The organism is Caproicibacterium amylolyticum (assembly GCF_014467055.1).
Lineage (GTDB): Bacteria > Bacillota > Clostridia > Oscillospirales > Acutalibacteraceae > Caproicibacterium > Caproicibacterium amylolyticum.
On sequence record NZ_CP060696.1, the window covers coordinates 343,138 to 400,808 of the forward strand.

At 45.7% G+C, this 57,671-nt stretch carries 45 protein-coding genes, 5 tRNA genes, 3 rRNA genes and 4 pseudogenes (2 of these 57 only partly in view); 32 read left to right on the forward strand and 25 right to left on the reverse strand.

The genetic code is table 11. The features are described from left to right. Nucleotides 1-1,265 carry the 3' portion of a hypothetical protein gene (locus tag H6X83_RS01580; RefSeq protein ID WP_212507447.1) on the forward strand. 592 nt of this gene lie to the left of the window's left edge, so only the last 1,265 of its 1,857 coding nucleotides appear in the window; its start codon lies off the left edge, out of view; its stop codon occupies nucleotides 1,263-1,265. A gap of 78 nt (nucleotides 1,266-1,343) precedes the next feature. On the opposite strand, the gene rd is transcribed toward H6X83_RS01580, so the two are convergent. Continuing rightward, complete coding sequence (gene rd / locus H6X83_RS01585) at nucleotides 1,344-1,505, reverse strand: rubredoxin (protein WP_212507448.1); 162 nt, start codon at nucleotides 1,503-1,505, stop codon at nucleotides 1,344-1,346. Nucleotides 1,506-1,552: 47 nt separating this feature from the next. Beyond that, nucleotides 1,553-1,789, reverse strand: a complete 237-nt coding sequence (locus H6X83_RS01590; protein ID WP_212507449.1) for a DUF6514 family protein — start codon at nucleotides 1,787-1,789, stop codon at nucleotides 1,553-1,555. A 355-nt stretch (nucleotides 1,790-2,144) separates the two neighbouring features. Here H6X83_RS01590 and H6X83_RS01595 point away from each other — a divergent pair, with 355 nt between their 5' ends. After that, nucleotides 2,145-4,769 carry a cation-translocating P-type ATPase gene (locus H6X83_RS01595; protein ID WP_246419417.1) on the forward strand — a complete coding sequence of 875 codons (2,625 nt, stop codon included), beginning with the start codon at nucleotides 2,145-2,147 and terminating at the stop codon, nucleotides 4,767-4,769. A gap of 15 nt (nucleotides 4,770-4,784) precedes the next feature. Here the strand turns inward: H6X83_RS01595 and H6X83_RS01600 are convergent, their stop codons facing one another. The 5 genes from H6X83_RS01600 to H6X83_RS01620 form a co-directional block, all read right to left on the reverse strand. Beyond that, nucleotides 4,785-5,831 carry a lysylphosphatidylglycerol synthase transmembrane domain-containing protein gene (locus H6X83_RS01600; RefSeq protein ID WP_212507450.1) on the reverse strand — a complete coding sequence of 349 codons (1,047 nt, stop codon included), beginning with the start codon at nucleotides 5,829-5,831 and terminating at the stop codon, nucleotides 4,785-4,787. A 66-nt stretch (nucleotides 5,832-5,897) separates the two neighbouring features. Further along, on the reverse strand, nucleotides 5,898-7,016 hold the full coding sequence (locus tag H6X83_RS01605) for a lysylphosphatidylglycerol synthase transmembrane domain-containing protein (protein ID WP_212507451.1): 1,119 nt from the start codon (nucleotides 7,014-7,016) through the stop codon (nucleotides 5,898-5,900). 94 nt (nucleotides 7,017-7,110) lie between these two features. Then, nucleotides 7,111-8,199 (reverse strand): lysylphosphatidylglycerol synthase transmembrane domain-containing protein, encoded by a 1,089-nt coding sequence (locus H6X83_RS01610; protein WP_212507452.1) that lies wholly within the window; start codon nucleotides 8,197-8,199, stop codon nucleotides 7,111-7,113. A gap of 279 nt (nucleotides 8,200-8,478) precedes the next feature. After that, nucleotides 8,479-9,486 (reverse strand): tryptophan--tRNA ligase, encoded by a 1,008-nt coding sequence (gene trpS / locus H6X83_RS01615; protein WP_212507453.1) that lies wholly within the window; start codon nucleotides 9,484-9,486, stop codon nucleotides 8,479-8,481. A gap of 419 nt (nucleotides 9,487-9,905) precedes the next feature. Next, nucleotides 9,906-11,096 (reverse strand): aminotransferase-like domain-containing protein, encoded by a 1,191-nt coding sequence (locus H6X83_RS01620; protein ID WP_212507454.1) that lies wholly within the window; start codon nucleotides 11,094-11,096, stop codon nucleotides 9,906-9,908. 346 nt (nucleotides 11,097-11,442) lie between these two features. Between H6X83_RS01620 and H6X83_RS01625 the strand changes: the two genes are divergently transcribed. From H6X83_RS01625 to H6X83_RS01685, 13 genes are all read left to right on the forward strand, one after another. Next, the gene (locus H6X83_RS01625) at nucleotides 11,443-13,566 is read left to right on the forward strand and encodes a SpoIIE family protein phosphatase (protein WP_212507455.1); all 2,124 of its coding nucleotides are present in this window, start codon (nucleotides 11,443-11,445) and stop codon (nucleotides 13,564-13,566) included. A gap of 151 nt (nucleotides 13,567-13,717) precedes the next feature. Continuing rightward, complete coding sequence (locus H6X83_RS01630) at nucleotides 13,718-14,431, forward strand: hypothetical protein (RefSeq protein ID WP_212507456.1); 714 nt, start codon at nucleotides 13,718-13,720, stop codon at nucleotides 14,429-14,431. 193 nt (nucleotides 14,432-14,624) lie between these two features. Then, nucleotides 14,625-15,890, forward strand: coding sequence for a transglutaminase domain-containing protein (locus H6X83_RS01635; RefSeq protein ID WP_212507457.1), 1,266 nt, complete (start codon nucleotides 14,625-14,627; stop codon nucleotides 15,888-15,890). Between the two features lie 117 nt (nucleotides 15,891-16,007). Continuing rightward, entirely contained in the window at nucleotides 16,008-16,853 is an 846-nt protein-coding gene (folP, locus tag H6X83_RS01640) for a dihydropteroate synthase (protein ID WP_212507458.1), read from the forward strand. A gap of 483 nt (nucleotides 16,854-17,336) precedes the next feature. Further along, nucleotides 17,337-18,849: ribosomal RNA gene (locus H6X83_RS01645) — 16S ribosomal RNA — on the forward strand. A 140-nt stretch (nucleotides 18,850-18,989) separates the two neighbouring features. Beyond that, a tRNA-Ala gene (locus tag H6X83_RS01650) sits at nucleotides 18,990-19,065 on the forward strand. A 36-nt stretch (nucleotides 19,066-19,101) separates the two neighbouring features. Beyond that, nucleotides 19,102-19,178, forward strand: a tRNA-Ile gene (locus tag H6X83_RS01655). A 295-nt stretch (nucleotides 19,179-19,473) separates the two neighbouring features. Then, nucleotides 19,474-22,305: ribosomal RNA gene (locus H6X83_RS01660) — 23S ribosomal RNA — on the forward strand. A gap of 71 nt (nucleotides 22,306-22,376) precedes the next feature. Continuing rightward, a tRNA-Lys gene (locus H6X83_RS01665) sits at nucleotides 22,377-22,452 on the forward strand. Nucleotides 22,453-22,454: 2 nt separating this feature from the next. Next, a tRNA-Glu gene (locus tag H6X83_RS01670) sits at nucleotides 22,455-22,529 on the forward strand. A gap of 81 nt (nucleotides 22,530-22,610) precedes the next feature. Then, nucleotides 22,611-22,727, forward strand: a 5S ribosomal RNA gene (gene rrf, locus H6X83_RS01675). Together the 16S, 23S and 5S rRNA genes with 5 tRNA genes alongside form the textbook arrangement of a ribosomal RNA operon. A gap of 7 nt (nucleotides 22,728-22,734) precedes the next feature. Beyond that, nucleotides 22,735-22,810: transfer RNA gene (locus H6X83_RS01680), tRNA-Asn, on the forward strand. 189 nt (nucleotides 22,811-22,999) lie between these two features. Further along, nucleotides 23,000-23,455 (forward strand): GNAT family N-acetyltransferase, encoded by a 456-nt coding sequence (locus tag H6X83_RS01685; protein ID WP_212507459.1) that lies wholly within the window; start codon nucleotides 23,000-23,002, stop codon nucleotides 23,453-23,455. A gap of 77 nt (nucleotides 23,456-23,532) precedes the next feature. Here H6X83_RS01685 and H6X83_RS01690 read toward each other — a convergent pair whose 3' ends face one another. After that, nucleotides 23,533-25,086 (reverse strand): glycoside hydrolase family 25 protein, encoded by a 1,554-nt coding sequence (locus H6X83_RS01690; RefSeq protein WP_246419419.1) that lies wholly within the window; start codon nucleotides 25,084-25,086, stop codon nucleotides 23,533-23,535. A gap of 300 nt (nucleotides 25,087-25,386) precedes the next feature. Between H6X83_RS01690 and H6X83_RS01695 the strand changes: the two genes are divergently transcribed. Next, nucleotides 25,387-26,100, forward strand: a complete 714-nt coding sequence (locus H6X83_RS01695) for a 5'-methylthioadenosine/adenosylhomocysteine nucleosidase (RefSeq protein WP_212507460.1) — start codon at nucleotides 25,387-25,389, stop codon at nucleotides 26,098-26,100. Further along, nucleotides 26,097-26,681 (forward strand): cyclase family protein, encoded by a 585-nt coding sequence (locus H6X83_RS01700; protein WP_212507461.1) that lies wholly within the window; start codon nucleotides 26,097-26,099, stop codon nucleotides 26,679-26,681. Before H6X83_RS01695 ends, H6X83_RS01700 begins: the two co-directional genes overlap by 4 nt. 83 nt (nucleotides 26,682-26,764) lie before the next feature. Here the strand turns inward: H6X83_RS01700 and H6X83_RS01705 are convergent, their stop codons facing one another. Both H6X83_RS01705 and lexA read right to left on the reverse strand, forming a co-directional pair. Continuing rightward, on the reverse strand, nucleotides 26,765-27,640 hold the full coding sequence (locus tag H6X83_RS01705) for a damage-control phosphatase ARMT1 family protein (RefSeq protein ID WP_212507462.1): 876 nt from the start codon (nucleotides 27,638-27,640) through the stop codon (nucleotides 26,765-26,767). Nucleotides 27,641-27,666: 26 nt separating this feature from the next. Further along, the gene (lexA, locus tag H6X83_RS01710; RefSeq protein WP_212507463.1) at nucleotides 27,667-28,257 is read right to left on the reverse strand and encodes a transcriptional repressor LexA; all 591 of its coding nucleotides are present in this window, start codon (nucleotides 28,255-28,257) and stop codon (nucleotides 27,667-27,669) included. Between the two features lie 447 nt (nucleotides 28,258-28,704). Between lexA and H6X83_RS01715 the strand changes: the two genes are divergently transcribed. Continuing rightward, nucleotides 28,705-29,475 carry a M23 family metallopeptidase gene (locus tag H6X83_RS01715; RefSeq protein WP_212507464.1) on the forward strand — a complete coding sequence of 257 codons (771 nt, stop codon included), beginning with the start codon at nucleotides 28,705-28,707 and terminating at the stop codon, nucleotides 29,473-29,475. Between the two features lie 292 nt (nucleotides 29,476-29,767). After that, nucleotides 29,768-30,202, forward strand: a complete 435-nt coding sequence (locus H6X83_RS01720) for an adenine nucleotide alpha hydrolase family protein (RefSeq protein WP_246419421.1) — start codon at nucleotides 29,768-29,770, stop codon at nucleotides 30,200-30,202. Nucleotides 30,203-30,260: 58 nt separating this feature from the next. On the opposite strand, the gene spoIIID is transcribed toward H6X83_RS01720, so the two are convergent. Together spoIIID and H6X83_RS14745 are read right to left on the reverse strand one after the other, a co-directional pair. Further along, a complete protein-coding gene (spoIIID, locus tag H6X83_RS01725; RefSeq protein WP_212507465.1) occupies nucleotides 30,261-30,524 on the reverse strand; it encodes a sporulation transcriptional regulator SpoIIID in 264 nt (87 codons plus the stop codon). Between the two features lie 53 nt (nucleotides 30,525-30,577). Further along, entirely contained in the window at nucleotides 30,578-30,814 is a 237-nt protein-coding gene (locus H6X83_RS14745; protein WP_212507466.1) for a helix-turn-helix transcriptional regulator, read from the reverse strand. A 120-nt stretch (nucleotides 30,815-30,934) separates the two neighbouring features. Between H6X83_RS14745 and H6X83_RS01735 the strand changes: the two genes are divergently transcribed. Together H6X83_RS01735 and H6X83_RS01740 are read left to right on the forward strand one after the other, a co-directional pair. After that, complete coding sequence (locus H6X83_RS01735; protein WP_212507467.1) at nucleotides 30,935-31,162, forward strand: helix-turn-helix domain-containing protein; 228 nt, start codon at nucleotides 30,935-30,937, stop codon at nucleotides 31,160-31,162. A 1,163-nt stretch (nucleotides 31,163-32,325) separates the two neighbouring features. After that, a complete protein-coding gene (locus tag H6X83_RS01740; RefSeq protein WP_212507468.1) occupies nucleotides 32,326-33,444 on the forward strand; it encodes a hypothetical protein in 1,119 nt (372 codons plus the stop codon). Nucleotides 33,445-33,466: 22 nt separating this feature from the next. On the opposite strand, the gene H6X83_RS01745 is transcribed toward H6X83_RS01740, so the two are convergent. Beyond that, complete coding sequence (locus H6X83_RS01745; RefSeq protein WP_212507469.1) at nucleotides 33,467-33,649, reverse strand: antitoxin; 183 nt, start codon at nucleotides 33,647-33,649, stop codon at nucleotides 33,467-33,469. A gap of 209 nt (nucleotides 33,650-33,858) precedes the next feature. Between H6X83_RS01745 and H6X83_RS01750 the strand changes: the two genes are divergently transcribed. The 3 genes and pseudogenes from H6X83_RS01750 to H6X83_RS01760 all read left to right on the forward strand — a co-directional run. After that, on the forward strand, nucleotides 33,859-34,791 hold the full coding sequence (locus H6X83_RS01750) for a DEAD/DEAH box helicase family protein (protein WP_212507470.1): 933 nt from the start codon (nucleotides 33,859-33,861) through the stop codon (nucleotides 34,789-34,791). Continuing rightward, nucleotides 34,736-35,215 carry a hypothetical protein gene (locus tag H6X83_RS01755; protein WP_212507471.1) on the forward strand — a complete coding sequence of 160 codons (480 nt, stop codon included), beginning with the start codon at nucleotides 34,736-34,738 and terminating at the stop codon, nucleotides 35,213-35,215. The genes H6X83_RS01750 and H6X83_RS01755 overlap by 56 nt, the downstream gene beginning before the upstream one ends. A 305-nt stretch (nucleotides 35,216-35,520) precedes the next feature. After that, a pseudogene (locus H6X83_RS01760) lies at nucleotides 35,521-35,751 on the forward strand (transposase); the annotation flags it as partial. An 87-nt stretch (nucleotides 35,752-35,838) separates the two neighbouring features. Here H6X83_RS01760 and H6X83_RS01765 read toward each other — a convergent pair. After that, a pseudogene (locus tag H6X83_RS01765) lies at nucleotides 35,839-37,027 on the reverse strand (IS256 family transposase). Between the two features lie 272 nt (nucleotides 37,028-37,299). Between H6X83_RS01765 and H6X83_RS01770 the strand changes: the two are divergent. Beyond that, a pseudogene (locus H6X83_RS01770) lies at nucleotides 37,300-37,425 on the forward strand (IS256 family transposase); the annotation flags it as partial. A 68-nt stretch (nucleotides 37,426-37,493) separates the two neighbouring features. Continuing rightward, the gene (locus H6X83_RS01775) at nucleotides 37,494-38,156 is read left to right on the forward strand and encodes an HI0074 family nucleotidyltransferase substrate-binding subunit (RefSeq protein ID WP_212507473.1); all 663 of its coding nucleotides are present in this window, start codon (nucleotides 37,494-37,496) and stop codon (nucleotides 38,154-38,156) included. Between the two features lie 90 nt (nucleotides 38,157-38,246). Here H6X83_RS01775 and H6X83_RS14650 read toward each other — a convergent pair whose 3' ends face one another. The 3 genes from H6X83_RS14650 to H6X83_RS01790 all read right to left on the reverse strand — a co-directional run bounded on the left by H6X83_RS14650 (nucleotide 38,247) and on the right by H6X83_RS01790 (nucleotide 42,347). Next, the gene (locus tag H6X83_RS14650; protein WP_212507474.1) at nucleotides 38,247-38,366 is read right to left on the reverse strand and encodes a sporulation transcriptional regulator SpoIIID; all 120 of its coding nucleotides are present in this window, start codon (nucleotides 38,364-38,366) and stop codon (nucleotides 38,247-38,249) included. Between the two features lie 253 nt (nucleotides 38,367-38,619). Continuing rightward, a complete protein-coding gene (locus H6X83_RS01785) occupies nucleotides 38,620-40,146 on the reverse strand; it encodes a beta-barrel domain-containing protein (protein ID WP_212507475.1) in 1,527 nt (508 codons plus the stop codon). After that, nucleotides 40,143-42,347: a peptidase domain-containing ABC transporter gene (locus tag H6X83_RS01790; protein ID WP_212507476.1), complete on the reverse strand. Its 2,205-nt coding sequence runs from the start codon at nucleotides 42,345-42,347 to the stop codon at nucleotides 40,143-40,145. Before H6X83_RS01790 ends, H6X83_RS01785 begins: the two co-directional genes overlap by 4 nt. A gap of 232 nt (nucleotides 42,348-42,579) precedes the next feature. Between H6X83_RS01790 and H6X83_RS01795 the strand changes: the two genes are divergently transcribed. Next, a protein-coding gene (locus H6X83_RS01795) for an IS3 family transposase (protein ID WP_246419068.1) occupies nucleotides 42,580-43,730 on the forward strand; the annotation gives its coding sequence in 2 pieces (ribosomal slippage) (nucleotides 42,580-42,838 and nucleotides 42,838-43,730; 1,152 coding nt in all). A gap of 527 nt (nucleotides 43,731-44,257) precedes the next feature. Here the strand turns inward: H6X83_RS01795 and H6X83_RS01800 are convergent. From H6X83_RS01800 to H6X83_RS01810, 3 genes are all read right to left on the reverse strand, one after another. After that, complete coding sequence (locus H6X83_RS01800) at nucleotides 44,258-44,470, reverse strand: hypothetical protein (protein WP_212507477.1); 213 nt, start codon at nucleotides 44,468-44,470, stop codon at nucleotides 44,258-44,260. Nucleotides 44,471-44,617: 147 nt separating this feature from the next. After that, nucleotides 44,618-45,730 carry a CPBP family intramembrane glutamic endopeptidase gene (locus tag H6X83_RS01805; RefSeq protein ID WP_212507478.1) on the reverse strand — a complete coding sequence of 371 codons (1,113 nt, stop codon included), beginning with the start codon at nucleotides 45,728-45,730 and terminating at the stop codon, nucleotides 44,618-44,620. 370 nt (nucleotides 45,731-46,100) lie between these two features. Then, nucleotides 46,101-47,288, reverse strand: a complete 1,188-nt coding sequence (locus tag H6X83_RS01810; protein ID WP_212507479.1) for an IS256 family transposase — start codon at nucleotides 47,286-47,288, stop codon at nucleotides 46,101-46,103. A 211-nt stretch (nucleotides 47,289-47,499) separates the two neighbouring features. Between H6X83_RS01810 and H6X83_RS01815 the strand changes: the two genes are divergently transcribed. The 5 genes from H6X83_RS01815 to H6X83_RS01840 all read left to right on the forward strand — a co-directional run bounded on the left by H6X83_RS01815 (nucleotide 47,500) and on the right by H6X83_RS01840 (nucleotide 55,530). Continuing rightward, nucleotides 47,500-48,072, forward strand: coding sequence for a restriction endonuclease subunit S (locus tag H6X83_RS01815; RefSeq protein ID WP_212507480.1), 573 nt, complete (start codon nucleotides 47,500-47,502; stop codon nucleotides 48,070-48,072). Further along, the gene (locus H6X83_RS01820; protein ID WP_425489198.1) at nucleotides 48,069-51,269 is read left to right on the forward strand and encodes a type I restriction endonuclease subunit R; all 3,201 of its coding nucleotides are present in this window, start codon (nucleotides 48,069-48,071) and stop codon (nucleotides 51,267-51,269) included. Before H6X83_RS01815 ends, H6X83_RS01820 begins: the two co-directional genes overlap by 4 nt. A gap of 17 nt (nucleotides 51,270-51,286) precedes the next feature. After that, nucleotides 51,287-52,480, forward strand: coding sequence for a restriction endonuclease subunit S (locus tag H6X83_RS14515; RefSeq protein WP_246419424.1), 1,194 nt, complete (start codon nucleotides 51,287-51,289; stop codon nucleotides 52,478-52,480). Nucleotides 52,481-52,498: 18 nt separating this feature from the next. After that, nucleotides 52,499-54,085 carry a type I restriction-modification system subunit M gene (locus H6X83_RS01835; RefSeq protein WP_212507481.1) on the forward strand — a complete coding sequence of 529 codons (1,587 nt, stop codon included), beginning with the start codon at nucleotides 52,499-52,501 and terminating at the stop codon, nucleotides 54,083-54,085. 347 nt (nucleotides 54,086-54,432) lie between these two features. After that, nucleotides 54,433-55,530: a competence protein CoiA family protein gene (locus H6X83_RS01840; RefSeq protein WP_212507482.1), complete on the forward strand. Its 1,098-nt coding sequence runs from the start codon at nucleotides 54,433-54,435 to the stop codon at nucleotides 55,528-55,530. A 3-nt stretch (nucleotides 55,531-55,533) separates the two neighbouring features. Here H6X83_RS01840 and H6X83_RS01845 read toward each other — a convergent pair whose 3' ends face one another. The 5 genes and pseudogenes from H6X83_RS01845 to H6X83_RS01860 form a co-directional block, all read right to left on the reverse strand. Continuing rightward, nucleotides 55,534-55,983, reverse strand: coding sequence for a DDE-type integrase/transposase/recombinase (locus tag H6X83_RS01845; protein WP_343063129.1), 450 nt, complete (start codon nucleotides 55,981-55,983; stop codon nucleotides 55,534-55,536). Nucleotides 55,984-56,024: 41 nt separating this feature from the next. Next, entirely contained in the window at nucleotides 56,025-56,321 is a 297-nt protein-coding gene (locus H6X83_RS14750; protein WP_212507484.1) for an IS3 family transposase, read from the reverse strand. 50 nt (nucleotides 56,322-56,371) lie between these two features. Beyond that, nucleotides 56,372-56,608 (reverse strand): transposase, encoded by a 237-nt coding sequence (locus tag H6X83_RS14520; RefSeq protein ID WP_281391066.1) that lies wholly within the window; start codon nucleotides 56,606-56,608, stop codon nucleotides 56,372-56,374. A 12-nt stretch (nucleotides 56,609-56,620) separates the two neighbouring features. Next, nucleotides 56,621-57,241 (reverse strand): annotated as a pseudogene (locus H6X83_RS01855) (IS5 family transposase); the annotation flags it as partial. 342 nt (nucleotides 57,242-57,583) lie between these two features. Next, the gene (locus H6X83_RS01860) for an IS3 family transposase (RefSeq protein WP_246419068.1) occupies nucleotides 57,584-57,671 on the reverse strand; it runs 1,063 nt beyond the window's last position. Within the gene, nucleotides 57,584-57,671 belong to an annotated coding region that runs on past the window's edge; the region does not span the whole gene.

The following is a 57,671-nucleotide window of genomic DNA, read 5'->3' on the forward strand; positions in this document are numbered from 1 at the left end:
TGTTCTGGGTTGGTTCCGCGCTGCTGTGCAATACACTGCCCGGCTTTGTAGATTTGAACATTGGCGGTAACAGCACGCTGTATGCAACGCAGCCGCTGTATACGCTGCTTTCACCTGCCGGTGCAATTTTGTCAGCGGCTTTCACCATGCCGCCGGTGATGGGTGCAGCATACTGGGTTTGGTGGAGTGTCTGCGGTGTTGTACTGCTGGCCACTGCTACAGTGTTGTATTGCCGCCGTAAGAGTGAGAGCGCCGAAAACAGCTTTGCCTTTGCTGCACCCAAGCTGGTCATTCAATTCTTGGTTTCCGCTGCTGCTGCATTGCTGATGGGCATGATTTTTGGCAGCACTTATCCGGATATGTGTCTGTTTGGTGTGATTCTTGGTGGTGTGCTGACCTTTGTCCTGCTGGAGGTAGTGTACAGCCGCGGATTCCGAAACTTCAAAAAAATGCTGCTCCCGTTTGGCGTATTTGCAGCGGTCGGCGCGGTGGTAATTCTGTGTGTCAGTTTTGATGTATTTGGCTTTTCCGCACAGGTCCCGCAGGCAGCAGATGTAGTTTCTGCGGATATATCAAGTTACGCGGATACAGAGAGATACATGACCAATGTAAAAATAGTAGATGGTCAACAAATTGGTACCACTCATACGGTACCCTGCAAAATTTACAAGGCAGATGAAATTGTGGAACTGGTGAAAGCACATAAGGCAATCTCTGAAAGTTTTGTTTCCAGTTGCAAGCCATATACTTATGGAACAGCTAGGCGTTATGACTATCATGTAGCGATTACCTACCACTTGAAAAATGGAAAAACGATGCAGCGGGAATATTTTGTCGGTACCACTCCACAGACAGGGGAGGCAATTAAAAAAATACAGAGTTTATCCGGTGTCCGAAACAGCATCTTTATAGTCAACCTGTTGGAGCCGGAGGATATTCAGGCCGTCTTTGTGAACGGAAATAAGCAGGCAGTGCAGAAGTCACTTTCCGTTTCCGAAGCGCTGGAATTACAAAAGGCGCTGCGGGCGGATGAGGAAACTTTAAAGTCTTATGTGCACCTTTACACTGGGAAAGATATGGCGGAAGCTGATGTACACATTAATTTGGTAACTTCTAAGTCCGGCATTACACCAAAAGCCGGCAGCGAGTTGGCACAGGTACTGGGTACAGATGAAACAGTATGGTTAGACAATCTGTATTATCCACTGCCGAAAGAAGCGGTGCATACCCGCGCATTCCTAAAGGAAAAAGGAATGCTGAAATAAATGCAGAACAACAAAAAGGAAGAACCCGCAATTTGTTTTCGGGTTCTTCCTTTTTGTCTTAATTTTCAGTTTGATGTTTTACTCGGCTTTTGGTGAAAACTGGTCTTTGCCGACCCCGCACAGCGGGCAGACCCAATCTTCTGGTAGATCCTCAAATTTTGTACCAGCTGCAATACCGTTATCCGGATCGCCAATTTCCGGATCATACTCGTAGCCGCATACATCGCATACGTACTTCAAAGTGTGTCACCTCCTTTTTTGGATGAAGCCATATATTGCACGCAGAGTTATTCGGGTAAATTGTAGTCTTCCAAAATTTCTGAAAGATTATCCGGGAATACAAGGTTGCGCAGCAGTGTGTTTGCCAAGTTTACTGCTTGCTTGCGGCCGCCGAGGACCGTGCCGGTGGCAGTTTCTGTTTTCGTTTCCGATATGCCAACCCCAAAACTCCCATCAGCACTGTACACGTAGTACACAAGCTGTGTGTTGCCGATTGCTGTTTTGCCGATTTCTTCTTTCACCATTCCTACTAATTCTCCTTCTGTTAGTTTTTTGATGTTCGAGGCAGTGACGTTAAATCACAACCCGGATTTACCCGTACCCTATATTTCTGTTTGTGCAGTTATAATCGTACTTTTTTTATCGTAAAGATGCAAGAGAGAAAAAGGGGAAATTCATAAAAACGAGCTAGACTCAATATGTAGGGTTTCATGAAAGGAAAAAAACGATCTGTAGTATGCAGCATGCGGCGACAAAAAATTTTGTATAATTACAGTGCATAAGTGGAAAAGCTGGCGAAAATCAGCACAGTAATTTCTACTTTATGTAATGAATTCCAGCCATATTGCATAGAGTTATAACAGCAGGAGGGATGATAATATGATGGAGTGGCACAGCTTGACTGCTGCGGAATGTGAAAAAAAGCTTGGTACGGCAAAAGAAGGCTTAACACAGGCTAAGGCAGCGCACAGACTGCGGGAGTATGGTGAAAATATTTTGGAAGCGCCCCCAGGGAAATCGCTGCTGCGCAGGTTCTTAGAGCAGTTTAAGGATTTTATGGTCATTATTTTACTGCTGGCAGCCGCAGTGTCCTTTTTAACATCGTGGGCGCAGGGGGATACGGATTATATTGACGCAGTCATTATTTTGCTGATTGTCAATGTAAATGCAGTTATTGGACTAGTTCAGGAAAGCCGCGCCGAAAAAGCACTGACGGCATTGCAGGATTTAACAGCTCCTCATGCAAAAGTACTGCGTGCGGGGCAGACTGTGCAGATCCCTGCACAGCAGCTGGTACCAGGGGATATTGTGCTTTTGGATACAGGGGATTTGGTTCCGGCGGATATTCGATTACTCCAGTCTGTGAATCTTCGTGTGCAGGAAAGTGCATTAACAGGTGAAAGTCAGGCTGTTCAAAAGAATGAAAGTGTACTCTGCCAGCCGCAGACACCACTGGGCGACCGTAAAAATATGTGCTATTCCTCTACCAGTGTCACTTCTGGGCACGGCAGGGGAATTGTTGTTGCCACGGGGATGCAGACACAGGTTGGCCACATTGCGCGAATGCTTACTGTGCAGGAAACACCCCAGACACCGCTGCAAAAAAAGCTGGAAGCAACCGGTAAGGTACTGGGGATTGGCGCATTGGTACTGTGCGGTATTATTTTTGTAATGGGACTGCTGCAGGGTACACAGCCGCTGGATATGTTCCTAACCTCGATTTCTCTTGCAGTTGCAGCAATACCGGAGGGGCTGCCGGCGGTGGTCACCATCGTGCTGGCCGCCGGTATGCGCCGCATGGCGGAGCGCAAAGCGATTGTGCGGCATATGATGGCGGTGGAAACGCTGGGCAGTGCCAGTGTGATTTGCAGCGACAAAACCGGCACATTGACACAGAATCATATGACGGTTGTGGAAATGCGCGATACTTCCGGCAGAATAGCGGAGCATTCACCTCGTGAACGGCAGTTGTTGGACTATGCTGTACTTTGTACGAATTGTACTGTAGACGGCAGCCATATCCTTGGAGAGGCAACCGAAATAGCACTGTGCGAAGCGGCTAAGAATAAGGAAATGCTTGACCGCCAATTTCCACGTGTGCGGGAAGTGCCCTTTTCTTCCGCCCGCAAACGCATGACGGTGGTTGTGCGTTTACCGGAGGGGCGTTTTCGCGTGATTGTCAAGGGTGCGCCGGATGTTTTGGAGCTCCTTTGCCGCGGCGGTTGTGCACCGCGGCAAAACCGGGAGATGGCGTCGCGTGCACTGCGTGTGCTGGCAGTTGCTGTTAAGGAAATTTCGACACTCCATGGCGTTGCAGATGCATCACTTGAAAGCGGTCTGCAGTTTGTAGGCCTGATTGGAATGGAGGACCCGCCGCGTCCGGAAGTAGGGGAAGCAGTCAGTTTGTGCAGGCATGCGGGCATCCGACCGGTCATGATTACCGGGGACCATGCGGCCACAGCGGCGGCGATTGCACGAACCTTGGGGATTTTAACAAATGGCAGTGTGATTTCCGGCTTTGAGCTGGATGCCATGCCGCAGGATATTTTAACAAAGAAAATTTATGACTATTCTGTTTTTGCCCGTGTATCTCCGGCACATAAGGTTCGCATTGTGCAGGCTTTCCAGAGCCGCGGGGAAGTGGTGGCAATGACCGGTGACGGCGTGAATGACGCACCCGCGCTGAAAGCAGCGGATATTGGCTGTGCCATGGGACGCAGCGGGACGGATGTAGCTAAAGGTGCCGCAGACATGATCCTTGCAGACGACAACTTTGCAACCATTGTGGAGGCGGTCCGGGAAGGGCGCGGTATTTACAGCAACATTCGCCGCACAATTCATTTTTTGCTTTCCTGCAATGTGGGCGAACTGCTGGCCGTGTTTATCAGCTTTTTACTGCGTTTGCCGCTGCCGCTGGTTGCAATTCAGCTGCTGTGGGTAAACTTGGTGACTGATTCTTTTCCGGCGCTCGCGCTCGGTGTGGAACCAATTGATCAGGATGTGATGGAGAAAAAGCCGATTCGCCGTGGCAGCAGCATCTTTGCTAACGGATTAGGCTGGTCCATTATTGTAGAAGGGTGCCTGATTGGGGCACTGTCCCTGCTTGCCTATACGATTGGGCGGCTGTTTTTTGACTGCAGCTTGGAAAATCCAATTATCGGCCGCACAATGGGTTTTGCTGTCCTTAGTCTTTCACAGTTGGCACATGCGTTCAATATGCGCAGCGATACGCATTCTCTGTTTGAGCGCGGACGCCCCAAAAACGGCAAACTGGTGGCTGCAACCATTGGCTGCGCAGCGGCAATGGCAGCAGTTGTTGCGGTTCCGGCGCTGGCGGCGGTCTTTAAAACAGCGGTGCTTTCCCCACTGCAGTGGCTGATTACGCTGGCACTTTCTTTGTGCCCGATAGCGGTCATTGAATTGGAAAAGCTGCTGCAGCGAGACAGACCGGTGACGCAGAAGCCGACATTGCTTCCCAACACATCGCAGAAACCAAATACATAAAACGGGCCCGCCGCTTCATTCCTTCTGTTCTGCCTCTTTCGGAACGTACTTCCGAGCACACAGCGAAACACACAGAAAACCAAACAAAATGCCGCCGTAGTAGGTCAGCAGCCGCCAAACCAGCAGCGCGGGCGTAACCAGGCTTCCAAAGAAAATGCGGCAGAACGCCTCAAAAGAAGCCTCCACACCGCCGGAATTACCGGGCAGCGGTACAAACGATACAACCATCAGGGCAAACACTTTTGCAGCCATCATCAGCCACAGGGAAGCGCCGGACAGACCGAATGCGCGGTAGATACAGTATGTATCCAGGCTGCCGATCAGCAGCTGCGCAATGGTGATGATACAGACCACGATATAAAGCTTCCAGTCACGTCCCATTACCCGAAAGCCCTGACGAAAGGTTTCAAACTGGCTAACAATAGACTTGTGTGTCTGCTGCGGGTCTTTTACAATGTGAACCTTTGCCAGCAAACGCAGCACAGCCGTCAGTGGACGGTCAATGATTTTGCCCTTAAAAGATACCAGCAAAACTCCCACAATAAATAAAATGTTGGTGACCAGCCCGAACACGGTGAAAATCATTAGGTGCGAAACTTTATGGATGAAAAACGGCAGCGCTGTACAGATAAGCGTAAGGGAAAAAACAAACATGGTGACCTGGTAAGTGATGGTTTTGGCAGAAATAATCGCAGCGCTCTCGCCTGGTTCCATGCCCATTTTGTCCATGTAAAAAATCTGCATTGGCGGCCCGCCGGAGGAAAGCGGCGTGATAGAACCATAAAAGATGCCGGAAACGCCCACCAAAAAGGACTGCCCGTACCGCCAGCCCGGGCACAGCCGGCGGCCCAGCAGCCAGTATCCAAGTCCTTCCAGAAGCCATGCGGCAACAACGGTGCTTAGTGTCAGAAGCAGCCAAGTCGGGTGCAGCCTGCGCATCAGGTGCAGTACCTCGCCGGGGCTGCTCTTTTTAAACAAAAAGACAAGCAGAATGGACATAGTAACGCTGAGTGTCAGTATGGTGAACCAGTATTTTTTCAGAAACTGTTTCAATTTAAGCATAGTTAACCTCCTGCGAACACGGAAAATTCTGCCCACAAAAATCAAAGAGGAACTATGACAGTGTATTCAGGAGGAACCGCAGTTTGTCTGGTTGGCTTGAGTGGGAAGTGCTGCATCGCCATTTTGAGAGTCCGGGTGCTGATAATCCTCCGGCGGCGGTGTACCCAGATATTTGCGGGAGCCAATGGAAACGTAAAGAAAACCAAACAGAATACTGCCATAGTAAGTCAGCAAACGCCAAACCAGCATGGCGGGTGTTGTCATGCTGCCGAAAAAGATGTGGCAGAACGCGTCAAAGGAAAGCTCCGCGCCGCCGGAACCACCCGGCAGCGGCACAAAGGTGACGACCATTGCAGCAAAGACTTCTGCGGCAACAATCAGCCAGACAGACGCGCCGTGCAGATGAAATGCACGGTAAATACAGTAGGTGTCTAAGCTGCCGAGTACCAGCTGAACAATCGTAATCAGGCACACCGCCACATACAGCCGCCAGCTGTGTCCCATGGTTTTGAAGCCCTCATGAAAAGAATCCAGCTGTGTAATGACTGTTTTATATTTTTCCTCCGGTTTTTTTAAAATATGAATTTTACCGAGCCAGCACATTATGGTATGAAGCCACCGGTAAATAAACCCCGCATTAACGGAAATCAGTACAACGGCAGCAATGAACAGGATGTTTGTTGCCAGCCCGAAAACAGTGAACAGCGTCAGGTTTGACACGTTTTTTACAAAAAACGGCAGTTCGGTGCAAATAAGCAGCAGTGAAAAAATGACCGTAGTTGCCTGATGCGTAATGGTTTTTGCAGAAATAATAGCGGCACTTTTGCCGCCCTGCATGCCCATTTTTGACATATAGTAAATCTGCATCGGCTGTGCACCGGCGGAGCAGGGAGTAATGGAGGCGTAAAAAATGCCGGTGATGCCAATCATAAATGAGCGGGCATACGTCCACTTTGGGTAAAGATGGCGGCAAAGCAGCCAGTTGCACAGTCCTTCCAGCAGCCATGTAACGCCAAGCGTGCCCGCGGCCAGAAACATCCAGGCGGGGTCAAGCGTGCTGAGAATGTGTGCAAGCCCGGCAAGTCCGGTTTCTTTCAGCAGGGAGGTGAGCAAAATTGCCATCGTGACAGAAAGGACAATAATTGTGAATAAATGCTTTTTTACAAGCCGTAAAAATTTTCGCATAAAATCTCCTGTTATCAGAACTGCAGCAGGCAGTTTAAAGCAGTGCCGCACGAAGCAATACAATAGCACATTTTAGCATATAATCATGACCGAATTATGCCGGTTTTTCCTCTTCAGACGTTTCTCCATCCGGATTGCTGTAATCCTCCGGCGGGGGTGCGCCAACATATTTGCGTGCGCCGATAGAAACGAAAATACAGCCGAATACAATACAGCCATAATAGGTCAGCAGCCGCCAGACCAGCAGCGCCGGGGTAAGCAGATTTTGGAAAAAAACATGGCAAAATGCAGAGAACGACACTTCTGCGCCGCCGGAGCCGCCAGGCAGCGGAACAAAGGCGGCAACCATATTGGAAAAGACCTGCGCTGCAATCATGACCCACAGGGTCGCACTGCTCAGATGGAAAGCGCGGTAAATGCAGTAGGTGACCGAGCTGCTCACGGCGATCTGCACGACCGTAATCAGGCAGACAACAAGGTAAAGTTTCCAGTTGCGGCCCATCGTTTTAAAACCGGCATGAAAAGCGTCCAACTGTGTAATAATGGATTCATACTTTTTTCCCGGCTCTTTTACAATGTGAATCTTGCCAAGTCCGTTTAAGATTGTGCGCAGCATCCGGTAAACAAATCCCGCGTTTACCGAAACCAGAATTACTGCCAGAATGAAGATAATGTTCGACGCAATACCGAAAATCGTGAGGAAGGTTAGGTTGCTCACGTTTTTAATAAAGAACGGCAATTCACTGCCAATCAGGATCAGTGAAAAGAGGACCATGGTAATCTGGTAAGTGATGGTCTTTACAGAAATTACGGCGGCACTGTGGCCGGCTTTCATGCCCATTTTCGCCATGTAGTAAATCTGCATAGGCTGTCCGCCTGTGGAAAACGGTGTGACCGCGCTGTAAAGCATGCCGGTCATACCAATCATAAACGAACGCCCATAGGTCCATTTGGGGTAAAAATGCCGGCACAAAAGCCAGTCCACAAATCCCTCCATCAGCCAGGTGACGAACAGCGTTGCAAATGCCAGTAGCATCCAGCTGACGCTCAGACTTTTAAAAATGGAGCCTAACTGTTGAATGCTGTTTCCCTGAAACAGGAAGATCAGCAGGATCACCATTGTAATCGAAAGTGTAATAATCGTAAAAAGATTTTTCTTAATAATGCGCTTGAATCTTGACATAGCCTCCTCCAGTCTTTTGCCTCACACGGCAGAGTAAATTAACAAAATACAAAAGCCAAGCTGCTTTTGTGCAGATTGCTGTGAAAAAGGGAAAATGCGGTAGACAACCAATATCATATCGCATTTTCGGGGGTTGCACAAGGGCGAAATCGGGCGGAAAATGCAGGCAAAAATTGTTTCCTGCTGTTTAGACTGCGTAAAAAACAAATTTCCATTCAAAATATAAAAAGAAACGGCCTTGCGGCTGCTTTAAAGCAGACCGCAGAGCCGTTTTTTACATTACAGTACAAAACCAACTTTTTTCATAACTTTCTGCAGGGTACGATTTGCAATCCGTGAAACCTGCTCTGCACCCGCGTCCCAGCACTGCTGCAGATAGGCTTTGTCACTGCTGTATTGTGCAAAGCGTTCCTGAATTGGGCGCAGATGTTCCACAACCGCTTCGCCGACTGCCTGCTTGAAGTCGCCGTAACCTTTACCGTCAAAATCGTGCTCGATTTCCTCGTAGCTTTTGCCGGTGACGCAGGCGTAAATGTCCATCAGGTTGTTGATGCCCGCTTTGCCCTCGGCGTAATGAACCTTTGCTTCGCTGTCCGTAATGGCACGCTTAAACTTGCGCATGATGTCCTCCGGCTTGTCCAGCACATAGACACAGCCGTTTACATTTTCGTCGCTCTTGCTCATTTTGCGGGTGGGGTCCTGCAGGCTCATCACGCGGCGGCCGCCCTTGAGTACAAGTGCGTCCGGCATAGTGAAGGTCGGGGAGTAGGCATTATTAAAGCGTTCTGCGATGTTGCGGGTCAGCTCCACATGTTGGGTCTGGTCCTCACCGACCGGCACAAGGTCCGCCTGGTAAAGCAGAATGTCCGCTGCCATCAGGCTTGGGTAGGTAAACAGCCCGGCGTTGATGTTGTCGGCGTGCTTTTGAGATTTGTCCTTAAACTGCGTCATACGCTGCAGTTCGCCGAACTGGGTGTAACAGTCCAAAATCCACGCAAGCTGGGAGTGGGCGGGAACGTGGCTTTGCAGGAAAAACGGACTGCGCTTAGGGTCAATGCCGCAGGAAAGCAGCAGTGCGTAGGCTTCCAGTGTGTTGTGACGCAGTTTCGCGGGTTCCTGTCGCACGGTGATGGTGTGCAGGTCTGCTAGTGCGAAAATACAATCATAGCTGTCCTGCAGGGCTGCCCAGTTTTTCAGAGCACCCAGATAATTGCCCAGTGTAACGCTGCCGCTTGGCTGGATTGCACTGAAAATGCGTTTTTTACGTTCTGGTGTTTGGTTTTCCATCCTATCTTCCTCCTAATGGTTGTGTTTGAATTTGTAATGCATTATCAATATATAAAAGAAGTTTACGGACAAATGAAAGTGGGAATCAGCGGAATTATCTTTGCAATAAAAAAGCTCCTGCCCCTCAAAACAAGGGACAGAAGCCTGAAACTTCTGCGGTACCACCCACATTGGCGCAAAACGCCCGCTCACCGGTGCAGAAAGCTGCACCCTCCGGGATAACGGGCGGAAAGCCCCGGTTCCCCTACTTAGCATAAAAATGCGGTTCGGTTCACCCTCAAAAGTCCATTTAGCAGGAGCTGCACCGCCGGTTTGCACCTTTTCCGGCTCTCTGCAGGGCAGTGCTCCTGCTTACTTGTCTTTCTCACAGGTTTACTTTATTTACTTTGTGGCTATTATAGGGCAGCGCGGCGGCTTTGTCAAGCGTTTGGCCACTCGGCGGCCAGCTTTCCGAGAATTGCAATGCCGCGGGCGAGGTCTTCATTAGTCGGGGAGGAGTAGTTGATGCGGAAGCTCTGGCAGGGCTTGTTTTCGTCTGTAAGGAATGCGTTGCCGGGCACCACACAGACTTTATTCAGAACTGCTTTTTTGCAGTAATCAATCATGGGAATGGAATCCGGCAGAGTACACCAGATGAACAGCCCGCCCTGAATAGGATGATACTGCAGCAGCGGCGCGTTTTCTTTCAGTGCGTGGTCTGCTACTTCATATTTCTTAGCGTAGATTTTCTGGAGGTTTTTCAAATGCTTTTCAAAATCCCAGCCGCGCAGGAAACGGTGGATGACCAGCTGACTCCAGATGTTGGTGTGTACGTCGCTGCCCTGCTTGCAAACGACCATTTTCTGAATCAGCTCACTGCCGCCTGCCGCAAAGCCGACACGCATGCCGGGGGAGATGGTCTTGCTGAACGTGCCGGAGTAAAGCACGCGGCCCTCTGTATCGAGTGTTTTGATTGCTGGAATGGCTTCGCCCGCAAAGCGCAGGTCGCCGTAGGGGTTGTCTTCCAGTATCAATGTATTGTATTTTTTGGCGAGTGCGTAAATGCCCTGCCGTTTTTCCCAGCTGGTTGTAATGCCCATTGGGTTCTGGAAGTTTGGAATGGTGTAAATGAATTTGACACGTGAATCGCTTTTCAAAATTTCTTCCAGCTTGGCAAGGTCCATGCCGTCTTCCTGCATGGGGACACCCTTGAGCACTGCATTGTAGGAACGGAAAGAGTTGAGCGCACCGACAAAGCTTGGTTCCTCGCAGACAACGGTGTCGCCCTCGTTGATGACGGACTTGCTCAACAAATCCATAATCTGTTCTGCACCGCTGGTAATCAGCACACTGTCGCCTGGGGTGGCAACGTTACAGTGATTTTTCAGAAACGCGGTCACGTCCTCCCGCAAGGCGGGCAGGCCCTCGGTTACACTGTACTGCAAGGCATCAATCGGCTGCTCACGCAGTACATCTTCACTGCACTTGCGAATAGCTTCTACCGGAAATGCATCCGGTGCCGGGTTGCCTGCGGAAAGGGAAATGACAGCGGGGTCGGAAGCATACTTGAAAATTTCACGGATAGCAGAGGGCTTCAGTTTGCTGACGCGGTCAGAAAAGCGGTAATCCATTCTCAATACACCTGTCTTTCAAATTTATATAGAGCTAGATTAATACACAAAGAAATTTGCTGCACTCGCTAAGGCGAAATGAACTCATTTCGTATGCGCGCCTGGCAAAAACTTTACTGCGATGGCTTGCTGCAGTAAATGAATACATCCATTCTAGCACGTTCTGACGGCTTGCGCTATAAAAAAATTAAAATATACGGCTGGTTATGATGCAATCCGACACATTACTGTTTGTATAATTAGATTACAAGCCTGTAAGAATTCGCCGAACCGTAAAGGACGGTAAGCAAACCGCCCGCCAAAGGCTGCGGCGGTTTACTATAGAGTGGAAACGGAGTGGACAAGAATGACAAGAGAGCAGCTGCTTACGTGGGCAAAACCGCGCGCGGTAATGAAGTCAATCGCACAGCAGGCAGTCTTTTTTGCACTGGGACTGCTTTCAGCACGTGCGGTGGTGTTTGGCAGGTGTGCCCCATTCGGAATTGCGATGGCGGCGGCCTGCCCGTGGGAAAATGCGCTGGCCGCAGTGCTGGGCGCGGCACTTGGATACATACTGCCGGGTACGGTGACGGTGCCGATGCACTGCCTGACGGCGCTGCTGGCGTGCATTGGCATCCGATGGGTGCTGCGCAGTGTGGCAGCCCGGCTGATGCAGGTAAAAGCGGGGTATGCCGCTCTGCTTGCCGGAATACCGCTTTTGTGTACAGGCATGATTGTATATTTTGTAAATGACAGCGGCAGCACAGCGGCAGCTTATGCGGTTGCGGAAGCACTGCTTGCCGGAGCTTGGGCATATTTTTTTTCGCGTACAGTGGACCTTTTTACAGAGCAGCGGCCAATGGGACACTATCTGCCGCAGGAAATGACCTGTGCAGCGTTTTCGGCGGGTGTATTTCTGCTTGCACTGGCGGCTCTGCGTGCAGGACCAATTACGATGGGAGGTGTGCTGGCAGTACTGATTATTTTGTATGCCAGTGAGTATAATGGTGTAGCGGGCGGCAGCGTTGCCGGTGTGGCTGCCGGTACCTGTTTTGCCTTTACCGGGGACGGCCTTTCCGGGCTGGCCGGCGCCTACGGTGTGGGCGGACTGATGGCCGGACTCTTTGCCCCGCTTGGCCGGCTGCCGAGCGCCTGCGCGTTTATTTTAAGCAGCGCGGTGGCGAGCCTGCCTGCGGCGGTGACGACACAGCGGTTGGACACACTTTGGGAAGTTGCCGCAGCGTCGGTTATCTACATATTGCTGCCGGAACGGCTGACCGGAAACTTAATTGGCCGTTTTGCGGGCAAAACGGATGTCCGCGAAGTGCCGCGTGCGCAGGATTTACGTCGTACCGTGGTAGCGCGGCTTGACCACGCGGCGGATGCCCTTGGTGAAGTGGCAGGTACGGTGCAGCAGGTCGGTGAAAAGTTGGACAAGGCTCAGCAGAACCGCCCGCAGTCCGCTTTGCAGGAACTGCACCGGACGCAGACCGCGCAGAACCGCCGCTTAATGGTGCGGCAGTTTTCAGCTGTGAGTACCGTCTTGGAGGAAATGGCGTCTGAATTTGAACTGTTTGAGCGCAGTGATGAAACCAGCGCAGATTTGGTTTCGGAGGTGCTTTATGAATTTGCTTTGCAGCCGCTGGATGTCAGCTGCCGGGTAGACCGTTTTGAACGCATGACGATTGAAATCCTGGCGGTACGCGGGGAGGGCGTGAAAGTGAACAAAGCCGACCTGACCCGTGAGGTTTCCAAGGTTTGCGGGCGCACTTTTTCACAACCGAGCATCAGCCGGACACAGACTTCGTGGCGGTTGGTGTTCTGCGAACGGCCGCTGTACCGGATGGTGATGGGCAGTGCCCGCCACAACTGCTACGACAACACTTTGTGCGGTGACAGCACCCGCTGCTTTGAGGACGGCACCGGCCGCTATATTGCAATCCTCAGCGATGGCATGGGTACCGGTGGCCGCGCGGCGGTGGATGGTGTGATGGTTTCGGATTTACTGGCACAACTGATTCAAGCAGGGGTTGGGTTTGACAGTGCGCTGCAGATCGTAAATACAGCGATGGGCGTAAAATCTGGGGATGAATCCAGTGCAACGGTTGACTTGGTCAGTGCGGACCTTTACACTGGAATTGTTGAGTTTCACAAGGCCGGTGCGGCCATGAGCTTTGTGCGTGTGGACGGCAAAGTGCATCCGGTGGATGCACCGGGGATTCCGGTTGGTATTTTGGAGCAGGTTTCATTCCATTGCTCGCAGGAGGAACTTGCCGGAAATGATTTGGTTGTCATGGTAAGTGACGGTGCACTTTGTGAGGGAACTGCATGGATTACTGCCCTGCTGGAAGGCTCCTGCGAAGCGAAAACGCCGCAGGAGTTGGCAGAAGCGGTGGTTGCCGGTGCTGTGGCACGCCGCAGTGACGGTCACGACGACGATGTAACGGCAATCGTACTGAAACTGCACGCGTTTCGTCAACAGGCAGACTGAAACACTCTGAGCAAGTGTTTCTATATATAGATAGCGGCTGCTGCCGGCTTTCTGCAGCAGCCGCATTTTTTTACCCGGACAGCAGGCCGTTGCGTTTTTGGTGGGTGCGTGTTAAAATGAGGGAAACTGACCGGAAAGCTGGGGATAGAATATGCAGCAGCTCGTTATCGGAATTGTCCTGCTGGCTGCGGGAATTTTGCTGAGCCTGATTTATAATCGAATGCGGCAGGGTGAAGGCGGTACAGCGGCAGAGATGATGGACATTCGTGAGGTGTCGGCACATTTAAAGGAAGGGCAGTCCGGCATCTTTACCGTGCGGGCGCCTTTGCAAGCGGAACAGCCGGAAACATCTGCGTTTGATGAAACAAAAAAAGCATACTTTGAAACACGGGTACTTGCACTTGAGGGCAAGCATCAGCGGGAAATTTACAGCGGAAAAAGTGAAGCCAAACCATTTATGCAGGATGCGCCCGGAGAAGAAAAGCTATGGATCGATATTCCTTCCTTCGGGGACAATGCAGAGCTGTTCCCTTCTCATATGGATACGGCACAGCCGGGCACGCCGCTTTTTGGGGCAGTAGAACGGTTGGCGCACTATCAGCCCGGGAACGAGTTTCAGGGCTACCGTGTACTGGAGGGCTGCATCCGGCCGGGACAGCAGGTACTCTTTACCGGTACCGTGCGCCGCCGGGACGGCAAGCTGCTGGCAGAGGCCGGCGTGCGCACCAAAAGCAGCTTTACTTATCGGGAGCCGGAAGAATCGCAATGTCGGCAGCCGCTTTCCACTTCAGCAAAAATTATACTGGCACTCGGCGCAGTAACAGTCGTTGCCGGGGCGGTGCTGCTGATTAACAGTCTGCTATAAAATTAGAAAGCGGTCCCCGCAGGAGAAGAATACCTTTCCTGCGGGGATTTTTCTGCCTTTATACAGAATATATAATGTAAGGAATTTTATGAAATTTTAAGAAACTTAAATTTTCTTTGTGAAGAGTGTAGGCAAGCAGTGCAAAAGCAGGTATAATAATGAGGTTGACATAAACAAGAAAAGGGGCCGAAGTATGAAGAAACCGATGCGCCTCGCCGCTTTGGCGCTGGCACTTTCCCTGCTTTCAGGCTGCACACTTCCGTCAAAAGACTTTTTCTCCTGGAAAATAGAACCGGCATCTTCGGCTGCTGTTTCTTCTGCGGCTGTCAAGGCAGGCCCAAAGGCCAGTGCCTGCACAGCGGTCGAGCAGCGTTCAGATTACAAGAGTCTGCCCAGTGACCAATGCCGCCGTTTGTATGAAAAACTGCTGGACTGTGCACAGGATATAACAGATAACAAAGACGAAAATGGCTACCTGATGAAAACCGCAAGTCTTCTGACCGTTAAGCTAAGTGATGATGAAACGCGGCGTACCGTTATGGCGCTGCTGAACGATAACCCGCAGTTGTTTTGGATTTCCAATCAGTACACCTATTCTTTTTCCTTGACCGGAACGACCGTGCAGCTTTTCAGCCGCGTCAGTTCACAGGAACGGGAAGCACTGCAGAAAAAACTGGATTCCGTTACGGATACGATCCTTTCAAAGGTTTCTTCCGCGGATTCCGAACTGGAGCGTGAGATAAAACTATTTAATGCGCTTGCAGACCGCTGTACCTATGACGACGCTGCCTTTGCAGATAAACAGCAGACGAACTGGCAGCCGTACACCGCTTACGGTGCTTTGGTGACTGGCAAAGCGGTCTGCGATGGCTATTCCCGCGCCATGCAACTGCTGTGCAGCAAGGCGGGGCTGCAAAGCCGATTGGTGAACGGTAACTCCAAGGGTGCTTCACACATCTGGAACCTGATTTCTATAGATGGAAAGTGGTATCATTTTGACGCAACATGGATGGATGGCAGTCTGCGCACATATGATTATTTTAATGTAACGGATGCTGTGATCAAACGCGACCACACCATCAGCCCGCAGAATGGTGATGCAGCTGACTGCAATTTCGCACTGCCGGCTGCTTCCTCAGATAATGCAAACTATTATAAAAAATGTGCTGTGCAGGTGGCAGCATTGGATTCTGCCGCACGTGCCCGTATTGCAGAGGCATTGGTGCAGGCCGCACAGGAAAAGGAGGTTTCTCTGGCACTGCATATAGATGAAAAGCTTGAGTTTGGCAGTACGGTTCAACAGCTTTTTAACGGCGGCCCGTATTTCTTTCAGTCCTGTGTGCAGGATGCGAACGGCAGTCTGCCTGCCGGGAAAAAGCTTTCCTATACTGCGATGCAGTACAGTACTTGTGCTGCGCAGAACGGAATCAGCATTCAGCTTGCTTATGCGTCGAAATAAAGGATTCTTTTTGTGAAATCCAGTTGTATAATTGTAACTTTTGTCGTATAGTATCTGTAAAGATAACCTCAAGAAGCGCTTTCCCGCGCTGATGACTACTGTAAAGGAGTGTTTTTCATGAGCAGAATCTTTAGGGCAGGCCGTTTTCAGCTACCGCTCGGAGATAAAACTTATATTATGGGTATTCTCAATTTGGTGCCCGACCATTATGCGGAGGATCCTGAATGCCTCTCTACAGAAGCAGCAGTTGCACTTGCGTGGGAAATGGCTGCTGCCGGTGCAGATGTGATTGATATGGGCGGGCAGTCCAGCCAGCCGGGTTATCAGCAGGTTTCTCCGGAAGAGGAACTGAAGCGGATACTGCCGGTGCTGGATGTTCTGCACAATGAATTTTCAATCCCGATTTCGATCGATACACGCTATGCTTCTGTTGCCTATGCCTGTGTGCAGCATGGAGCAGATATTGTCAATGATATTGGCGGTTTTAAAGACCCGGCTATGATTGAGTCGGTCGCTACCAGCCAGACCTGCGGATGTATTGTTATGCACCGAGGGGGCGGGAACAACAAAGTTGATATTTTGGATTCCATAAAAGAGTATTTTGTACATCAGATTGATGTTTTGAATGCCTCCGGTATTGCAATGGAACGTATTTGCCTTGACCCGGGCATCGGTTTTGGCAAGACCTATGAAGAGAACCTGCGCATCCTTGCAAATGCGGATCAGATGCAGGCACATGGCTGTTGTACAGTAATGGCGGCTTCCCGCAAGCGAGTTATCAGTGCGGCCAGCGGCAACCCACCGTATGAGCATAGAATGCCGGGTACGATTGCTGCCGACAGCATTGCACAGTTCTGCGGAATCGATATGGTGCGCGCTCATGACGTGCCGGAAGCGGTGCAGGCGGCGCGTGTAACACAGGAAATCCGGCGCCAGCGGGTTTGCAAACATCCACAGGAATAAAAAATTGAGACAAAAACGGGCTGGAAATGAAAATTTTCAGCCCGTTTTTACATATTATAAAAGAATTCGGGCAGTTTACAACTTGAAATCGTGCGGCGCGATTCTCCAAAAAACCTAGGAAACATGCGGGATTCGAGGGTTTGCGACAGAGAAAAAGCGAAAAAAGCGAAAAAAGTTCAAAAAAGGTGTTGACATAAGGGAAGTAGCGTGGTATTATATATGAGTCGCCGCAAGACAGGCACACAAAACTGAACAAGCTGCTGCAAAGCAGGGCGAGAAGTTGAAAGATGTTTGTTGAGCATGACGACGACAGGACCTTGAAAATTAAACAACGATGACAATAGAACGGACCCGAAAATTCCGAGAGGAATGACGAGAAGCTGACTCGTATAAAAACAGCAAAAGCGATACGCAAGCGTATCAAGATTGAGCTTACAAAAGCTCTGAAATAGATTTGAGCGTCGAAAGATGTTTAGATACAATATTTTAGAGAGTTTGATCCTGGCTCAGGACGAACGCTGGCGGCGTGCCTAACACATGCAAGTCGAACGAAGCTTTTGATTTCGGTTGAGAGCTTAGTGGCGGACGGGTGAGTAACGCGTGAGTAACCTGCCTTACAGAGGGGGATAACGTCTGGAAACGGACGCTAATACCGCATGACATTTCTTTATCACATGGTAGAGAAATCAAAGGAGCAATCCGCTGTAAGATGGACTCGCGTCCGATTAGCTAGATGGTGAGATAACAGCCCACCATGGCGACGATCGGTAGCCGGACTGAGAGGTTGAACGGCCACATTGGGACTGAGACACGGCCCAGACTCCTACGGGAGGCAGCAGTGGGGGATATTGCACAATGGAGGAAACTCTGATGCAGCAACGCCGCGTGAAGGATGAAGGTCTTCGGATTGTAAACTTTTGTACTTGGGGACGATAATGACGGTACCCAAGCAGCAAGCTCCGGCTAACTACGTGCCAGCAGCCGCGGTAATACGTAGGGAGCAAGCGTTGTCCGGATTTACTGGGTGTAAAGGGTGCGTAGGCGGCTATGCAAGTCAGTTGTGAAAACTATGGGCTCAACCCATAGCCTGCAATTGAAACTGCGTGGCTTGAGTGAAGTAGAGGTAGGTGGAATTCCCGGTGTAGCGGTGAAATGCGTAGAGATCGGGAGGAACACCAGTGGCGAAGGCGACCTACTGGGCTTTAACTGACGCTGAGGCACGAAAGCATGGGTAGCAAACAGGATTAGATACCCTGGTAGTCCATGCCGTAAACGATGATTACTAGGTGTGGGGGGTCTGACCCCCTCCGTGCCGGAGTTAACACAATAAGTAATCCACCTGGGGAGTACGACCGCAAGGTTGAAACTCAAAGGAATTGACGGGGGCCCGCACAAGCAGTGGAGTATGTGGTTTAATTCGAAGCAACGCGAAGAACCTTACCAGGTCTTGACATCCTACTAACGAAGCAGAGATGCATTAGGTGCCCTTCGGGGAAAGTAGAGACAGGTGGTGCATGGTTGTCGTCAGCTCGTGTCGTGAGATGTTGGGTTAAGTCCCGCAACGAGCGCAACCCTTATTGTTAGTTGCTACGCAAGAGCACTCTAGCAAGACTGCCGTTGACAAAACGGAGGAAGGTGGGGACGACGTCAAATCATCATGCCCCTTATGACCTGGGCTACACACGTACTACAATGGCCGTTAACAAAGAGAAGCGAAACCGCGAGGTGGAGCAAACCTATAAAAACGGTCTCAGTTCGGATTGTAGGCTGAAACCCGCCTGCATGAAGTTGGAATTGCTAGTAATCGCGGATCATAATGCCGCGGTGAATACGTTCCCGGGCCTTGTACACACCGCCCGTCACACCATGGGAGCCGGTAATACCCGAAGTCAGTTGCCTAACCGCAAGGAGGGCGCTGCCGAAGGTAGGATTGGCGACTGGGGTGAAGTCGTAACAAGGTAGCCGTATCAGAAGGTGCGGCTGGATCACCTCCTTTCTATGGAGAACTGAACAGATGAAACAAGCTGTTCTAATATCCAAGGTCGGTCGGGTCCGTTCGAAGAGTTAATCGTTGTTTAATTTTGAGGGTCTTGCAAAAGATTCTCGAAGGTGGATGGGGAAAACAGCCACCAGTATGGGGGTATAGCTCAGCTGGGAGAGCGCCTGCTTTGCAAGCAGGAGGTCAACGGTTCGATCCCGTTTATCTCCACCAAGGGCTGACGGTGTAAGAACCGGGAAGCCGGGAAATGGGCTTATAGCTCAGCCGGTTAGAGCGCACGCCTGATAAGCGTGAGGTCGGTGGTTCGAGTCCACCTAAGCCCACCACTTACTTTCTCTTTGCGAGAAGAGAAAGTAAGCAAAGAGAAACGGCCGAAAGGGCGGAACTCTTTGCTGCAAATTCAATAGGAAAGCAAACGCTGGGTAAAAGTGAAGTAGGGAAGAACACGAAAGTGGACGTAACCTTCAGCACATAGCCTGCGGGGGCTTCCCCGCTTGTACATTGAAAACTGAATAAAGAAAGATTGCGAAAACGATATTAAGTAAAGTTAAAAAATTACTACAATTTTGCAATTTACGAGTTCGTATAATTATACGAAGAATGAGAACCAAAAGAACACATGGTCAAGCTACAAAGAGCGCAAGGGGAATGCCTTGGCACTGGGAGCCGAAGAAGGACGCAACTAACTGCGATAAGCTATGGGGAGCCGTAAGTGGGCATTGATCCATAGATTTCCGAATGGAGCAATCCGGCTGGAGTCATGTCCAGTCATCGTAAACTGAATTCATAGGTTTACGAGGGGAACCGCCTGAACTGAAACATCTAAGTAGGGCGAGGAAGAGACATCAAATGAGATTCTGCTAGTAGTGGCGAGCGAACGCGGAAGAGGCCAAACCGAGGGTAGCAATACCTTCGGGGTTCGGACAGCATTTAGCATGCTAAGCTTTAGTTGAACGGTATGGAAAGGCCGGTCAAAGAGTGTGAGAGCCACGTAAACGAAAAGGCGAAGCAGCGAGCTGTATCCAGAGTACCGCCGGACACGTGAAACCCGGTGGGAAGACGGGGGGACCACCCTCCAAGCCTAAATACTACCCAGTGACCGATAGAGAACAGTACTGTGAAGGAAAGGTGAAAAGCACCCCGGGAGGGGAGTGAAATAGAACCTGAAACCTTGTGCTTACAAGCACCGAGAGCCCGTCAATGGGTGATCGGGTACCTTTTGTAGAATGGTCCGGCGAGTGAATGTAACTGGCGAGGTTAAGGACTTAAGGTCCGGAGCCGCAGCGAGAGCGAGTCTTAATAGGGCGCATAAAGTCAGTTGTATTCGACCCGAAACCGGGTGACCTACCCATGTCCAGGTTGAAGTGAGGGTAAAACCTCATGGAGGACCGAACCGACTCCCGTTGAAATGGTAGCGGATGAGGTGTGGGTAGCGGAGAAATTCCAATCGAACCCGGAGATAGCTGGTTCTCTCCGAAATAGCTTTAGGGCTAGCCTCGTATTAGATTACCGGAGGTAAAGCACTGAATGGTTAAGGGGCCGAGAGGCTACCAAGACCTATCAAACTCAGAATGCCGGATAATTGATGTACGGGAGTCAGACAGCGTGAGATAAGTTTCGTTGTCAAAAGGGAAACAGCCCAGACCCACAGCTAAGGTCCCCAAACACGGTTAAGTGGAAAAGGATGTGGGGTTGCACAGACAACCAGGATGTTGGCTCAGAAGCAGCCATACATTAAAAGAGTGCGTAATAGCTCACTGGTCGAGTGACCCTGCGCCGAAAATTTAACGGGGCTAAATCGTGTACCGAAGCTTGGGATCCGAAAGGATGGTAGGAGAGCGTTCTGTATGGGGTGAAATCAAAGCGGAAGCGTTGGTGGACTATACAGAAGTGAGAATGCCGGAATGAGTAGCGCGAAATGTGTGAGAATCATATTGACCGAAAGTCTAAGGTTTTTGGAGGAAGGTTCGTCCGCTCCAAGTAAGCCGGGAGCTAAGGCGAGGCCGAAAGGCGTAGTCGATGCACATACGGTGGAAATTCCGTAGCCGCCAAAAGATTTAAGTTAAGAGACACCTGCAAAGCGAATAACCCGGGCGATGGTTGCCCCGGGCGTAAGGGACCAAAATTAGAGTAGGGAAGTATTTGTAGAGCAGGGCAAGAAAAGCTTAATGTATATCTGAGGCGCCCGTACCGCAAACCGACACAGGTAGACAGGAAGAGAATTCTAAGGTCAACGGGAGAAGGGTAGTTAAGGAACTCGGCAAATTGGCCCCGTAACTTCGGAATAAGGGGCGCCTCCTGCAAGGGAGGCCACAGTGAAAAGGCTCAGGCGACTGTTTATCAAAAACACAGGTTTCTGCCAAATCGAAAGATGACGTATAGGAGCTGACACCTGCCCGGTGCTGGAAGGTTAAGAGGAGATGTGCAAGCATTGAATTGAAGCCCCAGTAAACGGCGGCCGTAACTATAACGGTCCTAAGGTAGCGAAATTCCTTGTCGGGTAAGTTCCGACCCGCACGAATGGTGTAACGATCTGAGCACTGTCTCAATTACCCGCCCGGCGAAATTGTAGTACCGGTGAAGATGCCGGTTACCCGCGACAAGACGGAAAGACCCCATGGAGCTTTACTGCAGTTTAATATTGGGTTTCGGTAATTTATGTACAGGATAGGTGGGAGACATGGAAACCGGTGCGCCAGCGCTGGCGGAGTCGACCTTGGGATACCACCCTTAAGTTGCTGAAATTCTAACCTGCGGCCGTGAAACCGGCCGGGGGACATTGTTAGACGGGCAGTTTGACTGGGGCGGTCGCCTCCTAAAAGGTAACGGAGGCGCTCAAAGGTTAGCTCAGCACGGATGGAAACCGTGCTACTGAGTGTAAACGCATAAGCTAGCCTAACTGCGAGGATGACAGTCCGAGCAGTAACGAAAGTTGGAGTTAGTGATCCGGCGGTATGAGAGTGGAATTGCCGTCGCTCAACGGATAAAAGCTACCCTGGGGATAACAGGCTGATCTCCCCCAAGAGTCCACATCGACGGGGAGGTTTGGCACCTCGATGTCGGCTCATCACATCCTGGGGCTGTATTCGGTCCCAAGGGTTCGGCTGTTCGCCGATTAAAGTGGTACGCGAGCTGGGTTCAGAACGTCGTGAGACAGTTCGGTCCCTATCTGTCGTGGGCGCAGGATATTTGAGGAGAGCTGTCCTTAGTACGAGAGGACCGGGATGGACGCACCGCTGGCGCACCAGTTGTCATGCCAATGGCACAGCTGGGCAACTATGTGCGGATCGGATAAACGCTGAAAGCATCTAAGCGTGAAGCCGACTCCAAGATAAGATATCCCATTGCGTAAGCAAGTAAGACCCCTTGAAGACTACAAGGTTGATAGGCTGCATGTGTAAGCACAGTAATGTGTTCAGCTTGGCAGTACTAATAGGTCGAGGGCTTGACCATAGTTCATGGTCTCGTCCAATATCCAAATTCGTTAATCTAATCTTTATTCAGTTTTCAGTGTACAAAAATATGCGCCATTAGCTCAGTTGGTAGAGCACCTGACTCTTAATCAGGGTGTCCGGGGTTCGAGCCCCCGATGACGCACCAACGGCCCGTTGGTCAAGCGGTTAAGACAGCGGCCTCTCACGCCGTTAACGTGGGTTCGAATCCCGCACGGGTCACCATTAGTAAATAAGGTTACAAAGTAGAGATACAAGAAAATTTCATAATAGCTAATCGCTGCAGAGATGCAGTTCAATTAGATTGTTGGTGCTGATGACGGTGAGGGTCCACCTGTTCCCATTCCGAACACAGAAGTTAAGCTCACTCGTGCCGAAAATACTTGGCTGGTAACGGCCTGGGAAATTAGGTAGGCGCCAACTTTTATATTCCTCCTTAGCTCAGCTGGTAGAGCATGCGGCTGTTAACCGCAGGGTCGTTGGTTCGAGTCCAACAGGGGGAGCCAAACGGTGGATGCGGTGTTGTATCCGTAAGAGCTGTCAGAGATTTCTGGCGGCTCTTTTTTGTCATCTTTTTAAGAAAAGTTTGTAGCGAAAATTCAAAATTTGTACATGAATGGACATAGTAGAAAGTGTATAATATCTCCGTCCCAAAAAAATTATAAATAGAAAACAAAGCATTGGGAGAATCGCCTATGGACAAAATTAAAATTGCTGTGGAGAGCATTGAATCTGAAGATGCACGTATCCTGATAGATGAACTTTCTGATATCTTACACAGAATGACTGGAAACGATGGCAGAAGTACCTTTAATAATGCGGATATGCTGGATACACGGTCGGTGTTTGTGATTGCGCGCAATGCGCAGGGAACACCAGTTGGCTGTGGCGCGCTGCGCCGAATGTCGGAAGATACTGCGGAAATCAAACGCATGTATGCGCGCGCTAATACATTTGGGACAGGCACAAGGCTGATTGCTTTTCTAGAGCAGAAGGCGCATGAACTTGAATTTTCCAAAGTGAGAATTCAAACCCGCGTTATTAATGAAAATGCGGTACGTTTTTACAAAAAGAATGGGTACACGGTAATACCCAACTACGGGATTTACGAAAATCGGCCGGAAGCAATTTGTTTTCAAAAGGATATTTGATTTCTTTGTGTTTGTACTTAAAAATGCCCTCGGAAGCAGACTTCCGAGGGCATTTGGTTGTTGTACCTGTCTTTTAATTAATCGTGGTAGTTCGGCTGACTCATTTTACCGGGTTCCGGTGTACTCTTGTCTGTTGCGTTTGGCAGCAATTTCAAAGTCAGCGAATTTTGATTCCATACTGTAGAGGTGCTTCTGCGAAGTGTCTGTGTGGCTCCACCAAGATTATTTAGCCCTGCATTACGAATGATAGCGGCATAATCACAGGAACTTACATTCATATCAATACTGCCTGAGATACCGGCGACGGTACCAACGCTGGTATACTGCCACATGCGTGCGCCAGAAGTGTTAAAGCTGTCACTAATGGTTGTTGGCGGGGTTATATAGGGGTAGCATGCATACCAAAGGTCATAGTCACCCAGCAGACTTTGATCGAAGTGATTTTTTAGGCAATCGTCATTTGCGTAGTTCATAGCATAGTAATTATTGTTTTCAATCGTGCTGCAAAAAGCGTTTGCCATATTGCTTGCCAGCGTTTTGTCAATCGTTACGTTGTAGTACTGCTTTGCGTAACGTAAAGTGTCATACTCTAAATCAAAGCAAACAGGATATTCTACTCTGTAATTCTTAATTGCGTCCAAGCAGGACTGTGCTTCCTGCGCCGCACCGCCTGCATCATGCGCATAACTGAACCAGTATACACCAACGGGAATGCCAAGACGGTTGCATTCGGAAATGTTGCGGTCAAAATATTGATCGATGGTGCTCTGGCCGTAGCCTGCGCGCAGCATAACAAAATCAACACCTGTTTTTTTCACAGTATCCCAATCAATAGTTCCTTGCCACTTCGATACATCAATTCCTTTTTTATAAGTCTTACCGGAATCCGAAGTGACCGTTGGTGTAAATATGTAGGGATTATCGGGCACCACCGGTGTGGTATTGGTGTTGGTTACAACGATTGAGGAAAAAACCAGATAAGAAACACCGTCTACAATGGCATATACGCCGCTGGAGCCAACCTTTTTTGCGGTGATGGTGTAATAATAAACTTTGTTTCCGTTTGCGTCTGTAGTTCCGGGGGGAGCGTAAGTTGAGAGCACAGAGCCGTTGCCGACAATAAAAGTGGAGTTGGAGTTGGAGTCTTTTAGAGTTAATTTAAAGGTATAGGAATCTCCGACACGCTGAGTGAGCGGATCCGTTGTGTCACTGATAAAGGGCTGAGATGTCGGCTGGTTAATGATTTGTGCTTGGAAAATGCGGTTTCTGTCCAGGTAGAGCCCGCATGCCTGTCCGGTGCTGCCGGTGCCCGTAATGGTGTACCGTGTTGTTTTGGTTGAGGAATTGTAGGACCAGGTAGTTCCCGTTACCGCGCAGCTGCCATTACCGGATGTAAAGTTTACCGGCCTACTGCTTTTCACGTCAAAGTAAATGGTTCGTCCCTTGACCAGATTAATCAGATAGGAACCTTTGCTCAGTTCACTGTCTGTAAGCGGATGACCGGAAACTGTGACACCGGTAATAGAGGTAGGGTACTGGTAGGTGGCTGCTGCATTTGCCGGAAATGCTGAAGAAGCCAGCATGACGGCGGCAAGTGCCGCGGCTCCGATATGTCTGAAAACTCTTTTCATATGCGTTTCCCTCTTTGAGTAAAATATGTTCGACTTAAACCCACAAACTTATGCTTTATTCCGCAAAACTTTACATAATAAATGATAACAAAATTGTAACGCCTATGCAAGCCCAGAAAACAAGAAAACCGCATATTCATAAAAAATTCATAATTTGCGATTGTAAGCGGAATATGTGACGGAAAAAGTTTTGTTTTTGCCGGTGCGGTGCCGTTGCTTTTCAGGCAAGCAAAAGATATAATAAACAAGTATGCTTTAAAAACAGGAAGCAAGTAATTGCAATGGTTTAGGAGAATGAAAATGATTGGTATCATTGGAGCTATGGAAGTCGAAGTGGAGCAGCTGCTGGGAAATATGCAGGAGACCGGGAGCAAAGCTGTCAGCGGTGTTTGTTTCCACGAAGGTACGATGGCAGGCGTGCAGTGTGTGGTTGCACAGTGCGGAATCGGTAAGGTTGCCGCAGCGGTGTGCACACAGACTATGATTTTGCTGTATCATCCGCAGGTTATTCTGTGTGAAGGTGTTGCGGGCGGCATCGGCAAAGATGTACATATCGGTGACCTTGTAGTTGCTACAAGCCTTGTTCAGCATGATATGGATTCTTCAGCACTGGGCGACCCGGTGGGCTTTATCAGTGCTTTGCAAAAAGTGCAGATGCCGGTTCCTTCCCAAACAGTGGCACTGATTGCTGACTGTGCGCAGGATGTGTATGAAGGCCATGTCTGCAAGGGCGTTATTGCGACAGGCGACCAGTTTATTGCGAATAATGACAAACTGCATCAGCTTGCGGCCGACTTTGGTGCGGTTGCCTGTGAGATGGAGGGCGGCTCTATTGCACAGGTGTGCTGTATGGCGGGCGTGGATTACGCGGTGCTGCGCTCTATTTCTGATAACGGCGACAACGATGCAGCGGTAGATTTCCCGACCTTTGCGGCAGAATCCGCACATAAAAACACAGCATTGCTCCTGGCGGTTTTGCCGAAACTTGTGCAGCAGTTGGAGAAAACGAAATGACCATTATTGATATTTCTAAAGAACTGTTCAGCACTCCGGCTTATCCCGGCGACCCAACTGCCAGCTTGCGTTTTGTGCAGCGGCTGGAGGAGGGCGGTGCCTGCAATCTGAGTGAGCTGACTGCCGGCAGTCACAACGGTACGCATATGGACGCACCGCTGCACTTTGTGGAAAATGGTGCGGACATCAGTGAGGTCGACCTTAGCCGCTGCTGCGGTCCTTGCGTGGTAGTCAAAGCGAATGGGATTTTAAATATGCAGCAGATGGAGCAGCTGCTGAAAGATACGGAGAATCCGGAACGCCTGCTTTTAAGCGGAGAAGTTTGGCTTTCCCGCGAGGCAGCTGTTGCTGCAGCTATGGCAGGCGTGCGGCTGATTGGTACGCAGCAGGCAAGCATTGCGCCGGAAGAAGATTCTTCCGGCCCGCACTGTGCGCTGCTTTCTGCGGAAGTGGCTGTGTTGGAAAATCTGGCACTGGAAACAGTGAAGCCAGGGGCTTATCTGCTTTGCGCGCTGCCACTGAAGAACCGCGGCGCGGAAGCGGCCATGGTGCGTGCGGTACTGTTTGACGGATGTTGGTAAAGTTTAAGGAAAACATATAAAAAGCAAAAAATGCTTGCATACGGCTCCCTTGGCCGTTTGCAGGCATCTTTTTTGCAAATTTTTTAATTAGCAGCGGTGTTTGCACGCATGCAGACCAGAGATTTGACGGGTACGCCAATATCCTCTGCAATGACAGAACATTTTGTCATTAGCAGAAAATAAAGATTTTTGTGGGCAAAACTGCTTAAACATTCATAGTTTGCCTGCCCCTTGGCAATAATGACATCTGCACTGTGAAATGCCGCTTGAAATTCCGGACTTGTGCGGTACAGAACAGTGCCGAGAGAATCATCGCCGTTGCTGATGATTTCTGCATATTCGGGAATGCCGACTCGCACTGCGTCGGCTTCAATGGAATCGTTAACGACCGGCTGCCCCCGCACACCAAAACGAACATGCAGATTTGGGAAGCTGGTTTTGATTTTTTTCAGCAGCAGCTTATCCAAACAGATTTCGCCGCAGTTGTCACCGAGGTACAGCAGGTTTTTAGCAGAACGAAGGTTTTGCAGCAGTTCATCCGTACAGTCAATCGTCAGGGGAGTGCTGTCCGCATCCCTGAAGTAGGTCATCACGTTTTCCAGCGTGATGCTGTGCACCGGATTAAAATCAATGATGTTGCCGATGATTGCATACTTCACAGCGGCCTTAAAGGGGTCTTTAGATTGATTTGTGGCGGCTTCAATTTGGTCAGAAAGCTTTAGAAACAAATCATTATAATAGTTTCGTGTTTCCAGGTAGGGGTCATCGTTGTGAATATGCTCTTTCAGCATGCGGAATGTGCAGCCAATTATCTCTGGGCTGGTCATGGAAAAGTCTGCTGTGCTTAAAAATCGGAATACCTGGTGATAAAGCAGTTCCCGGTTTTGCGCGTGCGTCAGGTTGGCAACCTTCACCGCCTGATTTACAAGGCAGGGAAGGCAGGCTTCTACCATTTTCATAGAGGGTCATCTCCACAAAATCAAAGTCAGTAGCTGCGGTAGAGCGCAACCACAATGCCCAGTACGGTTACTTCCTTTGCGTAAATAGGCGAAAAATCAGGGTTTTCGGGCTGGAGGCGAATACGCTTCGGTTCGCGGAAAATGCGCTTGACAGTTGCTTCGCCGTCAATCATGGCGACTACAATTTCGCCGTCCTCTGCGGTAGGCACGCGCTTGGCGATGACAATGTCGCCATTCATAATACCAATGTCACGCATGCTTTCCCCGCGCACGTGCAGGGCAAAGTATTCGGCATCGCCGCTGCGGCGGGGCGGCTGATACGGAACATAGCCGTCAATATCTTCAACCGCGAGAATCGGCTGACCGGCTGCAACACGGCCAACCACCGGAATCTGCAGCGGCACCGCATTTTCTTCACCAGTAACGTGAATAGCACGGTTCAGTCCGGCGTCCCGTGTAATGTACCCTTCGCGCTCCAGCGTTTTCAAATGTGCGTGTACGCTGGAGGTGGACTTCAGCCCGGTTGCAGCGCAGATTTCCCGCACGGTTGGGGGCAAACCGGTTCGCGAGCGGCTTTTCAAATAATCATAAACCTTTTGCTGGCTGGCTGTTAACATGGCAGTTCCTCCTGTACTGAACAGCAAAGGCAGGTGCATAGCGTTGCTGCCTTTGTTCCCTAATATTTTATTGATTTTAGTATAGCATAAAGCAGAGCAAAACGCAAACGTTTGTTTGTAACTGCTGTTATTTATAAAAAATTCACACAATATTAACAACTTTTGAGCGATAATACAGTATACTCTTCTTGTAATCAAGTTCAGCGGAGCCGCACCGTTCACTTGATGTATGTTCTACCCTCCTCAATATACCCCTCAAGCTATTGAAAAAAACCGGGTGCCGCAGCCCGGTTTTTTTCTGCCTGAAAAGTTTTTTAAAAAACCAGCTCTGTGAAAGCGTTAAAACTTGCCGCAGAGCTGGTTTTTCTGTAAAAATGAAAATTCCTGATGCTTCCATGTGTATATTTTCCTGCTGCTCGGTCCATACTGTGGTTGGAGGTGGCAGGATTGAGCAGTAATGAATATCAAGAAAATGAAGAACTAGAAAATGAAAACCCGACAGAGTATACTCCCAAAAGAAATTCTACCGGTAAAAAGCCCAGCTCCGGCAAAAAAGGTTTTTACATTGCATTAGCGGTGTGCCTGGTAGCCGTTGGCGTGGCTGGCTGGACAACGTATGACAGCGTGCATCAGTATAAAAAAGCTTCTGTGAATACCATTCAGACCATTACCACCGGTTCTGAAGCACAGAAACCGACGCAGTCTGCTGCCAGTGTTGCACCGGCTCCCGCTGAAAGTGCAAAGGAAAGCAAGGCAGCAAGCAAGCCTGCTTCTTCGGCAGCCGCAGCAAAAAAGACCGTGCCGGCTGCAGCCGTTGTTTCAAAGCTTCGGCTTCCGGTGAAAGATGCAGCTGTTCAGCAGGCCTTCAGTGAAACACCGCTGTATTCCAAAACTATGCGGGACTGGCGCGCGCACACCGGCGTTGACCTCAGCGCGAAAAAGGGTGCAGAGGTTACCGCTGCTGCGGACGGCACTGTACAGTCGGTTACAACAATCGACAGTATGGGCTGTACAGTTCAGATTTCCCATTCGGGCAGTCTGGAAACGTGGTATTGCGGGCTTGGGAATGTTGCCGTGAAGAAGGGCGATGTTGTCAAAGCGGGACAGAAACTCGGTACGGTGGATACCGTACCGAGTGAAGCTGCAGAAAATGCACATCTGCACTTTGCTGTACAGAAAAACGGTGCATTTGTAGATCCGGCAGCGCTTTTAAAGTGATGCTGGAGCCGGTAGATACCAAAAGCTGGCTGTGGAACAAAAGACGTTTCACAGCCAGCTTTTTTGCGCGATTTACCGTATTTTAATTTGAGTTCTGATACTTAATATGTTATAATATAAGCGGAAGGAACAGCAAAATAGACAAAATATAAAAGGATTCAATTCAGCCGATTGTTCATAAAATATACATTTTCTATTCCCATTGTTTTCGTATTTGTATTTTATAATGTATGTATTGCAACGAGTTGGGCAAGCGCCCTTTTGCGGCGCAGCAGAGAAAGGGGTCCTGATTTTGGATAGCAAAAAGGCAGTACTTGTGTGCGTTACCGGTCAGCATGACTGTGACCGGCTCATTCATGCAGGAAAGTGTATTGCGCAGCAGCGCAATGTGCAACTGCAGGTGCTGTGTGTTCAGCCTACCAGCAAGGGTGTGAACGGGGACTGTGATGAGCTGGAGTATCTGCGGCAAACATCTAAAGAAGCAGATGCAGAAATGACTGTTTATTTTAATGATGAGGCAGCTTACACAGCGGCAGCTTTTGCCCGCCATGTGGGAGCAGTACATATTGTAACCGGTATGGCAGAAGAACCTGTGAATGGCTTCATTGATGTTTTGCACAGCCTGCTGCCAGAGATTCCGATTTCAATGGTTGCGAAAGATAAAAAGGTATATAATATTTGTCCGGAAAATATGGGATGTATGCCGCGGTTGGCGTATTCTTTCTGACTTTTTGGCAGAAACAGCGTTCGGTGAGAAGTACAGACTTTTCACCGAACGCTGTTTTTTAGCGCTTGTGTCCATTTAATTTTTCGTATTTTTCCTTTGTTGCCTGACCACCGCGGATATGCCGCTGCGCTTTGTTAATCGCCAGCACTTTCTGCACCTTTTGGTACAACTGCCGGTCGATTTGTTTTAAACGCTGTGTAACGTCTTTATGTACGGTACTTTTAGAAACACCAAACTTCTTGGCCGCCGCGCGGACGGTCGCATGAAATTGAACAATGTATACACCGAGCTCAACAGCTCGTTCCTCGACGATGCCTTTCATAAAACGCACCCTCCCGCATTTCGTTATTCGATTCTATGCGGGAATTATGAGGTTTATGAGAAAGAAGCGGTGCTGATGCCTGAAATCCGTTTAGCAGTTCGTCCCAAGACAGATGATAGACTACTTTCAGTTTGGCAAGGGTGTGCAGGTTGGGCAGAATTCGGCCGCTTTCCATATACGCGATACGCGACTGTTGAGCGGTCAAGATTTAAACTGTCCGCCAACTGCTGCTGTGTGAAGCCATGTTTCAGACGCAAGTGCCGAAGATGCTGCCCGAGGGGCTGACTCATTTCATTTCCATCTCATTTCAAAAGAATTTCCTATAATTGCACTATAATAGTGCAATTATAGCATTCACCGTGGGTAAAATCAATATAAGATTGTGCGAAATAAGTGCAGGCGGTATTGAAATGAACGGTGAAGAGAACAAACGAATTGGACAGCATTTAGGGGAACTGCGGCGGCAGCGGGGATTCACGCAGGAACAGCTTTCTGCGAAACTGCAGGTGGCTGGATGTGACCTGACGCGAAGTGCGCTTGCCAAGATTGAAGTGGGGCAGCGCTCTATCTATCCGGATGAATTAAAGGCATTGAAGGATGTCCTGCAAATTTCCTATGAGGAAATACTGGAAGACTAAAAGAGCGTGCAAGCGAAAAATTCGCCTGCACGCTCTTTGTGGTATTGGTAAGAGTTTAAGAAGCTTGTACTGAATCAGGAGATTCAGCAGACTTGTCCGCATATTTCTGAATGGCTTGTTTGAATTTGGATGTGTTTGCTTCAATCATAATTGGCAGTATGTAAGAAATCGTTTCATCGATAGAGTTTGGGTTGTGAAAGTGAAATTTAAGCTTGACTTTGGACTGTGACACGATGATCGCCTTCCTCCCATCAGATTACTTTCAACTTATATGAGGGAGAATTTGAATTCAGAACAGGAATCCGGTGTCGTTCCCGAAGACGACAAAGTTTGAGAAAAATAAAAAAGCAGAATGGAGCAAGTTTTCAATACAACAAAAACTTACTGGATTCTGCTTGACTTCATAACTCCATTGATTGCAAATAAATATAGCACGGTATTTGGGAAAAGTCAATAGAATTGTAAAAAAATTCATATCTATCATAAAAAGTAATAAAAGTAAGTATTCAAAAAACAAGAAATTAGAAAATTATGAGTTGAAAAATTTTTTTAAAATTTTATCAGAATTGTTGTATACTTATATTGTGCTCAAGAATTGATAAAGTTAAGAATTTAAAATTATTTTGCATCATGAAATCAATCAATCCTCGAGTCAAAAATTAAAAAGCCGCAAATTATAAAGTTTTAGAAATTGCCTTAGCAGTTTGTTTAGCAGTATAGTTTGCGGCTGTTTTTTATCTGAAAATTCCAGGCATTTAGGCCTGTTAAGATGTTTTTAGTCAGTTGAAGTTTTCGTGAATGATTTTGAAAAGCGTCGTTCTTGGATGCTTGCAAAAGCTTTAATACACTAAAAACTGAATAGATGCTCGACGGTCCAGCAGCACCGCAAAATGATGTTTTGTTAAAAACATCATTTTGAAAGCTGAAATTTGAAAGTTCTGCGGTCTAGCAATCTGAAAAAATTGCCCATTAAAGCCATTTTTTAAGACTGGTCTGTACCGTGCGTAAGCAAAAACAGGCATACCCTAGCCCCACAATTAGGTATTCTCGACAGCGGTTTTTCCGCAAACCTGAAAGAAAACAGGACAAATAGCAGACGGGAGAAGTCTGCCCATCTGTTAAAAACGCGGAAAAGTTTAAAATAAAGAGGAAAATGCTCTAAAATGGCACAAAAATCACTGCAATATCGAATGAAGGCGGAAATCTATCGCCGCTACTTAGAAAGGCCTGTTAATCTTTCCAAACGTCAGGATGTAAGCCATGCATGGGTATGGAGCATCGGGGAGCGCGAGTCTGCCGTGCAGGCGTGTGAGCGGTTTTGCAGTTACTTAAAAAAGCAGGGCTTTAAAACACATATAAGTGAGGGAAAAGCGTACAAGCAACTGCCAAATTATATTTTATGTCTGCATGAAAATGGACTGCAAAACGCGACGATACACGGGTACATTTCAAAAATTTTCAATGGCTTTTCGTATGAGAACTTAGAGGTAAAGAAATCGCTTAAAAAGCTGGAAGAACAGCATCCAGAAATTATAAAATATTTGACCACAAGGGGCGCAGAAAAGGCAAAATCTCTTGATATACCAGACGTATATAATTTGCAAGGATTTTACAAAAAGTATAATCGACGGCCTTATGATGCGGAACTTTTGGCACGCTGCACAGGAATCCGCCGCGAAAAGCTACCGGAAATCCGCATTTGCGATTGTCGAGAGACAGTCAATCCGGACGGTACTTATTATTATAATGTGCTGGACTGGAAGGATAAAGGCGGAAAAAACAACCACACACTGGTGATAGATGCACGCGATAAAGCGGAATTGGAACGCCTGCTGGCAGCAGCAGAAACCAGAGCACGGGTCAACCATCGGAACGTACTGGGTGAACCGCTGGTGCAGGATTACAAGCCCTATGCGGGGACGTATCAGGCACAGCGCAGATATAAAATGCAGTCTTTATACAAATATTTTGTTGACAAAATGAGGGCTAATCCCGCGTATGAGGAGGAACTGCGGCAGAAAACCATTGACCTTTATAAACAGGACAGGCAGTTATCAAAAAAACAAGATTTCAATAAGGACTTTAAACGGCTGTGCAGTATGAAAAACACCAGTGGAATAAGTAAAACCTATTCCGTTATCGACCACAGGAGACACTATTATAACTTTATTGCAGTCATGGCGGTGTCCATTTACAGCAACGACCATTTCCGTGCACAGGTGACACGGGAAAATTATCTGGATTATCAATTTGTACGGGCAAATAAAAAAACAGCAGGGTGAAAACTCCCGCTGTTTTTGCTTTCTATTCATTCTTTGCTGCATCCAACTTTTCGTCAATCGCTTCATTTACAAATTTATTTAAACTTTTGCCCTGTTGCTTTGCTGCATCCGTGATAATGTCCTTTTTCCCTTTGGGTACGGTAATTGCAAGGCGGTCATAATTTTGCTCGTTGAATTTTCGTTTGTAGTTTGTGTCTCCAGCCATTTAAGTGGTCACCTTTCGTTTCTATGAAACATAAAAATTTATATTGATTTGAGTATAAGAGAATTTTACAAATATATCTACCGTTAGTTTACACAAAAAATCTAACACAAGATTATGAAAGAATTCACTTGAATGCATCTAACGTTAGATATAAACTAATGATAACGAAAAAATAGAACTGAGAAAGGCTTAAGGTGGGAGGAATAATAATGGAAATTAAGCAGCTGCAGCAGGAAGCCATCAAAGGAACAGAACTTTATTTACATTATTTAAAGGAAAAACAAGTGGGCAGTGAAGCCCATTTGACCAAACCGCCGACGATTCTTGCGCCAAACTGTACGAAACTTTTGGTGGATCATGTGGTGCGCTCTCTCCAAACGGTTCGTGTACTGATTCGTGGAGAACCAACGAAAGGCCTCAAGCTAAAACGAGAGCAAAATGACAATCATGTGCTGTATGCTATGGGTGACAGCAGTTTTTTTACAGGGCTGAAGGAGCAGGACGTGATACTGCTGTCAGATATGACTTTTTTAGTTGAGCATATCTATGCTTTTTTGCAGCAGTACGAATTGAAACTGTTGGGAAAAAGAGCAAAGACATCTGTCATGCCTGTATTTGAGAATGCAACGGAAGAACAGTGTGCAGCCGCATTTGGAATTTTAAACAATCCATATGCGTATGTATGGGGGCCTTCGGGAGCGGGCAAAACCACCCACGTTTTGGCACCCAGTACGGAGGAATTACTGCGGGCAGGCAAGCGCGTTGTTTTGGCGGCTCCAACCAATCAAACGGCGGACACTGCACTGATGAATGTACTGGAATTGTTAGAAGATGACGCACGTCAGCAGGTAATCCAATTAGGAACGCCCACAAAAGAGCTGCTTGCAAGATATCCGGAAGTATGTGAAAAGCAGGAAACGGAAAAAGGCGCGGTTATTCCGAAAACTTGGGAAAAGCCTTTTTGGAAACGGGTGAAAGAAGCGGCAATTGTGTGGGACGGTAGACACGCTTATCTGGCGGCGGCTGCCGAACATAGAGAATTTTCAGCCAAATCAAATCATCATAGACGAAGCGGCGTATACGTCCTTGGCAAAGGTATTGCCGTTTTTGGCGGTGGATATTCCCATAGCCTTGTTGGGTGACCACAAGCAGCTTTTGCCGATTTGTGAGATGGCGAATGATAACCGAATTTATAAACCGGAAAATGCGGCGGCCTGTTTGTGGACAGCATCTGCATATTATTTGGACGCAGCACTTTCGAGTGACACCATTACGGACTTTGCTGCGTGCTTCTTTGGTTTGGCGCCGCTGCCGCAGCCGAATTACCTCTCTCAGTTTTGGCTGACGGTCTCCTTTCGGTATGGAAAGAAACTCGCTGATGTTTTGTCTGAATGTGTGTATGATGGACAGCTCTGTGGAAAAGCGGCGTGCGGAACAGAGATTCTGATGATCGACCGCGGGCGGGAATATGTGAAAAAGCGGACAAGCTGGCATGAAGTGCAGGCAATCTCTGCGTTTCTGAGCGGCGATAGAGAGGAAGGAAGCTGTGCTGTTCTGACACCTTAGTATCATGCATAATCCGATTAGAGAAAGGAATATTGTTACCGTCAAACAGAGCAGCGGCAGTGCCCGTATAATGAGGTAAAAAATAGAATGAGCCATTGGCTCAACCTTCAGGTATAATGGAAAATGATTAAAGCAACATTGCCAAGGCGGTAGAACACAATGGCTCAACTCCATATTACACTAAATCAGGAAGAAATTCTGTAACTGCTTTCACAAAATTGCGGTGATGCTTTCAGGAAACTGCTGGAGGACATCCTGAACAGCGTTCTCCGGGCATAATCCGCAGAGCAACTGCAGGCAGCCCCTACGAGCGCTCAGAGGAACGCGCTGACAGCCGGAACGGAAGCCGTGACAGAGGCTTTACTACCCGTATTGGACGGATTACACTGCATGTGCCCCATCACAGAAATCAAGCCTTCAAAACCATGGTGCTTGAGAATTACTTCCGCAGCGAGGCTGCCCTCATTGCAAGAATGACGGAGATGGTTATCAATGGTGTTTCCACTCGGAAGGCCTATCAGGAAGTGGAAACATTGTGTGGCACCATCCTATTCCAAATCTACGGTTTCGCCCGCGTCAAGAGAAGTTCGCAAAAAGGGTTCCTGTAAAAAGCATTAAAAGAATTAAGCAGCTTGGTGAAGTAACGATTGCATGGAATATTCACTGATGTATGCTCTGGAGACAGACCAGTCCTCTGCATATTCCATGAGATAAGTGGTAACCAACCGAATATAGGAATCTTCGTTTGGGAAGATTCCAACCACACTAGTGCGGCGGCGAATCTCCCTGTTGAGCCGTTCCAGCATATTGGAAGAAGAAATTTTGCGGGCATCCAACTGAGGAAAAGCATAAAAAGCCAGCGAATCTTCAAGACCATTTTCCAGACACTGGATTGCTCTGGGAAAACGGCGGCCGTATTTATCAATCAGCTCAGCTGCACGTTTGCATGCACTTTCGGCAGACGGTACCAACCAGATTTCTTTGAGCACTGCGGCAAAGGATTTTTTATCTTTCTGAGGGATATGAGCCAGAATATTGCGCATAAAATGCACCTTGCAGCGTTGCCAGGATGCACCGGGAAAGCCTTCTCGAATGGCAGCAACTAGGCCCGCATTGGCATCTGAAACAATCAATTTTGGCGTGGCCAAACCGCGTCCTTTCAAGTTTTGGAACAGCAGTAGGTAGGAATCCCGGGATTCTTCTGCCATAGGTTCCACGGCTAATACCTCACGGTGACCATGTTCATCTACACCACAAATCACCAGAACAGCCATGCTGACAACTCTGCCGTTCATACGCACTTTTTCATACAGCGCATCTGCCCAAAGGACTGGATACAGGGTCTCGGAAAGTGAACGGCTGCGGAACACGGCTGCTTGCTCGTTCAGGCCTTTGGTCATTTCACTGACCTGACTGCGCGAAAGATTTTCAATACCAAGGCTTTGTGCCAGTTTCTCCATTTTACGAGTGGAAACACCCTGTACAAAAGCCTCCTGAACAACTTGAATAAGTGCTGCTTCGCTGCGTTTGTGTTCTGTTACAAAGAACGGAATGCAGCCGCCCTGACGCACTTTTGGTACCATAAGGTACATGGTGCCCATTCGTGTATCTAACCGGCGTGGACGGTATCCGCAGCGGTAGCCCAATCGGCTTTTGGCGCGTTCACTTTTTTCAGCGCCAACCTGTTCACTGACCTCTGCTTCCATAAGCTGCGCGCACAGCCATTCCAGCATGCTGAGCATAGGGTTCTGGCTGACCTACACATTGCAGTAGTAATTCTGTGAGACTTGTGGTATTCTTTCTTTGAGCCATTAGGAATCTCTCCTTTTTGTTTGAATGTCTAAGCATCATTCATTTTACAGGAGCCCTAGTGGCTTTGTCTATTCCTTCCTTTTGCGAACTTTATTATACGCTATCTTTTCTGCTGCCTTTTGTATCATAGCCGCAAAAGAACCGCGTGACAATTTGGGCTGCTTAGTTTGGCATTCTGTCACTGAAAAAGATTTGCAGTTGGGCGTGTAGTGGTATAGTGAACTTGTAACGATGTGGTGTAGAATAGAAGCACCACATTGGAGGTTTTTACTATGGCCAGAAGGAATCGCAGTCCCGAAGAAAATGAACGCAGAGCAAAAATTTGTGATCTGCTGCAAGCGAGCAACATCAGCAGCATGGACGACATCCAAAACCTGTTCAAGAAGCCCATTGCAGAGTGCATATATTGACACTGGTTTTCATTCGGAGTATGGTAAAATAAAAACATAACAAAGGGGTGAACCAAATGCAGGAGATATATCGGCAGATTGCCGCAGCCGGGCAAAAACATGGTGCGGAAAAGATTGTACTGTTTGGGTCGCGTGCCCGCAGAGATAATCGACCCAATAGTGATATCGATATTGCTGTGTATGGAATGCCAGACCAAAATCATGGTGCATTTTGGTCTGCAATCGATGATTTGCCTACGTTGTTCAGTATTGATATTGTGCATATTACAAGCAAAACGGATGCTGCGTTGCTCAAAAATATCGAGAGGGATGGGGTTACACTTATGAATAAAGCGGAAGAAAAGTACACGAAACTTGTACAGGCAGTGCAGCGTTTGCAGGAAGCGCTTGATGACTATCAGACGAATCAACTTGACTCCATTCGGGACGGCGTTATTCAGCGATTTGAGTTTTGCACGGAGCTTACATGGAAAACAATGCGGGAATATTTGCTTGACCAAGGATATACAGAAATTAACAGCCCAAAGTCTGTGATGCGAAAAGCGTTTGCGGATGGTATAATAGGGGACGGGCAGTTATGGATAGATCTTTTGAATGACCGGAATGCTACCTCCCATATCTATGATGAAGAAACTGCAGAACAGATTTTTCATCGAATAAATACGGAATATTATAAAATGTTTACTGCACTAACTGAGAAATTGAAAACAATGTTGTAAAAAAGCGGTTGGAATCCTGTTGCACAGGTTCCAGCCGCTTTTTTATACTGTAATTACTTTATGACAACATAGAAACGTTCTATTTTACAACTACCATATGCCTGTGGACTTAGAAACACCAAACTTTTTGACCGCCGCGCGGCCGGTCGCAATAAATTGAACGATGTAATCTCCGAACTCAACAGCTCGTCCCTCGACGATGCCTCTCATAAAACGCACACTCCTGCATTTCGTTATTCGATTCTATGCGGAAATTATGAGGTTTATGAGAATGGTATTAGCAAGCTTTATTGTTAATATGTTGAAAGAAAAAGGGGATTAGTGAAATGGTGATGAAAAACTGTTTGTGAATGATTGATCAACTTCATTTGCTGCAATGATGCATCAGTATTTTTCGCAAATTATGTTTTTATGTCTGTGAATTTGACAAGTAGTGTAATGTTAAGGTTTTGGAATGCTCTGCTTAGTAAGTATCGCTGAGCTTTAATTTTTCGGAAATCCATTGCAAAACACTTTTATTTCCATAAATAATTTTTGCTTGGCAACTCATTCCGGTTTGAATATGGTTGGTTAACCCCTGCCCGTTTTTTAATGATGAAGAATACAGATCACCTTTTACAATGTAATAGTCTTTTTTCAATGCTTGGTTGGTTATAACATCTGGGGAAATAGAAGTTACAATGCCTTCAGCTTCACCGTATTCTTTATAAGGCAAAGAATCAATCTGATATTTTAATGATGCTCCCTTTTTAAAATATGATATATTATTTTCCGGAACATATAGGATCACTTGTTGTTTACAGTTCTGTGGGACAATCGTTAATGCGTCATTTCCTGCTGCAACTAAATCATTATTCCGCAAGGCTGCTAGTAATGACACTTTACCATTGACAGTTGCTTTAACTGTGGCATTATTTATGGCTTGCACGAGTTCGAAAATCTGGCTTTTTAAATTTGATGCATTTCCTTGTAAGGCCGTTAAGTCTGAATTCAAACTGGTTACTGTATCTAATTTGAGCTTTTCAAGTGCTTCGTCTTCTCCGTTTTGCTTTGAAGCGGTGCCGCCCAATAGATTTTCAGCTTTATCTTTAGCTAACTGCTGTTCACTTAATTGGCTGTCCAACTGTGTGATTTCTGTTTGAATGTCCGAAAGTTCACTATCCACTAAAGATTGCAGATTGTTTTTGTCAGTACTAATTGTTTTAGCTATTGTGTTAATTATATCTTGAGAACTTCCTGAACTTTTTGCATTCTCAAGTTTTTCTTCATCTGAAGCACACGTTTGCTGAGCAATCTGATATTTAGCTGCATAGACCGTATATTTTTTAGCGCAAATGGTGTTTTGTGATGTAAATTTATTTGTGTTAGAAGAAACTGAATCCATAAGAGTTTGATAGTCATGACGCAAATCTGTACATACCTGCATTGACTTTTGAGTAGAAGAAATTGTTTTTTCTGCATCAAGCTTTGTTTGTTTCAAATCCAGTGCATTGGACTCATACTGTGTTTTTGTAATACCTACATTAGAAAGATAGTCGTTGTATTTTGAAATATATTTATTTTGGGAACTATCGGATGCGTTGAACTGGTTGCTGCCGGATTGAATACTTTTTATAAGTGTTTCAGTTCCGTTGATTTCCTTATTTAAAATCGATAACTGCTGCTCGTCTGTGGCTTTTTGATTTTTTGTTGTTTTAACATTTATTTGCAGCAAAGTATCTCCTGCTTTTACAGTTTGCCCATCTTTAACGTAAACAGATTGTATTTTCCCACTTATAGGAAATTTGATGCTGGCTGTTTCAGACACTGGCCTTACAGTTCCTGATACTTTTACATACTCATCAATATGAGAAAATCCTGCCCAAACAATGGATGTGGAAAAAGCAGCAAGAATTATATATATTAGCCAGATTACGAATGGCTTTGGCCTGGATAACATGATTTCACGGCTATCAGTAAATTCATCGATGTCGACGATAATGTTTTTCATTTTGCGATTTCCTTATCTGGTACGGCCACTTTTTCAGAGAACGATTCCGGTGATTGTTCCTTCCATAGACGGTAATATTGCCCGTTTTGCTGAATAAGTTGCTGATGTGTCCCGCTTTCTATTATTTTTCCATTATCAATTACAAAAATTCGATTGCATTGCAGGATTGTACTTAGCCGATGTGCAATTAGGATGGTAGTAGTACCGCAAGTTAACTCATTTATTGTTTTTTCAATTGCTTTTTCTGTAATAGAATCCAAGTTAGAGGTGGCTTCGTCCATAATCAAAATGTCAGGTTGTTTCAGCAGCGCACGGGCAATCGCGAGGCGCTGTTTTTGTCCCCCAGAAAGGTTTGCACCGTTTTCTTCCAGCATTGTTTCATACCGCAGTGGAAGATTATTGATAAAATCATGCGCATGGCTCATTTGGCATGCTTTGATAATTTCATCCAGTGAAGCATCTGAATTTGCAATTTGCATATTTTCATGAATCGTTCCACTGAATAGAAAAATGTCTTGAGATATGTATGCAATGTGCTCCCTTAGTTTTTCACGGTTAATATCTTGAATATTAATTCCGTTAATCAGGATTTCACCTTTTTCAGGCGTATAAAAGTTCATCAGTAATTTTGCGAGTGTGGTTTTTCCAGAACCGCTTTCTCCAACGAAAGCTACTTTTTCTCCTTGCTTGATGTCCAAATTAATGTTTTCTAAAACCAGCCTGCGTGTGCCGTACCTAAAATCAATATTGTGAAAACAGATGTTTCCATGTAAAGATTCAGGGCTGATTTTTTTGCTTTCATTGCTGTTGACTTCCGGCAACAAATCCAAAATTTGACCCAGGCGGTCAGACGCAACAACAGCTGTCTGAATCTGCGGCTGCAGCCCAATCAAATTCTTTACCGGATCGAGAAAATATACCAACAACGCATTAAAAGTCAATAGCTGACCTACGCTTAGACTGCCGTTTAAAACAAAAGTAGCACCTACCCATAAAATCACTGCTCCTCCGACGGCCGCAACTCCATTTGCAAGTGAGTTTTCCACATTGGAAATATATCCGCCGTGGAATGTGCTTTTCAAGAACTTTATAAATTTTTGTTCAGTTTCTTGATTTGCTTTCCTTTCAGCAGTAAAGGACTTGATTGTTTCTATTCCTTCCAGTGATTCTACAAGGAAAGAAGTGAGCTGCGCATTTTCCTCCATCATTTTTTCGTTGATTTTTTTCACCGGCTTATTAAATGAGAACACGATTGCAGCATAAAGTCCTAAAATGATTACCGTAATTCCAAAGAGTTTTGTGTTTTCAACACAGAGCATGATTCCCCCGGCAACAGCCATCAGGGTATCAATCATAATAGTCAATGCGGCACTGGAAATCGTATCGCGGATTTTTGAAGCATCTACAAAGCGGGAGATAATTTCGCCGATTTTACGGGTACCAAAGAAATTCATTGGCAATTTCATCAAGTGCTGATAAAAGCCGAGAATCAGCGGAATATCAATACGCTGGCTTAGATACAGCATAAGCTGCGAACGGAATGCGTCAAGTATGGTTTTAAATATGTAAAGAATAATGATGCCGATAGAAATTACGGTGAGCGTTTGCTTCAAGTCATTCGGCAGAATGGTATCCATGAGAAGCTGGAAATAGAAAGATGTTAGAATACCCAGCACCGTAACCAGCAGAGAAGCAACAAAGATATTTGCGAGTAGTTTCTTCTGCGGTTTCAGTAAATATAGAAACCGGCTGAAAGTGCCTTTGGTGTCATTCCCTTTTTCAAAGTTCACATCTGGAACCAGAAACAGCAGAATGCCGGTCCATTCCTTGAGAAATTCTTCAGGAGATATTTTAACAATTCCCTTGGCTGGGTCTGCAATAATCATCTGCTTTTTCGTGATTTTATGAATTACAACAAAATGCAGCAGTTTACCGTTTACTACAACGTGTGCAATACACGGAAGGGGAAACTCGGAGGAAAGTGCATCCGCTGTACCTTTTACGGCTTTTGCTGTAAAGCCTAGTTTTTCCGCGGCTTTTATCATTCCTAAAACATTGGTGCCTTGCTTATCGGTTCCGGCTACTTCCCGTATTTGGGCTATGGAAGTTTTTCTGCCATATTGTTTAGAAACTGTGGCAAGGCAGGCTGCGCCACAGTCTGTTACATCTTGTTGTTTTACACAATAATAACATTTCAGCATTTTTTATTTCCCTTTGTGCATAAGATATCGTTTTAGAGGTGGAAATTGAGCGTATCGAAATTTATAATTTTTCATTGTCCCATATATCTATTTCCGTACCCTTAATGAATGGCCAAACAGCAACAATAATAAAAGTCACAACATACTACTTTTGGATCTATATTAAATAAGTGGACACCTGAAGTAACTATCAATTATAATTAAGTAGACACCCAAAAGGAGGCACTTACTCATGTCCACTGGTAAAACCGGAACCCGATATGACGAAGATTTCAAACGAACTCTCGTCAACCTTTATCAATCTGGCGGCAAATCACAAGCAGCACTCTGTAAAGAGTATGGCGTTTCTATCACCGCACTTGGCCGTTGGATTAAACAATACTCAATCGTCGAAACGGATGATGGCGAAATACTAACTGCTAAGCAGGTCAAAGACCTCCAAAAGCGTAATGCTCAGCTTGAGGAGGAACTCCTTATACTAAAAAAAGCGATTGCCATCTTCACGCCACACTCAAACAACGATTAGAAGCTATTCATAAGCTCCGTTTCCAACACAATATCAAGCTCCTTTGTAAGGTTCTTGGCGTTAATCGAAGTACTTACTATAAGCATTACAACACCGAACCGGCTGATCGTACAAAAGACAATCAAACGATTGCAAAGCTTATTCTTAAAATCTACGCAGATTATAACAAACGTCTTGGAGCTTACAAGATTACCTATGTTCTCCAGCGTGATTATGGCATTAACATCAGTGTCGGACGAGTGTACCGACTGATGAGGACTCTAAAACTTCCACGGATGTCCACCGAAAAACCTTATAAAAATTATAAGCATCGGGACAACGGCGAGTGTACCAACCACCTTCACCAGGAGTTCAATCAGCAAACTCCAAACATTGTCTGGGCAAGTGATTTCACATACATCAAAGTTGCCGGCAAATGGTATTATCTTTGTATTGTAATGGATTTATTTTCTCGCAAAGTCATCTCCTGGAACATATCAGGCAAGCCAGATGTCGACCTCGTCATGACTGCGTTCAAAAAAGCTTATGATAGAAGAAACTGCCCTTCTGGACTTATGTTTCATTCTGATCGAGGATCTCAGTATACTGCTTTTTCATTTCGACAGCTTCTAGATTCTCTTAATGTTGTGCAATCATTTTCCAAAAAGGGCTATCCTTTTGATAATGCTTGCTGTGAAAGTTTCTTCAAATATCTAAAAAAAGAAGAAACCAACAGGAAAGCTTATCACTCCCTACAGGAATTACAGTTGTCCATATTCCAATATATTGAAGGATACTATAACTCAAGAAGGCCTCATGGCTCTCTTCGAATGCTAACACCTAACGAGAAAGAAGAACTGTTCTGGAATCAGGCTTAATTCCTGTTTCCAGTATGTTTTCCCTAATTATTGTGTCTACTTACTTGACTATAGTTCATTTTAGCAATCAAACTGTTATTAGTCTAATTCTTATTATGAATTACATATTTAACAACAAAAATGAGAATCGGTAGGATTAAAATCATTGCTATTGTTAAGATTAATCCCACTGTTTCGGATACGTCATGTGTGCATAGATATAAACAAAACAAATTCAGTAACAACAAAGCGATTCCGATGCAAATGTATTTTGATGTTTGATTCTTTTCTAATAGATAACCTCTATATATTTTGGCAGTAACGAACAGCATACCTATCATAAAAAGAGGTATGTACCCGATGTTTCCCTGAGATATACAGTAAATGCCCATGCATTCATAGAAAACACAGTCAAAAATGATGAAAATCTTTGTAAATTTATTCCAATTATTTATAATTAGCACTCCTTTGAATGCGAAATATCAGAAAAGGATATCATCATATCCTAAATAAGGAAACAATGATATCCCCAAATATCTGTTAGTCCATTATGCGGTTGCACACATACCATATCCGGCCATAACTCCACTTACGGCCTCTCCAGCAAAAGCTGGACACAACACACCAGCAGCTCCGCTAGCAATCATCAATACTACCCCCATGCCCCACTGCTGCATATTTGTGCCTCCGTCGATTTGCAGCATTTCAGTATTTTCAAGTTCTGTAAACCCAGTCATAGGCATTGTCATTGTTGCTTCCATTTTTAAGTCTCCTTTATTTTATGTAATATTTATTCAAAAAGCAAATTTGCACTTATGAGGGCCCTTCACAAGCTGTAAGTTGGCTTTTGAATCAAAATGAATGGGTTTGGTGATGTATCCAATTCCTTTTACTATGCGAAATACTTTTCAGCCTTTCGCGATGGATAAACTGATTGTATTAAAGATGAACAGCGCTGCTAAAACATAAAAGCAAACGGATTGAAAATAAAATGCCGCAGCTTTTTTCTTTGCAGGCATTTCTTCTGCTTCGCTGTGACCCTTCGCAAGCCAAATTTTTTTGCGGTTGATTATAAAAAGTACAGTTGCGGCTGCAATTAAAACAATGAAAAGTACAGCCGAAATAATCTCGGTTGTGTCACTCTGTGGTAACAGCGTAAAAACGACAAAGAGAATATTATTCGCACTGTGAATGAATATTGTAGGAATAATGGAGTTTGCCCGAACCCGTATGTATGCTAAAACCAATCCCAGCAGTGTTGTTGGAATTGCCTGCATCAAATTTCCGTGCATCACTCCGAAAAGGACAGCCGATGAAATGATTGCAAATGCGGAACCGTAAGGCAGTAAACTCTTTAAAAGGAACCCGCGAAATAGGAGTTCTTCTAAAATTGGAGCAAATACACATACATTGAGAATTCCTAAAATGATAAGGTTGGAATCACTTGTTGTCAGCAAAACAGGCATATTGAAATGAAAACCGGTGGGGGAAAGCAGCATTTGAAGCACAGATACTAAAAGACTGCCAAGGCAGCTTGCACCTAAAGCAACAATGCAGCCTGCCGATAAAAATTTTGAAGAAACTACTGGCTTGCGGAAATGGTCACCAATCTTTTGTTTAAGCAGCTTTCTTGCAATCATAAACGTGATTAATTCCGCGGCAAAAGTTGGCAGCATGGTTATCGCAGGGTTAGATAACGTATTTTGCAAAGAAAGCATATCTGGCTTTTTGTGCTGCAGCGCATAACATAAGCCAATCAGTAAACCTAAAACAAATTGCAGTACAAACGCAAAGGCCTGAACCAGCACGAGCAGAAGCCAGTCCTTGTTTCCTGTTTTTGCGAGTAACTTTTTGGGCGTTTCAACTTGTGCCCCTGGGTGTGTTTGTGCAAGTATTTCTGTTTCCAAATCAGACACTCCTAACTTCTTCTCTTTATTAACGATAGTAATACTAAGCAGCGAGAAATTGTATTGGTTATTGTAGGAAATTATTGTTAGTTTTTGTTGGATTTTGTTGGTCACATGTTACAAGCGTTATGACTATATGTTATAATTTAAGAAAGAAGTACATTTTAATGACTGCTTATGAAAAAGCGAATGTCCATCCTGCTTGCTGAAGATGATAAAAAGGATTGTTAGGAAATCAAACAATATATCCAAGGATTGGATCATATAATCCTAATCAGTATTACAAATAATTCAGGCAGAGCAATTTGTTACACAAATTTGAGGCTGTCTAACAGATGAAAAGTCAAAAGAAATTTGCAGGCAGTTAATTTGCGTAGAAAAGCAACTTTACAATGACCCAGAAGAATATTTTTAGACAGAACATTCGGGATGATTAAGGATGATGTCAAGAGAAGTTTGCAATTTCAGGACTCCGAAAAATGAATCAGGCCGCTTTTAGCAGAAGTGTCTGAATTGATTTGGAATTGAAATATGCTCTGGAGACAGACCAGTCTTCAGCGTATTCCATAAGATATGTTGTTACGAGGCGCAGGTAGGAATTTGTATTAGGGAATATTCCGACAACGTTGGTTCTTCGCCGGATTTCCCTGTTTAGCCGTTCCAGCATATTGGTCGATGAGATTTTGCGGGCATCAAGCTCAGGAAATGCGTAGAAAGCCAGTGAATCTTCCAGCTCATCTTCCAAAACAGCAATCGCTCTGGGAAACCGCTTTTCATATTGCTCTGACAACTGTTTTGCGCGCTGCCGTGCCAGTTCGGCGGAAGGAGCCCGCCAGATTTCTTTCAATTGGGCCGCAAAGGATTCCTTTTCTTTCTGCGGGACATGAGCCAAGATATTTCTCATGAAATGCACTTTGCAGCGCTGCCAAGATGCACCGGGAAAACTTTCGCGGATGGCGGCGATCAGCCCTTTGTTCGCATCGGAAACCACTAGCATCGGCGTTTTCAGGCCGCGATTCAGGAGATTTTGAAACAACTGGCAATAGCTCTCTCTGGATTCATCTAGCATCGGCTCCACGGCGAGAATATCCCGGTGTCCTTGCTCGTTCACGCCGCAGACAACCATTACCGCCATACTGACGACACGCCCGTCCATACGAACTTTTTCGTACAGGGCATCCGTCCAAATAACCGGATAGCGAGTATCCGTTAAAGAACGGCTGCGGAATTCTTGTACCTGCTCATTGAGCCCTTTTGTCATCTCACTGACCTGACTGCGGGAGAGGTTCTCTATCCCCAGACTATGAGCCAGCTTTTCCATTTTACGAGTGGAAACTCCCTGCACGAACGCTTCCTGTATGACCTGTATCAGTGCTGCTTCGCTGCGTTTGCGTTCCGTCACAAAGAACGGGATGTAACCGCGACCGCGAAGCTTTGGCACCATAAGATACATTGTCCCTACGCGAGTATCCAACCGCCGTGGCCGGTATCCGCAGCGATAGTCGCTGCGAGACGGACTGTGCACATTCTTCTCTGCTCCAGCAATCCCGGACACCTCTGCCTCCATCAGCTGGGCGCAGAGCCATTCCAGCATACTCAGCATCGGGTCAGGCTCCGCCATACATTTTAGTAGCAATTCCGTCAGATCTGTGTTATTCTTTCTTTGAGCCATTGGGACCAACTCCTTCTTTGAATGTCTAGACACCATTCATTTTACCGGAGTCCCAATGGCTTTTCTATACTTTTACGAAATTGCAAACTTTATTGTACTCTATCTTTTGTAATTTTTTAAAATTACAAAATAAAAATTGCATTTCAGGATAAATGTGTTATAATAGCATTAGATAAATAATTATAAGTGTAATTTCAGAAAGGCACGAAACATGAAAAAACTTGATGATATGGCTGACTTTATGACAGGTTCACCACAATTCCGTATAACAGAAACATCAGACAAAGGAGCTCCAGTTTACACTTTTTATAGTCAAACCGACTTTATGAATGATGCGGCAGGCATCATTTCCGATATACCCCGGAACAAACAGGTGTGTACATTTGATTATGTGAGTACGCTGCAGCCGGGTGACCTTATATTCAGCTTGATTACTGGAAAAGCATCAATTGTCCACAGTGAACATGCAGGTTACTTGTTTACGCAGAACTATATTAAGATTGTGCCCAACAAGGATTTAGAGGTAAAATTTTTAGCTTACTTGTTAAATGAAAACCATGGGATAAAAAAGCAGCTATTCATCGGTTTGCAGGGTTCACAGGTTTTAAAATATACTCTGATGCAGTTGAGAGCACTGGAAATAGGGAAAATACCTTCAAAAAAGAAGCAAAAGTTAATTGGGCAGATTTATTTTGACCAAATACACCTGCAGGCAGTGAAAAACCAAGCAGCTGAACTGGAAACAATTTTAGTGTTGTCTAAATTGGAAGGAACGTGCAAATGATGACAGAAGTACAGTTTGAATCTGAACTTACAGATTATTTAAGCAGCGAGTCAAGTAACGTCAGAGGTGATACAGAAGAATCAGTAGGCACTTTTCTTAGTAAAGGTGTTATGTCATGGAAATATGAAAAAGGAATCAAAACAACGGAACAGCTCTGGGATAACTTTAAGAAAATTCTTGAAAAACACAATCAAGACACGCTGGAATACCCACTCAGTGTTGTGGAATTCAATCAGGTAAAACGAATTATATCTGACCTAAAAACACCGTATCAGGCGGGACAGTTCCTCTATGGCTTGAATGGAGTCTCCCAAATAGAAATTGACTTGGATGATGGCCGACATGTGTTTTTAACAGTGTTTGACCAACAGCAGATAGGGGCCGGTGACACGATTTATCAGGTGGTAAATCAAATAGCGCGTCCAGCTAAAATTATTGGGAAACAGGCCAGAAGATTTGACACAACTTTGCTTGTAAATGGTTTGCCAATGATACAGATTGAAGAAAAGAAAGACACCCACGACGTAAATGAAGCGTTGAATCAGATGAAGCAGTATATAGATGAGAATCAGTACAGCGATATCTTTTCAACACTGCAGATTTTAGTGGCAGTTACTCCAAACGATGTGCGTTATATGGCGAACACGACTGCTGAAACTTTTAACAAAGACTTTGCGTTTCACTGGCAGAGAAAGAGTGATAATGGAATTGTGCGGAATTGGAAAGAGTTTGCACATTCCATGCTGAATATTCCAATGGCACATCAGATGGCGACGAACTTTATGATTTTGGATGGAACGAAAAATAGGCAGTCCTTAAAAGTAATGCGGCCGTATCAGGTGTATGCAACGCAGAAAGTTATTACGGAATTGAAAAAAATTGACTTTAGCATGGGAACAAATAAAGTCGGTTATATTTGGCATACAACCGGTTCCGGAAAAACAATCACAAGTTTTAAAACAGCATGGACGGCCAGTCGTATGCCCGGCATTGACAAAGTCGTCTTTGTTGTGGACCGTATTGCGCTGACAAAACAGACGAGCGAAAATTACAAAGCATATGACCCGGATGCCAGTGAGGAAAATGTTGGCGTAATTCGTGACACAAATAATACAACAGACTTGAGCCGAAAATTAAAGAGCAATGATAATAACATTATTGTGACATCTGTGCAGAAACTTGAAAAACTCATCAAACGGAAATCTTTTAAATCACCAAAGAAAAACATTGTGTTTATTGTGGATGAAGCGCACCGTTCCACCGGCGGTGACAGTTTTCAAGCAATACAAAAAGCGTTTGAACATTCCGCATGGGTTGGTTATACTGGTACGCCGATGTTTGACGAAACAACAACGGGACTCAGAACGGAAGACATTTTTGGACCGCTGCTGCATGCTTATACAATCCGTGAGGCGATAGCCGACAGAAATGTGCTTGGTTTTAAAGTCGATTTTGAAACGACCATCAACAAAGAGCAGATAAAAAAAGAGTATCTTCCGGTTTTTTACCGAGAACATCACAGTGGCTGGAGCGATGAACAGATTCAAAACAAAATTGACAATCTGATGCCGGAAGATATGGATGATGCTGTTGAACCGAGTTTTTATGATGAGAACAAAGAACATATAAAATTGGTCGTTGAAGACATTTTTAAAAAGTGGAGAAACCGTTCCAATGACGGCAAATATAATGCTTTGCTTACAACACACGTCGGCGGAGGAAAAGCAAGTACACCTATGGCGATGATGTACTTCAGAGAATTTCAGCGGGTAAATGAAGAACACCGGAAAAGCGGCGGACTGATACTGAAAGTCGCGGTTACATTTAGCATGAATACGTCAAATAGTGACAGCATGCTGGAAACAAACAAAGACCTGTTTGAGGCAATGGATGCATACAACAAAGAATTTGGTACGAAATTCGGCATGGATGATGTTTCCGGCTATACGCAGGATGTTACAAGCCGTCTGAACAGGACAACGAGTGACGGAAATTTTCTTGACTTGGTGATTGTAGTGGACCAGCTGCTTACAGGATTTGATGCGCCGGAATTAAATACACTTTATGTAGACAGAACACTGAAAGGTGCCGGTCTGATACAGGCATATTCCAGAACAAATAGAATTGCGGATATGCAGGACAAACCGTGGGGTCATATTGTGAATTATCGGTGGCCGGCTCAGAATGAAAAACTGATGAACAACGCACTTGCAATCTATTCGAATAAGGATTCTGCTAAGTTGTCCGAAGAGGAACAACGCAAAGCAAACCAAAAAAGCGGTGTGATTGCTGAACCGTTTGAAACAGTATTTAACAAGCAGAAAGAAGTAGTCAAACAATTAAGAGAACTTACCAGTGCATTTCAGCAAATTCCACAGTCAGAAAAGAAAGAAGAGGAAATGTTTGCGCTGCTGCAGGAATACAACCGAGGTATGGCAAAGTTAAAGCAATATGGTCCAGACACAGTGTTCGGGCAGCCGGTTGGTTTTGATTATACCAATCCCGACGAACTTACTGCAAAATTAGGCATGACAAGCGAAGAGGAGCAAACGCTTACAGTTGTTTTAGCAAATGAATTAAAACAGCGCATTGCAAAGAAAAAGAACATTCCTGTTTACCAGATCGAACTGAAAATGACGCACGTCAAAGATATACAAGTTAATTACGATTATCTGACAGAATTACTTGAAAAATTGTTGAATCAAGTGCATGATAATGAAATGGAAGAGGCGAAAGACACCAAAAAGGATATTGACCGGTTCGCACTGACGCTGGAAAATCGTGCATATGCAAAGCAGATTAACAACGCGTCTGCCGCAATTCTCAAAAAGCAGTACCCGCCAAAGGATTCCGGCTTCGTTTACCCGATTCGTCTGAAAAACAGTGAAGATGTTATTCGCAATGCGAACAATATCAGCATTGACCGGCTGTTTTTGGATTTTCGGGTAAAGTGGGGCATTGCCGATATTATAACCAGTGTGCAGATGAGAGAATTGTTTTCTCAGCACCATTATGGCAAACAGGATTTGGATGACATGAACGAAATTACGGATATCGTCAGTAAAGCGTGCCAGCAGTACAAAGAGCTTGCGCACGATGGAAAAATCCAAGCAATGTCACGCATCAAGTACCGCAACAGCCTGCGCAAAGCCATTTATGACCTTGCAGACGGACAAGTGGAGTATGAAATACAGTAAGATTGGATTGAACACAAATGGACGAAAAAAAAAGGAATGTTCCAAAGATACGGTTTCCTGGTTTTACTGACGAGTGGGAACAGCGTAAGTTATCTGAAATGTGCGGTACTTTTGAGTATGGACTTAACGCAGCCGCTAAGGAGTTTGACGGAAAAAACAAATACATCAGAATCACGGATATTGATGATGCCAGCAGAGAGTTCTTGCTTTCTGATCTTTCGTCCCCTGATATTTGCCTTGATGGTATGTCGAAATATCTACTCTCAAGCGGAGATATTGTCTTTGCACGAACTGGTGCAAGTGTCGGAAAAACCTACATTTACAGGGAAAACGACGGCATTGTGTACTTTGCAGGTTTCCTTATTCGGGCAAAAGTCAATCAGGACAATGATGCAGAATTTGTTTTTCAAAGCACCCTTTCGCCGAGCTATGAGAAGTATATTCGTATTACCTCGCAGCGATCTGGACAGCCGGGTGTAAACGCACAAGAGTACGGTGAGTACGACTTGTTCGCCCCGTCAAAAGAGGAACAGCAAAGAATTGGACACTTCCTGCGAGGTATTGACAACCTTATCACCCTTCATCAGCGTAAGTTAGACCACCTGAAAGAACTGAAAAAAGGGCTGCTGCAGAAAATGTTTCCGAAAAATGGTGCAAGCGTTCCGGAAATACGTTTTCCCGGATTTACTGACGCATGGGAACAGCGTAAGGTTAGAGAAATAGCAGACAGATATGATAATCTCCGTATTCCGGTTGCGTCAAATCTGAGAACGGCAGGCTCCACACCATATTATGGAGCAAACGGAATACAAGATTATGTTGAGGGATTTACGCACGATGGTGAGTTCGTTCTTGTAGCAGAGGACGGAGCTAATGACTTGAAGAACTATCCTGTGAAATGCGTTAAAGGGCGCATTTGGGTTAATAATCACGCTCATGTCTTGCAAGGAAAGCAAGAAACCACTGACAATCGCTTCCTTGCTTATGCGATAAGTCAAGCTGATATTGAATCCATTCTGGTGGGTGGAAGTCGTGCAAAACTGAACGCAGAAACACTTATGGAAGTGGAATTGCTCTTGCCATCAAAGGATGAACAAATTGAAATTGGCAATTATATCGTTCGCATCGACCGCCTTATCACCCTTCATCAGCGTAAGTTAGACCACCTAAAAGAACTGAAAAAAGGGCTGTTGCAGCAAATGTTTGTATAAAAGAAAGGACAAATAAAAATGAGTAATGCAGTACAGGAAAATGCGGGCAGACTTTGGGCAATGGCCAATGAACTGCGCGGCACAATGGACGCTTCAGAATATAAAAACTACATACTTGGTTTTATGTTTTACAGATATTTGTCGGAACATCAGGAAAAATATCTGGCTGAAAACAATGTGATTGATATTGCTGAAGGTCAGACAGTCAACGACGCTTACCAGAAGCAGGTGGCTGCCGATGGTTGGCAGGATTACCTTGAGGATATTACCGCGTCGCTTGGTTATGCCATCGAGCCGGATGACACTTGGGCAACATTGATTGATAAAGTTAATCATTCACAGGTGATTCCAAGCGATTATCAGAAACTATTTGATGACTTCAACAAAAATGCGCAGCAAAACCCAGAAGCTGCAAAAGATTTTTACGGCGTGTTCAATGATTTGAATCTGGGTGATTCGCGCCTTGGCAGTTCAACAAATGAGCGTGCAAAGTCGCTGAACAGCGTAGTCAAATTGATTGATGGAATTGATTACAAAGGCAAAGACGGCAAAGATGTTTTAGGCGAAATTTATGAATATTTGATTGGCCAGTTTGCCGCTAATGCCGGCAAAAAGGGCGGAGAATTTTATACACCGCATCAGGTAAGCAGAATTTTAGCGAAAATTGTTACCAGCAGTACAGCACCCTCTGACGATTTCTTTAAAGTTTATGACCCGACAATGGGTTCCGGCTCTTTGCTGCTGACAGTCGGGCAGGAAAATGCAGACAAATACCCAATGAAGTATTACGGGCAGGAGCTGAACACAACTACATTCAACTTGGCACGAATGAACCTGATGATGCATGATGTTACTTTTAATAATATGCAGCTCAGTAATGCGGATACGCTGGAGGCGGACTGGCCGGATGGTTTGGATGATAAGGGAATAGACCGTCCGCGTAACTTTGATGCTGTTGTTGCAAATCCACCGTATTCTGCAAAGTGGGATAATAACGATTCCAAATTGAAAGATGCTCGTTTTAAAAAATACGGCAAACTGGCGCCGGCATCAAAGGCAGACTATGCATTTTTGTTGCATGGCTTGTATCATTTGAATGATGCTGGAACTATGGCAATCGTTTTGCCGCACGGCGTGCTATTCAGAGGCGGCACAGAGGGTAAAATCCGTCAGGCGTTAATCGAAAAGCACCAGATTGATACGATTATAGGTTTGCCTGCAAACTTGTTTTACGGCACAGGTATTCCAACAATCATTATAGTGTTAAAACGGAACAGGCCAAACAGCGACGTGCTTTTTATTGATGCGAGCAAAGAATTTGAAAAAAGCAAGAATCAGAATACTTTAACAGAGGAGAATGTTGCGAAGATTGTAAATACATTTTCAGAACGCAAAGATGTTGAAAAGTATGCACATTTGGCTTCTTTGGAAGAAATCAAGCAGAATGATTATAACTTGAACATTCCTCGCTATGTAGATATTTTTGAGGAGGAAGAACCAGTTGACCTTGAAAAAGTGAGCGAGCAGTTAATGCAGGACAATAAAGATATTGAAGAACTGGAAGCTAAAATCAACGACCAGTTGAAAATTCTTGGCGTGAAATAATTGCTTTAATTTAAAGGAAAGGGCATCTTTCATTCCAGGGTAGACGATATCTTGCTTTTCACCGACCAGATTAACGCTTTGCCACGAAAAAACTGTTTAAGAGAAGTTGCGAATTCTTTACAGAAAGTTTGGGTTATATATTACAGAGGTTGTAAAGCATCTGTTTCGCAATGAAGATATGAACCGACTGTTTTCGGACAAAAGAGTTCGTATTTGCCATATCCTGCAAAAGAGGCAAGCTTAAAGATTTGATTGACAAGGAGTTTGGCAGCACTTCTGATTATGTGACAGCTTAATAATCAGTTTCTGCGTGGCTCATTGTTTTCCTGAAAGAAGACTGTGTAATTATGGAATTGAAAAATCCATTTGCTGTGCGCAACAACAAAATTATTACGATTGCTGATATTACAGCAGAGGAACGGGGAAGGAAATGCAACTGCACTTGCCCAGCCTGCGGAGGTCATTTTCTCGCCGCTTTGGGCACGGTAAATCAGCCGCATTTTCGACACGATGGTGAGCCATGTGATTTCGTAAAAGCAAGTATGACAGCACTTTATGGACTGCTTGCCGATGCACTGAATGAAAAACCACAATTTACGTTTCCAGCTTGTTATGGCAGATTCTACATGATTGATTTAAAGCGAGAGCCTGTCATGGCGGACATTTACGACAATGCCCAAATAGGCCCTGCACCTTTTAATGGAAATAATGATTGCCTGATAAAATCCGAAGGATATACGGTACAAAATTATGAAATTCATAGAAATGGGAAAGGACTCCCTGATGCAATGCTTCTCTCTGACGCGAAGAGCCTGCATCAGCTTGCGGTTACTTTGATTCCACCGCCGACACTCTGCAAAATTCCAAAAGGAAAAACTTTTCAAGAACTGCCTACGGTGAACATTCAAATAGATAACGCAGTTGATTTGTATCATATTAAATCTGCAAATTTAAAAGAGCAGCTTCGCGATTCTACAGATAACAAACGATGGATTAACCACCCTAAAATTGATACTTGGATGCAAGAAAAATTGAAAGATCAGTCGGCATATTATGCGAGACAAGAACAGTCTGAAAAGGAGCGAAAGCAGGAACAACTAGAAAGACAAACACGCAGAATGAAAAAATATAATCCTTTATGGCAGCAAACAGAAAGTGACCGACAAGATCCATGGGCAGAATCGGTAAAATTACTTCCTAAATTGACACCGGAAAGGCAGCAAGAAATCAGTCGAATTTTATCTCGCAAATTTGCTGTTATACCTGAGACAATGGTAAAAGATGATGACGGACGGCGATGGTGCGTTTGCAATTTGTGTGGCTGTTGGAAACCTACTGATGACATGATTTCATTTGGAGGCATCGGTGATTCTATTAATCGTGGTATTTGCAAAGGATGTGCACAGAAAAAGGAGTCGTCAACAGAAAAGAGGACAAAATATTAAGCACTAAGCTGAAGATTCGGTGAAAGATAGCCTAACCGCTTTTGAACACGGCTGCGGTTGTGAAAGGCCTCGATATATTAAAAATGGCTTGACGGGAAGCTTCTCTTGTGGGGTAAAAGTGCCAATGAACGATTTCTTTTTTAGAATGGAGAAAAAACTTTCACTCCATGCATTGTCTCCCAGAGTTCCAAGGCGTGAGTAGCTTTGCTTCCAGCCATAAGATGAAATTTGATCTTTAACGGCCTGTGACGTATATTGACTGCCGCGGTTGCTGTGAAAGATCAGGCCAGTCGGCAAATTCCAATGTTCTTGTGAAGCATACAAGGTATGCAGAACCAATTCTTTTTTCATTCGTTTTTCCTGACAGCTTGCTAAAACGACATTGGTATAGACATCTCTAATTTGACACAGATAACCCAAACCCTTCACCGGTGCGAATATAGCTGATATCACTAGCTAAAACCTGAAAAGGTCTGTTGATTTAAGCCCTTTTGTTAGCTTTTGATACTTGCAGCCCGACTGTCTGTTAGAGAAAGCTGTCTGCGTTTTAAATGGCAGGATTTCAGGCCTTCCTGAGCCATTATCCTTTTTACCACAGGGTAAGAAATGGTATGCCCATCACGTCGGATTACACCGCAGATACGTTCCGCGCTATAGGTGCCCTTTCCTTCCTTGAAAGCAGAAATCACCCTATCTTTACATATTTCGTATCGTTTCTGCCGTTTGCTGCGCGTTTGAAGCCAGGCATAATAGCCTGATGTAGAAACGCCTAATTGTTTGGCCCGCTTCACTTTGGAATATCGATCCTACTTTTCCATGAACCAATAGCAGCTTATGGTATTTACTGTTGGTGCTGTGCGAAGAAGGCCGCTGCTTTTTTGTAGTTTTCCTCTTCCAGTTCCGCATTTCGCAATCGCAGCTGACGCATTTCATCCTGCTGCTGTACCATCTCTGCTTTATCGCCGTCCGGCGTGTATCTTTTCCGCCACCGATACAGCATGTTACTGCTGATTCCCAGGCTTTCAGCAATTTGGGTTACAGTGCGCTCACTGCAGTAACTCATACGAACTGCGCGCATTTTGAATTCTTCATAGACAAAAGCTAAGAAGGAAGAATCCAACTTATCATACCGAGTTGCAACTCTTCTGAACCATTTTAATTTTTGGAAGAAACACTCAACCAAGTGACGTTCTTTATAAAGGGACCAATCACAACGCCATGGATTTACAGTGTTGGCTTTGGGTGGAATTGTGTATTCACTGTCCTGACGCTGAATATAATCCAGTATCTCATTGGTTCCATATGCTTTGTCACCCAGCACATTGCTTTTTGAGATATCAACATGTGACAAAACATCTACCGCTACTGTGGAATCATTGATGTTTCCGGCCGATAGGTGAAAATAGATTGGATTGCCCAAACCATCAACGATTGTATGGATTTTCGTGTTTAAACCTCCGCGTGAACGTCCTACTGCCTTTGGTTTATCCCCTTTTTTCCGCCATTTGCGGAATCGGGTATATACTCCTTGCCATTTACCATAATGCTCAGGCAATTCTCTCCACTGGCATCCACTTCTAGCCATCCATAACATTCCGTTGAGCATTATGCGGTTGCTTTTTCTGGGTCTGCCTTTTTTTCCAGTGCGTTCTGGTGGCAGTAAGTCCTTTATTCTGTTCCATCCTTCATTGGTTAATTCATATCGTCTCATGTGTTCCAGTTTATAGCAATCCCATTTTTTATGCAACTTTTATTTTACAAACAAGGCCTAAGTCGATTACATAAAGCTTGCCCTCTGACGTCAAAGGACAAGCTTTATATTTTAAGATAAAATGAATTGTTTTTGGAAATATGTCTTATCCATTTGCGGGAATATAAGCTTCAATTACTAATCAGTTCTACTGTGTATTCAACGTTTTTGCTAATTAATAAAGCCAAAACAAGAATTGTAATTTACTTACAACTAATTTTATTACTATATGTTTATTTTCACCATGAACTATAGTCAAGTAAGTAGACACAATAATTAGGGAAAACATACTGGAAACAGGAATTAAGCCTGATTCCAGAACAGTTCTTCTTTCTCGTTAGGTGTTAGCATTCGAAGAGAGCCATGAGGCCTTCTTGAGTTATAGTATCCT

Bases quoted from the DNA above. Each gene is read 5' to 3' on its own strand.
- H6X83_RS01800 (WP_212507477.1), bottom strand. From the start codon at position 44,470: ATGGAAGCAACAATGACAATGCCTATGACTGGGTTTACAGAACTTGAA.
- H6X83_RS01630 (WP_212507456.1), top strand. From the start codon at position 13,718: ATGCAGCAGCTCGTTATCGGAATTGTCCTGCTGGCTGCGGGAATTTTG.
- H6X83_RS01690 (WP_246419419.1), bottom strand. From the start codon at position 25,086: ATGAAAAGAGTTTTCAGACATATCGGAGCCGCGGCACTTGCCGCCGTC.
- H6X83_RS01820 (WP_425489198.1), top strand. From the start codon at position 48,069: ATGATGACAGAAGTACAGTTTGAATCTGAACTTACAGATTATTTAAGC.
- H6X83_RS01620 (WP_212507454.1), bottom strand. From the start codon at position 11,096: ATGGATTACCGCTTTTCTGACCGCGTCAGCAAACTGAAGCCCTCTGCT.
- H6X83_RS01790 (WP_212507476.1), bottom strand. From the start codon at position 42,347: ATGCTGAAATGTTATTATTGTGTAAAACAACAAGATGTAACAGACTGT.
- H6X83_RS14650 (WP_212507474.1), bottom strand. From the start codon at position 38,366: ATGAGAGGCATCGTCGAGGGACGAGCTGTTGAGTTCGGAGATTACATC.
- H6X83_RS01590 (WP_212507449.1), bottom strand. From the start codon at position 1,789: ATGGTGAAAGAAGAAATCGGCAAAACAGCAATCGGCAACACACAGCTT.
- H6X83_RS01595 (WP_246419417.1), top strand. From the start codon at position 2,145: ATGATGGAGTGGCACAGCTTGACTGCTGCGGAATGTGAAAAAAAGCTT.
- H6X83_RS01785 (WP_212507475.1), bottom strand. From the start codon at position 40,146: ATGAAAAACATTATCGTCGACATCGATGAATTTACTGATAGCCGTGAA.
- H6X83_RS01610 (WP_212507452.1), bottom strand. From the start codon at position 8,199: ATGTCAAGATTCAAGCGCATTATTAAGAAAAATCTTTTTACGATTATT.
- lexA (WP_212507463.1), bottom strand. From the start codon at position 28,257: ATGTTAACAGCCAGCCAGCAAAAGGTTTATGATTATTTGAAAAGCCGC.
- H6X83_RS01745 (WP_212507469.1), bottom strand. From the start codon at position 33,649: ATGGCTGGAGACACAAACTACAAACGAAAATTCAACGAGCAAAATTAT.
- trpS (WP_212507453.1), bottom strand. From the start codon at position 9,486: ATGGAAAACCAAACACCAGAACGTAAAAAACGCATTTTCAGTGCAATC.
- H6X83_RS01840 (WP_212507482.1), top strand. From the start codon at position 54,433: ATGGAATTGAAAAATCCATTTGCTGTGCGCAACAACAAAATTATTACG.
- H6X83_RS14745 (WP_212507466.1), bottom strand. From the start codon at position 30,814: ATGAGTCAGCCCCTCGGGCAGCATCTTCGGCACTTGCGTCTGAAACAT.
- H6X83_RS01685 (WP_212507459.1), top strand. From the start codon at position 23,000: ATGGACAAAATTAAAATTGCTGTGGAGAGCATTGAATCTGAAGATGCA.
- H6X83_RS01775 (WP_212507473.1), top strand. From the start codon at position 37,494: ATGCAGGAGATATATCGGCAGATTGCCGCAGCCGGGCAAAAACATGGT.
- H6X83_RS01815 (WP_212507480.1), top strand. From the start codon at position 47,500: ATGAAAAAACTTGATGATATGGCTGACTTTATGACAGGTTCACCACAA.
- spoIIID (WP_212507465.1), bottom strand. From the start codon at position 30,524: ATGAAAGGCATCGTCGAGGAACGAGCTGTTGAGCTCGGTGTATACATT.
- H6X83_RS14515 (WP_246419424.1), top strand. From the start codon at position 51,287: ATGGACGAAAAAAAAAGGAATGTTCCAAAGATACGGTTTCCTGGTTTT.
- H6X83_RS01735 (WP_212507467.1), top strand. From the start codon at position 30,935: ATGAACGGTGAAGAGAACAAACGAATTGGACAGCATTTAGGGGAACTG.
- H6X83_RS01625 (WP_212507455.1), top strand. From the start codon at position 11,443: ATGACAAGAGAGCAGCTGCTTACGTGGGCAAAACCGCGCGCGGTAATG.
- H6X83_RS01835 (WP_212507481.1), top strand. From the start codon at position 52,499: ATGAGTAATGCAGTACAGGAAAATGCGGGCAGACTTTGGGCAATGGCC.
- H6X83_RS01810 (WP_212507479.1), bottom strand. From the start codon at position 47,288: ATGGCTCAAAGAAAGAATAACACAGATCTGACGGAATTGCTACTAAAA.
- H6X83_RS01700 (WP_212507461.1), top strand. From the start codon at position 26,097: ATGACCATTATTGATATTTCTAAAGAACTGTTCAGCACTCCGGCTTAT.
- H6X83_RS14520 (WP_281391066.1), bottom strand. From the start codon at position 56,608: ATGCGCGCAGTTCGTATGAGTTACTGCAGTGAGCGCACTGTAACCCAA.
- folP (WP_212507458.1), top strand. From the start codon at position 16,008: ATGAGCAGAATCTTTAGGGCAGGCCGTTTTCAGCTACCGCTCGGAGAT.
- H6X83_RS01695 (WP_212507460.1), top strand. From the start codon at position 25,387: ATGATTGGTATCATTGGAGCTATGGAAGTCGAAGTGGAGCAGCTGCTG.
- H6X83_RS01750 (WP_212507470.1), top strand. From the start codon at position 33,859: ATGGAAATTAAGCAGCTGCAGCAGGAAGCCATCAAAGGAACAGAACTT.
- H6X83_RS01600 (WP_212507450.1), bottom strand. From the start codon at position 5,831: ATGCTTAAATTGAAACAGTTTCTGAAAAAATACTGGTTCACCATACTG.
- H6X83_RS01740 (WP_212507468.1), top strand. From the start codon at position 32,326: ATGGCACAAAAATCACTGCAATATCGAATGAAGGCGGAAATCTATCGC.
- H6X83_RS01605 (WP_212507451.1), bottom strand. From the start codon at position 7,016: ATGCGAAAATTTTTACGGCTTGTAAAAAAGCATTTATTCACAATTATT.
- H6X83_RS01705 (WP_212507462.1), bottom strand. From the start codon at position 27,640: ATGAAAATGGTAGAAGCCTGCCTTCCCTGCCTTGTAAATCAGGCGGTG.
- H6X83_RS01635 (WP_212507457.1), top strand. From the start codon at position 14,625: ATGAAGAAACCGATGCGCCTCGCCGCTTTGGCGCTGGCACTTTCCCTG.